General features: G+C 56.3%; 49 protein-coding genes and 1 pseudogene. 37 read left to right on the top strand and 13 right to left on the bottom strand.

What is annotated here, in order from left to right; translation table 11 throughout:
- Positions 1 to 202: type I-E CRISPR-associated protein Cas7/Cse4/CasC (locus A5774_RS02000; protein ID WP_231892312.1), on the bottom strand; the 202-nt coding region annotated here is incomplete at its 3' end.
- 23 nt (positions 203 to 225) lie between these two features.
- On the opposite strand from A5774_RS02000, the gene A5774_RS02005 reads away from it, so the two are divergent.
- From A5774_RS02005 to A5774_RS02015, 3 genes are all read left to right on the top strand, one after another.
- Positions 226 to 834, top strand: a complete 609-nt coding sequence (locus tag A5774_RS02005) for a type I-E CRISPR-associated protein Cas7/Cse4/CasC (RefSeq protein WP_369815503.1) — start codon at positions 226 to 228, stop codon at positions 832 to 834.
- Positions 827 to 1,540, top strand: coding sequence for a type I-E CRISPR-associated protein Cas5/CasD (cas5e, locus tag A5774_RS02010; RefSeq protein WP_064833162.1), 714 nt, complete (start codon positions 827 to 829; stop codon positions 1,538 to 1,540). Before A5774_RS02005 ends, cas5e begins: the two co-directional genes overlap by 8 nt.
- Positions 1,541 to 1,619: 79 nt before the next feature.
- Positions 1,620 to 3,059 carry a DNA polymerase IV gene (locus tag A5774_RS02015; protein ID WP_064833163.1) on the top strand — a complete coding sequence of 480 codons (1,440 nt, stop codon included), beginning with the start codon at positions 1,620 to 1,622 and terminating at the stop codon, positions 3,057 to 3,059.
- Here A5774_RS02015 and A5774_RS02020 read toward each other — a convergent pair.
- On the bottom strand, positions 3,056 to 4,012 hold the full coding sequence (locus A5774_RS02020; RefSeq protein WP_064833164.1) for an asparaginase: 957 nt from the start codon (positions 4,010 to 4,012) through the stop codon (positions 3,056 to 3,058). The genes A5774_RS02015 and A5774_RS02020 overlap by 4 nt on opposite strands.
- Positions 4,013 to 4,119: 107 nt before the next feature.
- Here A5774_RS02020 and A5774_RS02025 point away from each other — a divergent pair, with 107 nt between their 5' ends.
- The gene (locus tag A5774_RS02025; RefSeq protein ID WP_023019246.1) at positions 4,120 to 4,743 is read left to right on the top strand and encodes a hypothetical protein; all 624 of its coding nucleotides are present in this window, start codon (positions 4,120 to 4,122) and stop codon (positions 4,741 to 4,743) included.
- Positions 4,744 to 4,863: 120 nt separating this feature from the next.
- On the opposite strand, the gene A5774_RS02030 is transcribed toward A5774_RS02025, so the two are convergent.
- Both A5774_RS02030 and A5774_RS02035 read right to left on the bottom strand, forming a co-directional pair.
- Positions 4,864 to 6,525 carry an L-lactate permease gene (locus tag A5774_RS02030; protein WP_369815505.1) on the bottom strand — a complete coding sequence of 554 codons (1,662 nt, stop codon included), beginning with the start codon at positions 6,523 to 6,525 and terminating at the stop codon, positions 4,864 to 4,866.
- A gap of 384 nt (positions 6,526 to 6,909) precedes the next feature.
- The gene (locus A5774_RS02035; protein ID WP_231892313.1) at positions 6,910 to 7,971 is read right to left on the bottom strand and encodes a hypothetical protein; all 1,062 of its coding nucleotides are present in this window, start codon (positions 7,969 to 7,971) and stop codon (positions 6,910 to 6,912) included.
- A 247-nt stretch (positions 7,972 to 8,218) separates the two neighbouring features.
- Between A5774_RS02035 and lspA the strand changes: the two genes are divergently transcribed.
- From lspA to A5774_RS02080, 9 genes are all read left to right on the top strand, one after another.
- Positions 8,219 to 8,755, top strand: a complete 537-nt coding sequence (gene lspA / locus A5774_RS02040; protein ID WP_255342480.1) for a signal peptidase II — start codon at positions 8,219 to 8,221, stop codon at positions 8,753 to 8,755.
- A complete protein-coding gene (locus A5774_RS02045) occupies positions 8,745 to 9,680 on the top strand; it encodes an RluA family pseudouridine synthase (protein ID WP_064833166.1) in 936 nt (311 codons plus the stop codon). Before lspA ends, A5774_RS02045 begins: the two co-directional genes overlap by 11 nt.
- A gap of 91 nt (positions 9,681 to 9,771) precedes the next feature.
- A complete protein-coding gene (locus A5774_RS02050) occupies positions 9,772 to 10,404 on the top strand; it encodes a hypothetical protein (RefSeq protein ID WP_156519524.1) in 633 nt (210 codons plus the stop codon).
- 10 nt (positions 10,405 to 10,414) lie between these two features.
- A complete protein-coding gene (locus tag A5774_RS02055) occupies positions 10,415 to 10,606 on the top strand; it encodes a hypothetical protein (protein ID WP_021352291.1) in 192 nt (63 codons plus the stop codon).
- A gap of 23 nt (positions 10,607 to 10,629) precedes the next feature.
- Complete coding sequence (gene dnaE / locus A5774_RS02060) at positions 10,630 to 14,208, top strand: DNA polymerase III subunit alpha (RefSeq protein ID WP_064833168.1); 3,579 nt, start codon at positions 10,630 to 10,632, stop codon at positions 14,206 to 14,208.
- A gap of 85 nt (positions 14,209 to 14,293) precedes the next feature.
- Positions 14,294 to 15,595, top strand: coding sequence for a threonine ammonia-lyase IlvA (gene ilvA, locus A5774_RS02065; protein ID WP_064833169.1), 1,302 nt, complete (start codon positions 14,294 to 14,296; stop codon positions 15,593 to 15,595).
- A 13-nt stretch (positions 15,596 to 15,608) separates the two neighbouring features.
- Positions 15,609 to 16,256, top strand: a complete 648-nt coding sequence (locus A5774_RS02070) for a YigZ family protein (protein ID WP_064833170.1) — start codon at positions 15,609 to 15,611, stop codon at positions 16,254 to 16,256.
- 6 nt (positions 16,257 to 16,262) lie between these two features.
- Positions 16,263 to 16,499 (top strand): hypothetical protein, encoded by a 237-nt coding sequence (locus tag A5774_RS02075; RefSeq protein WP_023019255.1) that lies wholly within the window; start codon positions 16,263 to 16,265, stop codon positions 16,497 to 16,499.
- An 8-nt stretch (positions 16,500 to 16,507) separates the two neighbouring features.
- Positions 16,508 to 16,906, top strand: a complete 399-nt coding sequence (locus tag A5774_RS02080; protein ID WP_023019256.1) for an RNA-binding S4 domain-containing protein — start codon at positions 16,508 to 16,510, stop codon at positions 16,904 to 16,906.
- 56 nt (positions 16,907 to 16,962) lie between these two features.
- On the opposite strand, the gene A5774_RS02085 is transcribed toward A5774_RS02080, so the two are convergent.
- The 4 genes from A5774_RS02085 to A5774_RS02100 all read right to left on the bottom strand — a co-directional run bounded on the left by A5774_RS02085 (position 16,963) and on the right by A5774_RS02100 (position 22,775).
- Positions 16,963 to 17,418: a hypothetical protein gene (locus A5774_RS02085; protein ID WP_126856203.1), complete on the bottom strand. Its 456-nt coding sequence runs from the start codon at positions 17,416 to 17,418 to the stop codon at positions 16,963 to 16,965.
- Positions 17,419 to 17,798: 380 nt separating this feature from the next.
- The gene (locus A5774_RS02090) at positions 17,799 to 20,720 is read right to left on the bottom strand and encodes an FAD-binding and (Fe-S)-binding domain-containing protein (RefSeq protein WP_064833171.1); all 2,922 of its coding nucleotides are present in this window, start codon (positions 20,718 to 20,720) and stop codon (positions 17,799 to 17,801) included.
- Between the two features lie 54 nt (positions 20,721 to 20,774).
- Positions 20,775 to 21,548, bottom strand: coding sequence for a glucosamine-6-phosphate deaminase (locus A5774_RS02095; RefSeq protein ID WP_064833172.1), 774 nt, complete (start codon positions 21,546 to 21,548; stop codon positions 20,775 to 20,777).
- Positions 21,549 to 21,587: 39 nt separating this feature from the next.
- Entirely contained in the window at positions 21,588 to 22,775 is a 1,188-nt protein-coding gene (locus tag A5774_RS02100; RefSeq protein ID WP_231892314.1) for an N-acetylglucosamine-6-phosphate deacetylase, read from the bottom strand.
- Positions 22,776 to 22,925: 150 nt separating this feature from the next.
- Between A5774_RS02100 and A5774_RS02105 the strand changes: the two genes are divergently transcribed.
- From A5774_RS02105 to A5774_RS02115, 3 genes are all read left to right on the top strand, one after another.
- Positions 22,926 to 23,867 (top strand): dihydrodipicolinate synthase family protein, encoded by a 942-nt coding sequence (locus A5774_RS02105; protein ID WP_023019261.1) that lies wholly within the window; start codon positions 22,926 to 22,928, stop codon positions 23,865 to 23,867.
- Positions 23,868 to 23,869: 2 nt separating this feature from the next.
- Positions 23,870 to 24,874 carry an ROK family protein gene (locus A5774_RS02110; RefSeq protein ID WP_197490220.1) on the top strand — a complete coding sequence of 335 codons (1,005 nt, stop codon included), beginning with the start codon at positions 23,870 to 23,872 and terminating at the stop codon, positions 24,872 to 24,874.
- Between the two features lie 152 nt (positions 24,875 to 25,026).
- Positions 25,027 to 25,758: a putative N-acetylmannosamine-6-phosphate 2-epimerase gene (locus A5774_RS02115; protein ID WP_064833174.1), complete on the top strand. Its 732-nt coding sequence runs from the start codon at positions 25,027 to 25,029 to the stop codon at positions 25,756 to 25,758.
- A gap of 46 nt (positions 25,759 to 25,804) precedes the next feature.
- Here the strand turns inward: A5774_RS02115 and A5774_RS02120 are convergent, their stop codons facing one another.
- The gene (locus tag A5774_RS02120) at positions 25,805 to 26,506 is read right to left on the bottom strand and encodes a FadR/GntR family transcriptional regulator (RefSeq protein ID WP_021352305.1); all 702 of its coding nucleotides are present in this window, start codon (positions 26,504 to 26,506) and stop codon (positions 25,805 to 25,807) included.
- A gap of 369 nt (positions 26,507 to 26,875) precedes the next feature.
- On the opposite strand from A5774_RS02120, the gene A5774_RS02125 reads away from it, so the two are divergent.
- The 5 genes from A5774_RS02125 (at position 26,876) to A5774_RS02145 (ending at position 33,177) form a co-directional block, all read left to right on the top strand.
- Complete coding sequence (locus A5774_RS02125) at positions 26,876 to 28,519, top strand: ABC transporter substrate-binding protein (protein WP_021352306.1); 1,644 nt, start codon at positions 26,876 to 26,878, stop codon at positions 28,517 to 28,519.
- A gap of 11 nt (positions 28,520 to 28,530) precedes the next feature.
- Positions 28,531 to 29,496: an ABC transporter permease gene (locus A5774_RS02130; protein WP_023019265.1), complete on the top strand. Its 966-nt coding sequence runs from the start codon at positions 28,531 to 28,533 to the stop codon at positions 29,494 to 29,496.
- Positions 29,496 to 31,550, top strand: coding sequence for a dipeptide/oligopeptide/nickel ABC transporter permease/ATP-binding protein (locus tag A5774_RS02135; RefSeq protein WP_064833175.1), 2,055 nt, complete (start codon positions 29,496 to 29,498; stop codon positions 31,548 to 31,550). Before A5774_RS02130 ends, A5774_RS02135 begins: the two co-directional genes overlap by 1 nt.
- A 5-nt stretch (positions 31,551 to 31,555) precedes the next feature.
- Positions 31,556 to 32,389 (top strand): ABC transporter ATP-binding protein, encoded by an 834-nt coding sequence (locus A5774_RS02140; RefSeq protein WP_023019267.1) that lies wholly within the window; start codon positions 31,556 to 31,558, stop codon positions 32,387 to 32,389.
- A gap of 98 nt (positions 32,390 to 32,487) precedes the next feature.
- Positions 32,488 to 33,177: a S1 family peptidase gene (locus A5774_RS02145; RefSeq protein WP_027018271.1), complete on the top strand. Its 690-nt coding sequence runs from the start codon at positions 32,488 to 32,490 to the stop codon at positions 33,175 to 33,177.
- 36 nt (positions 33,178 to 33,213) lie between these two features.
- Here the strand turns inward: A5774_RS02145 and A5774_RS02150 are convergent, their stop codons facing one another.
- The 3 genes from A5774_RS02150 to A5774_RS02160 form a co-directional block, all read right to left on the bottom strand.
- On the bottom strand, positions 33,214 to 34,959 hold the full coding sequence (locus A5774_RS02150) for a BCCT family transporter (RefSeq protein WP_064833176.1): 1,746 nt from the start codon (positions 34,957 to 34,959) through the stop codon (positions 33,214 to 33,216).
- A gap of 99 nt (positions 34,960 to 35,058) precedes the next feature.
- Entirely contained in the window at positions 35,059 to 36,435 is a 1,377-nt protein-coding gene (locus tag A5774_RS02155; RefSeq protein ID WP_082936060.1) for a hypothetical protein, read from the bottom strand.
- 60 nt (positions 36,436 to 36,495) lie between these two features.
- Positions 36,496 to 37,197, bottom strand: coding sequence for a TetR family transcriptional regulator (locus tag A5774_RS02160; RefSeq protein ID WP_197490222.1), 702 nt, complete (start codon positions 37,195 to 37,197; stop codon positions 36,496 to 36,498).
- Positions 37,198 to 37,404: 207 nt separating this feature from the next.
- On the opposite strand from A5774_RS02160, the gene A5774_RS02165 reads away from it, so the two are divergent.
- From A5774_RS02165 to pyk, 16 genes are all read left to right on the top strand, one after another.
- Positions 37,405 to 38,112 (top strand): hypothetical protein, encoded by a 708-nt coding sequence (locus tag A5774_RS02165; RefSeq protein ID WP_027018268.1) that lies wholly within the window; start codon positions 37,405 to 37,407, stop codon positions 38,110 to 38,112.
- Between the two features lie 3 nt (positions 38,113 to 38,115).
- On the top strand, positions 38,116 to 38,652 hold the full coding sequence (locus A5774_RS02170; protein WP_021352416.1) for a hypothetical protein: 537 nt from the start codon (positions 38,116 to 38,118) through the stop codon (positions 38,650 to 38,652).
- Between the two features lie 22 nt (positions 38,653 to 38,674).
- Positions 38,675 to 40,000 carry a histidinol dehydrogenase gene (gene hisD, locus A5774_RS02175; RefSeq protein WP_064833178.1) on the top strand — a complete coding sequence of 442 codons (1,326 nt, stop codon included), beginning with the start codon at positions 38,675 to 38,677 and terminating at the stop codon, positions 39,998 to 40,000.
- Between the two features lie 3 nt (positions 40,001 to 40,003).
- Positions 40,004 to 41,098: a histidinol-phosphate transaminase gene (locus A5774_RS02180; RefSeq protein WP_064833179.1), complete on the top strand. Its 1,095-nt coding sequence runs from the start codon at positions 40,004 to 40,006 to the stop codon at positions 41,096 to 41,098.
- Positions 41,095 to 41,700, top strand: a complete 606-nt coding sequence (gene hisB / locus A5774_RS02185; RefSeq protein WP_064833180.1) for an imidazoleglycerol-phosphate dehydratase HisB — start codon at positions 41,095 to 41,097, stop codon at positions 41,698 to 41,700. Before A5774_RS02180 ends, hisB begins: the two co-directional genes overlap by 4 nt.
- Positions 41,700 to 41,867 carry a hypothetical protein gene (locus tag A5774_RS11435; protein ID WP_021352412.1) on the top strand — a complete coding sequence of 56 codons (168 nt, stop codon included), beginning with the start codon at positions 41,700 to 41,702 and terminating at the stop codon, positions 41,865 to 41,867. Before hisB ends, A5774_RS11435 begins: the two co-directional genes overlap by 1 nt.
- Before the next feature lie 56 nt (positions 41,868 to 41,923).
- Complete coding sequence (locus A5774_RS02190) at positions 41,924 to 43,306, top strand: MFS transporter (protein WP_064833181.1); 1,383 nt, start codon at positions 41,924 to 41,926, stop codon at positions 43,304 to 43,306.
- A 15-nt stretch (positions 43,307 to 43,321) separates the two neighbouring features.
- Positions 43,322 to 43,954 carry an imidazole glycerol phosphate synthase subunit HisH gene (gene hisH, locus A5774_RS02195; protein ID WP_021352409.1) on the top strand — a complete coding sequence of 211 codons (633 nt, stop codon included), beginning with the start codon at positions 43,322 to 43,324 and terminating at the stop codon, positions 43,952 to 43,954.
- 41 nt (positions 43,955 to 43,995) lie between these two features.
- On the top strand, positions 43,996 to 44,757 hold the full coding sequence (gene priA, locus A5774_RS02200) for a bifunctional 1-(5-phosphoribosyl)-5-((5-phosphoribosylamino)methylideneamino)imidazole-4-carboxamide isomerase/phosphoribosylanthranilate isomerase PriA (protein ID WP_021352408.1): 762 nt from the start codon (positions 43,996 to 43,998) through the stop codon (positions 44,755 to 44,757).
- Between the two features lie 12 nt (positions 44,758 to 44,769).
- Positions 44,770 to 45,591: an inositol monophosphatase family protein gene (locus A5774_RS02205; protein ID WP_082936061.1), complete on the top strand. Its 822-nt coding sequence runs from the start codon at positions 44,770 to 44,772 to the stop codon at positions 45,589 to 45,591.
- Between the two features lie 104 nt (positions 45,592 to 45,695).
- The gene (gene hisF, locus A5774_RS02210; RefSeq protein WP_064833182.1) at positions 45,696 to 46,472 is read left to right on the top strand and encodes an imidazole glycerol phosphate synthase subunit HisF; all 777 of its coding nucleotides are present in this window, start codon (positions 45,696 to 45,698) and stop codon (positions 46,470 to 46,472) included.
- Positions 46,472 to 46,837, top strand: a complete 366-nt coding sequence (gene hisI / locus A5774_RS02215) for a phosphoribosyl-AMP cyclohydrolase (RefSeq protein ID WP_027018261.1) — start codon at positions 46,472 to 46,474, stop codon at positions 46,835 to 46,837. The genes hisF and hisI overlap by 1 nt, the downstream gene beginning before the upstream one ends.
- 4 nt (positions 46,838 to 46,841) lie before the next feature.
- Positions 46,842 to 47,513 carry a TIGR02234 family membrane protein gene (locus tag A5774_RS02220; protein WP_064833183.1) on the top strand — a complete coding sequence of 224 codons (672 nt, stop codon included), beginning with the start codon at positions 46,842 to 46,844 and terminating at the stop codon, positions 47,511 to 47,513.
- Between the two features lie 159 nt (positions 47,514 to 47,672).
- A complete protein-coding gene (locus tag A5774_RS02225) occupies positions 47,673 to 48,551 on the top strand; it encodes an indole-3-glycerol-phosphate synthase (protein WP_064833184.1) in 879 nt (292 codons plus the stop codon).
- A gap of 114 nt (positions 48,552 to 48,665) precedes the next feature.
- On the top strand, positions 48,666 to 49,565 hold the full coding sequence (lgt, locus tag A5774_RS02230; RefSeq protein WP_064833185.1) for a prolipoprotein diacylglyceryl transferase: 900 nt from the start codon (positions 48,666 to 48,668) through the stop codon (positions 49,563 to 49,565).
- 30 nt (positions 49,566 to 49,595) lie between these two features.
- On the top strand, positions 49,596 to 51,026 hold the full coding sequence (gene pyk / locus A5774_RS02235; protein WP_064833186.1) for a pyruvate kinase: 1,431 nt from the start codon (positions 49,596 to 49,598) through the stop codon (positions 51,024 to 51,026).
- 40 nt (positions 51,027 to 51,066) lie between these two features.
- Here pyk and A5774_RS11440 read toward each other — a convergent pair.
- Positions 51,067 to 51,517 (bottom strand): annotated as a pseudogene (locus tag A5774_RS11440) (amidohydrolase); the annotation flags it as partial.

The following is a 51,517-nucleotide window of genomic DNA, read 5'->3' on the forward strand; positions in this document are numbered from 1 at the left end:
TCAGCGCAGCTTCTGTGTTGTTTTGCGGAGAGTTGGCAAACATACGGCCAAAAGCGGAAATCGCCAGTGAACCGGTCTTGGTGCCGTTGATGAAATCCTGTACCTCTGCCTTTTCAGCATCTTCCTGCGGGCTGAGAATATCGACCACGGTCTGTGCGGCGGTCTCAATTTCTTCTTGTGATAACCAGATGGACCGGTTCACTGGCGATTTCCGCTTTTGGCCGTATGTTTGCCAACTCTCCGCAAAACAACACAGAAGCTGCGCTGAGCGTGTCCCCGGCGGTAACGACACACGCTGCAAGCATCGACACAGACTATTTTTCCACCGTCGACGACCGCTACGAAGAACAAAACAAGACTGGTGCTACCTTCTTGGGAGTAAGCCAATACACCAGTGGGGTTTTCTACCGTACAGTGACCATCGATAAAGCCCAGCTACGCCGGAGCTGGGCAGCATTCGATAATCCAGACTCGCGCGACAACGTCAAAGAACTCGTGCGCAGCATTGTCTACGGCCAGCCCCGTGGTAAGGAAAATTCCACTGCACCTTATACGCTGCCAGCACTCGTTTTCGCCGAAGAACAGCGATACCGCACCGCTTATGATTTTGAATCGCCCGTGGTGGCCGCGAAAAACGGCGGCTTCCTGGAATCCACGGTAAACGCGTTAGGCGAACAATACCAGCGGGCACGTTCTTTCGATGCCAGCAACTTTGGTCCGGTCGAGGTGTTATCGGGTACTTATCCCGAGTTGGCAGGGGCACTTCCAGGTGTGGAACCGGTTGGGCTGGATCAGCTTATCGATACCGTTACTGAATGGGTTTACGATGACTAGTTCTGTCTACCTCAGGCTCGCCGGGCCCGTGCAGTCCTGGGCGAAACCAGCGGTGACCGGCAACTTAGTACGCACTAATCCAGTGCCGACGCAATCAGCTTTGCAAGGGCTGGTGGCCGCGGCTTTAGGCGCGCCGCGCGGGCAGTGGCCAGCGTGGCTCAGCGAGATTGATTTCCGAGTCCGTGAAGACCACCCACCGCAGTTCCTGGATGATTTTCACACTATCGGCTCGCGTGAAGACGAATGGGATTTTCGACGACGTCTGGCCGTCACCCAAGGTCTGTCGGCACGGTCGGCGAAAAAACTAGCCTACAAACCTGGGGTAGGTGCCACCGTCATTTCCCAGCGCACCTACCTCGCCGATGCCGAGTTTCTTGTGCAGGCGACAGCACCAGAACACACTGAGGAACTCGATTATGCCTTGTCACACCCCGAATTCTCCATTTATTTAGGGCGCAAAGCTTTCGCGGCATCGTTCCCGTTTTATCTGGGGGTCGGTGATGCTAGCGTGCTCACCCAGCTGCCCGTGTTGGCGCGGAATGAGCAAAAAATAACTAATGGAAAAGTTTCGGTGAAGCTCTACCAACACGCACTCGGACAGGCAGCCGCACCGGCACAGACCATGGTGCCTGCAGCACGAAGCCGTGCAGAATGGATGGACAAACTGCGCCCATTCGAGTTGGTTCGCCGGCAGACGCAACACTAGTGAGAAGCCACTAGTGAGAAGCTAGGAGAAACCCTCGCACGGTCAGCCGTACTCGAGCACAGTCACTAGACTGGAAGGCATGCAGCGCTGGGTCATTCACATCGACATGGACGCGTTTTTCGCTTCCGTCGAACAGCTGACGCGGCCCACTCTGCGCGGCCGCCCCGTCATCGTTGGTGGCATGAATGGCCGGGGAGTTGTTGCCGGGGCTTCCTATGAGGCCCGCAAATTCGGGGTGTCGTCTGCGATGCCGACGTACCGCGCGTTGCAACTCATCGGCTTTGGCGCGGTACAAATCCAGCCGCGTAAAGCTGTGTACTCGGCTGCCAGCAAACGCGTGTTTGAGCTGATTCACCAGCGCGTGGACCTGGTGGAACAACTCTCTATCGACGAAGCCTTCATGGAACCTGCCGAACTCATCGGAGCCACCGCGGCAGAGGTCAAGGACTGGGCGGATAACCTACGCGCAGAGATCAAAGACATCACCGGTTTGCCGTCTTCGATTGGCGCGGGCTCTGGAAAACAATTTGCAAAAATCGGCTCGGGCCAGGCGAAACCGGATGGCTCCAAGATCATTCCTGTTGACGAAGAACTGGAATTTCTGCACCCGTTGCCCGTCGGCAAGCTGTGGGGCGTGGGCCCAGTAACGGCGTCAAAGCTCCAGGCCATTGGCGTGACGACGATCGGTGATCTGGCGAATATGAGCGAGCGGGAGGTAAAAATCTCGTTGGGCGGCACCCTCGGCATGGACTTGTGGCACCTGGCGCGTGGCATTGACGAGCGGCCGGTGGCCCCGCGCGCAGAGGCGAAGTCACATTCGGCGGAACAAACCTTTGCTAAGGACCTGACCACCGCCGCAGAGGTGGATGAGGCGCTTGGCTGGGCCGCGGAATCTGCACATAAACGCTTGCTTGCCGACGGCCGGGGTGCGCGCACGGTCACGGTGAAGCTAAAAATGGCGGATTTTCGCACCGAAACCCGCTCGGCCACCCTCCCGTATGCCACCGATAACGCCGAAACCTTGCGTGCAGTCGCCGGCACTATTGTCCGTTACCCAGCAGAAACCGGTCCCGTGCGGTTAGTCGGCGTCGGCTATTCCGGTTTGGAAACCGCCCGGCAAGACGTGTTGTTTCCGGAGTTGGACCGCGCAGCGCAGCGGCAGGTTGCCGCGAGTGCTAGCGGTGGGGTGAGCATGGAAGAACCAACGATGGTCACCGGTATTCCGGGCGCGGATGGGGTAGTGGTTCCGGGGGCTGTAGAAGACGCGGCGGCCGAACAACCCAGTGCACCTGAGCTTCCCGGCAGCCACTGGCGCGCAACCCAGGATGTGTTCCACCCAGATTTCGGTCACGGCTGGATCCAAGGCAGTGGGCACGGGGTGGTGTCTGTGCGATTCGAAACCCGAGCCACCGGTCCTGGCAAGACCCGGACTTTCCCTGCCGATGACTCGCAATTGGTGCCGGCGGACCCACTGGATTCTTTGGCGTGGCAGGATTGGTTAGCCGAAAAGTTGCATTAATCGAAGCAGCGGAATAATTCTTCCGGGGCTGTGCCGGTGGCCAAGGCAATAATCAAGGCTAGCCGCGCTTGGCCTGGATGCACCGTGCGTGCGGAAATCGCACCGTGTTCAGCTAAGGTGGCCCCGCCGCCGCCACCACCGTAGGCCAGCTGCACTGCGCCGTGGGGCACACGTGTGGCCACGATAACTGGGATTCCGTGTCGTAGTGCACGCTGTGCGGCCTGCCCGAGTTCTGCGGACATATTCCCGGACCCCAGTGCTTCGATGACCACCCCGTCGACGCCTGTATCCACGGCGTAAGCTAGCAGTTCCGCGGTGGCGCCGGGATATCCTGCGAGCACGGGCACCCGGAAGCCGGATAAAGATGGCAGCGTGGCGAATTTTGGTACCGTTGCCGCACTACCGTGTGCGATGAAAGCAGTGAGCTCTGCAGTGTGGCGTTTGTGTACCGCGGTAGCAGGCAGATTCTGCCCGCCGAAGTGCACTTCCACTGCGTTGGTTGGGAGCAATTCCACAGCGCGTCTGATTGCGCCCGCCAGGTTGCCCGGCCCGTCGGTCTCCGGATGATCGAAGGAGCGTTGTGCCCCCGTGAACACCACTGGCGCGCCGTGCACCAGCAGGGCGGTGGCGAAGGCAGATTCCTCCATAGAATCTGTGCCATGCGTGACGACGACCGCGTCCACCGCAGGATCGGTAGCTTGTTCGGTGATGGCAGCCAGCAGCGTGTCCAGTTCTGGTAGGCCGATCGAGGAGGAATCTAACTGCAGTGCGTCGTGGACGCAGAAGGTGAGCTCGTCGACAAGCCTGTTGTGCCCGGTTGGTTGCTGGCGAAGTTGTTGTTGCGCGGCGTCGACAAGCTGTTGGCCGCTGACCGTGGGCACGAGCGCGCCGGATTCATTGGTGGTACATGCGATGGTGCCGCCGGTGCAGATGACGGAAATCTGGCGAGTCATGAATTCAAGTATAAAAGGCACACGGGTAAGATTTCTTCGAGCGCTACGAGTATCAAAGCTGTGGCTTCGAATTTGCTTACGCAGATGTCTATTTTGGAGGATTAACCGTGAAATTCACGAAAACGAGCATCGCCGCCGCGACTGTCGGTTTGGCGCTGACCCTGGCGGCTTGCTCTGACGACGCCGACAACGCGGGTACCGCCGCCGAAAGCACGAAGAAAGCAGAATCGAGCACTTCGGCCAAGGCCGCGCCAGTTGAGCTGCCTACCAAAGAAGTGCTGAACGACGTTTTGCAGCGCGCTGCAGACCCGAACCTGCCTGCAGAAGAGCGTGTACTCACCGTCGAAGGCGGCGAGGAATTCCCAGAGCTGTTCGACACCATGGCTGCCGCAAAGATGGAATCGGGAGCTGAATTCAACGTCGTCGATCCCGTTTTGCCGGGTTACACCGAGGGATCAGCGTTGGCGACCGTCGCCTACTCTTTGCCAGAGCGTGAGGTGCAGCCTGCCGATAACGTCGAGTTCATCCACCAAGATGGCCACTGGAAGCTTTCACGTGAATGGGCCTGCGTCTTGGTTACCAATACTGTGGAACCAGAGCAGGTTCCAGCGGTCTGTATGGATGGCGGCGTTGAGGTACCACCGAACGAGGCTGAAGTTATCGACGAAGGCCACCAGGAATTGCCGGAGGCACACAACGAGCACGGAGAGCACCCGGCTCCTGCGCAGTAAATAATTCCTGCGCAGTAAATAATTATGGGCCACGAGTTCTTAGACTCGCGATAGACAAAGACCGCCTGCACCAGATGAGATTGGTGCAGACGGTCTTTTGTTTGTATCGGGTGCTCGAACTTAGTTCACAACCGGAGCCATCCAGGACAGGATGTTTGTTTGCAAGAAGACTAAGGTGCAGAGCCCGATCAGCAGGATGATGGAGTAACCAACCACCGACTTGAAAATCGAGCTTTCCTTGCCTTCCATGCTGACGGCGGTGGCCGCAATAGCCAGCGATTGTGGTGAGATCATCTTGCCGACGACACCACCGGTGGTATTAGCTGCCAGCAACAGGTCTGGGTTGAGGCCGATGTTATTAGCGGCGGTGACTTGTAGGTTCGCGAACAGTGCGTTGGCGGATGTGTCGGAGCCAGTAATCGCGGTGCCGACCCAGCCCAGAACTGGTGCCAGGAAGCCGTAGACAGCACCGAGCGAGGCGACGTAGGTGCCCATGGCGACGGTTTGGCCGGAGTAGTTCATGACATAGGCCAGCGCCAGAACCATGACGATGGTCAATGCAGTCCAGCGCATCTTGTATGCAGTGCTGGTTAGCTCACTGACGACGTCGCTACCTTTGACGCGGAACTTACCGTTGTGGTTGTAGATTCCGTAAACAACCGCAACGATGATTCCGGAGATCAACAGCAGCGTACCTGGGTTATTGATGATCTTGAAGGTGTACGAAGTGTCGATGACATCGCCAGAGGCGTTAACCAGACGGTCGGTGAGCAACGGCCAGGCGAAAGAAATTTTTGCCTTATCTAGGATGCCCGGGATGGTTTCGCCGAGGTTTGCCAGACCAAAGATGACGGTAACGATGGCATACGGCATCATGGCCATCCAGACACGAGACTTGGTCAATACCTCGCCATCGTCTTCGCGTTCTGGGATGTCAAGACGCTTACGCATGGCGGCAACGCCCTTGGGCTGCCACACGCGCAAGAAAGCGAAAGCAGCGCCCAGGGAAGCCAGGCAGGCGACGATGTCGGTGAGCTGATAGGCGAAGAAGTTCGATGCCCACCATTGTGCGATTGCGAAGGAACCACCAATGATTGCTGCTGCCGGAGCGGCTTCGCGCACACCGCGGAATCCGTCGAGGATAAACAGCAAGATAAACGGCACTAAGAAGGCGAAAAATGGAGCCTGGTGTCCGACGATGGCTGCGATGTTTTCGGTCTGTTCGACGGTACGTCCGCCGACGTTACCTGCGGTGGTAATTGGGATTGCGACGGCGCCGAAGGCTACCGGGGCGGTATTAGCCAGCAAAACTGTGGTGGCGGCCTTCAGTGGCTTTACGCCCAGGGCCAGGATCATCGTTGCGGTAATTGCCACTGGAGCACCGAACCCGGCGAGTGCTTCCAGCAATCCACCGAAACAGAAGGCAATAAGGATGGCTTGAATACGAATATCGCCGTTACCGAGGGCATCGAATGTGCGGCGCAGGTCTTGGAATCGGCCGGAAACGACGGTGACCTGGTAGAACCAGATCGCCATCATGATGACCCAGACGATCGGAAATAGGCCGAATAGACCACCGCGGAAAGCAGACGAAAGCGCAGCGTCGACTGGCATGCTCATGCCGAAAATGGCAATCAGCAGTGCTGCTAGTAGGGCCGCGGCGCCTGAGGTGTGTGCGCGTGCTTTCACGAACAACAGCATGACGAAGAAGGTCACCAGTGGAACGGCGGAAATGAGGGCGGTGAGCCCGAGACTTCCTCCGATAGCTTCGGTATTAACCATAAATTGGTTCACGGGAGACTCCGAACTGTGAGGTGGATAAAAAGCTTCGTAATGAGGCGTTACGAGAAGATACTTAGCCGACTGCGTAGCATCCGCCGCGCTGGTGCTGGTGCATCCATCGCGCTGATGCATTGAGAATGCAGCACGTAGCTAAATCGATTCAGGCACCCGGAAAATTGGGGCACAAACCGGTAACATGAGTCACGAAAATGACGTTAACACAGCCCAATTCACGAAATTGAATTACCTGCAAAACACAGTTTCTGGGGGAGTCTTCGGTACGGGATTCTTAGAAGCAGCGGGCGTTTGCCGACGAAACCCGCGCCAATGCAGCGGTTGGTTAACCCGTCCACATTATGCAGAGAACCTTAGTGGCATGTGCTGCTATTGCGCGCTGCTAAAACGCATTCGAGTGGAAGAATCCTGCACGACGCTGGCTGCACCGTCGTCGTTGCCGTAGACCACGCGCGTGGTGAAATCGAGCTCGCCAGCAACCGGCAGCGGCTGTTTCATATCCACGGTCAAAGAACCACGTGAGCGAGTATCGGTGCTAGTCACATTCAAAGTGTCGTCGGCAAAACCTTCCGCGCCAGCATGCCCCTCTAAGGACAACGCTCCAAGTGCGGGACGTTGCTCGACGGAGATATCAAGTTTCACCTCATCGCCAGAAATATCTGTCACCGTAAACGTCGTGGTTTGCAGCATGGTTGCTTCGCCAGTGACACGAGAATCCACCGACCATTGCGCATCAATGCCCACTGGCTCGTCCGGGAAAATCACGGGTGTGGACACCAACTTCGTCAGCGACTGTTCCACAACAGCACGCGCCTGATCGCTAGCCTGTTGCGGTGCGGCCAACAGCAACGTATTTAACTGGCCATTATTTTCAGCCAACCAACCAAAACCAAAACCGTCGGCAGAAGCGATCTCCTCTGCTAAACCTGCCGCATTTAAACCGGCATCATCAGCAGAGCTGGTGCTAGTTTTGGTTCCGGAAATATGTGGGTCGCGCACCCGGAAATCGACATGTCGCGCAGAACCTGCACCGGGAGTCGAGTCAGTAAAACCTTCTGGAACCAGCACGGAACCAGCCACCGGCAGAGTAGTGGTCACCAAATCTCCCAGTTCCGGGGCCTCGGTCACCAGTTGATCATTTTTCATGACCAGCTGCTGGAACCCTTCTGATACTTGAATATCGACTGCTTGCTCGGAACTCACGTCGTTGTAGGACAGGAGCTTGCGCTCGCCCGTACCGGTAGACAGCACCTGGATGCGTGGTGGGTCCAGCGGAAGCCCGACGGCTTGCTCTGTAGCAGGGGCTTCGCCACGACGTTCACCCGCGCTACCGGCACTGGCGCCCGCGCTGTTGCTGGTCTCATCGCTTGCCGAGCCTTCTTCCCCACAGGCAGCTAGTAGCAGGGCCGACGTCGTTAAGAGCGAAGCCATAGCAAGGCGTCGGGATTTGGCGTCGCGCCGCGAACGGGCAGAGTGCCGCGAATTAGCTGAGCGGCGAGAATTGGCTGAGCGGCGAGAACCCGTCGAGCCACGAGAAGCAAAATGGGAAAAAGCAGCAGCAGAAATCACGCTTGCCAGTTTAGCCAGCGCGGCGATTTCACGTAAAACCCTACTTTCAGGAACAATAAAGGCCGTGACTAGGTTAAAAACGTTGCCAACTCGACGACGCGCACCCTACCTGCGGCTCATGTTGCTGGTAATCGCAGGTGTCGTAGGGTTCGACCAAGCCAGCAAAATCGCTATCGAGGCTGCACTGCAACCCGGTCAAGCCTTCCCAATTCTCGGTGACTGGTTCCGCTTTTTACTGGTCTACAACCCAGGAGCGGCGTTTTCCCTAGGTAGCGAATCTTCTACGTGGCTGTTTACTACCTTTCAGCTGGTTTTCCTCGTCGGGGTGCTGCTAGCGTCGCCACGCATCGACGACCGTTTCCAAGCAATCGCTCTGGCGATGGTTGCTGGTGGCGCAGGCGGAAATTTAGTGGATCGACTGTTCCGCGAGCCGGGTTTTTGGTTCGGCCACGTGGTGGATTTCATTTCGGTGGGCGATTTTGCCATTTTCAATGTCGCAGACTCGTTTATCACCGTCGGTGTCGTGTTGTTCCTGGCCGCGGTGTTCACGGAAGAGCATCGAGCACGCAAAGCAGTAACAGACACGCCACAAAACAGCATTGAGCAACCAGCACGCCCAGCCAAGGAGGTCGACGATGAGCACTAACCCACGTGAGACCCGTTCGTTGCCGGTGCCGGAAGGACTGGCAGGTATGCGTGTCGATGCTGCGTTGGCGAAATTGCTGGGGCTGTCGCGCACAGTTGCGGCGAACCTGAGTGCGGACGGGGACGTGCTGGTCGACGGCACCGCCGTCGGCAAGTCGGAACGCTTACATGAAGGTGCCTGGTTGGAGGTCACACTGCCAGAACCTGCAAAGCCACTGGTGCCAAAAGAAGAACTCGTTGAAGGTATGGACATTTTGTACTTCGACGACGATTTGATCGCGGTGCACAAGCCTGTGGGCGTGGTCGCGCATCCTACTGTTGGTTGGGAAGGCCCCACTGTGGTGGGTGGTCTGGCTGCGGCTGGATTCCGCATCTCGACGTCTGGCCCGCCGGAGCGCAAGGGCATTGTGCAGCGCCTAGACGTCGGTACTTCGGGGGTGATGGTGGTGGCGGCTTCGGAGCGTGGTTATAGCAGCTTGAAAAACGCGTTTCGCGAGCGCAATGTGTCCAAAACCTACCATGCATTGGTGCAGGGGTTGCCGGATCCTATCGAGGGCACCGTGGACGGTTCTATCGGGCGCCATCCCAGCGCCGGTTGGAAATTTGCAGTCACCGACGATGGTAAGCGCGCTACCACGCACTATCGTTTGCTGGAAGCTTTCCGCGAGGCTAGTTTGTTGGAGATTTCCCTGGAAACCGGGCGTACGCACCAGATTCGCGTGCACATGTCTGCGCTGGGGCACCCATGCTGCGGGGACCCAATGTATGGTTCAGATCCGAATTTGGCGCAGCGGTTGGGCTTGCAGCGCCAGTGGTTACATGCGGTCAAGGTGGGATTCCACCATCCCGGTGACGGTCACTGGATGGAAATTGAAGCTCCGTACCCGGATGATCTTGCCGACGCCCTCGGCAAACTTCGGCAATAACAGAGTTGCCGAGGCAGAAACAGAGTTACCGAGGTAAAAGTTGCAGGGCAATCCCTCACAGAGAATACCTGGTCGCGGCTTGGGCGAGCTGGTGCTTCTCGTTGTTCTGGTTACAGCACTTGTGTGGTGGGCTGGCGGCGACGACAACGCGCGCCCGCGTCCTTTTGCTGGAGATCATCTGGGCCCACATGTTCAGCAGAGTCGTGCAGACTACACAGCGCTTGCCGACGCCTCCTTGGCAGCAGCTCTACAGCGAGCACCGGAACAGCCAGCGTTCGCGATGCTCTCTTTCGCTGCTCCGCTGTCTAGTGCTGACGCAGGTAGCTTGGTTGCTGACCTCCGTCGAGTAGGGAGCTTGATTACGCAAGATGCGCAGATTCTGGCCTTGCCAGAACCAGCCGCGGACCCAGAACCAACCGCGGCCCCTGACCGAACTGGCATTCCCTCTGATAGTGAAATTGCGGCCGCGCGGACGCAGATTTTCACCAGCACCATAGCAGCTGCTTCTGGGATGAAGCATTCGCAGATAGCGGAATCTCCGAGGGAAATAGAATCGTCTGGCATCATTGCCGTCATCGCTTATGACACCCCACGGAAGCTGGAAGCTTTCACCCACGATCCACGCATTGACGCTGTCGAAGTGCTGCCCCCGGATGCGGTGTGGGGACAGTTTGGCATCAGTCCACCGCAGGTTGCCCGCGGCGAGAACCCGCGCTTCCGCTAGAATTCTGGCTATGAAGAAGCGAGAATCGATCACTTTTACCGCCGCGCTTTTGGCGATTTTTGTGGGCTGTTTCAGCTTGGTCATTGGCGTATTCAATGGTTCTTTCGCCTGGCCAGGATTATTTGCTGCGATCGTGGGTGCCTTCGTAGCGTTTTATGTTTTGCGTGCTCATGCGCGTGCACAAGAAGCACTGGAGTCTTAGCCGCCAGGCGCTAGAATAACTCCATGGCTAAAAAATCCTCTTTCGTTCATCTGCATAACCACACCGAATTTTCCATGTTGGATGGTATGGCCAAGGTGGATCTGCTTTCGGAAGAGGTGAACCGGCAAGAAATGCCCGCCGTCGGCATGACTGACCACGGCAATATGTTTGGTGCGGATGCGTTTTATCGTCGCATGACGTCGAAAGGTATCAAGCCGATCATTGGTATCGAGGCCTATATGGCCCCGGAATCTCGCTTCAATAAAAACCGCGTCCGCTGGGGTACGCCGGATCAAAAACGGGACGACGTCTCAGCCTCGGGTGCGTACTTGCACCAGACGATGCTCGCGGAAAATGCTACGGGTTTGAAAAATCTGTTTAAGCTTTCATCGCTGGCATCCTACGAAGGCCAGCTTGGTAAGTGGCCGCGCATGGACGCTGAGCTGATTGCCGAGCATGCCGACGGCATCATCGCAACTACTGGTTGTCCGTCGGGAGATGTACAGACGCGTCTGCGGTTGGGGCAATTTAACCAGGCTTTAGAAGCCGCAGCCATGTGGCAAGACATCTACGGCAAGGAAAATTATTTCCTGGAGTTGATGGACCATGGGCTGGACATCGAAAAGCGCACCAGGGATCAATTGCTAGAGATCGGCAAGCGCCTGGACTTGCCGCCGCTGGTGACCAACGACTGCCATTACGTGTTGCAATCGCAAGCTAAAGCCCACGAGGCAATGCTGTGCGTGCAGACGGGCAAAACTTTCCAAGACCCGGATCGCTTTAAGTTTGATGGCGACGGCTACTACATCAAATCTGCAGCGGAAATGCGTGAGAACTGGGATCACATGGTTCCCGATGGTTGCGATAACACGTTATGGATTGCCGAGCGCGTTGGTGATTATTCCTCCATGTGGGAAGAACACTCGCATGATCGCATGCCGGTTGCGGATGTGCCAGAGGGGTATACGCCGACGACGTGGCTGCACCACGAGGTGATGGAGGGCCTGGCAGAACGTTTCCCCGGCCAGGAAGTTCCCCGCGAATATATCGAGCGTGCGGAATACGAAATCGAGGTCATTGATGGCAAAGGGTATCCGTCGTACTTTCTGATCGTCGCGGAGATCATTAAATATGCTCGTTCGGTGGGCATTTGGGTCGGTCCGGGGCGCGGATCAGCCGCGGGCGCACTGGTGGCGTATGCGTTGACGATTACCAATATCGACCCGATTGAGCACGGCCTGTTGTTCGAGCGTTTCTTGAACCCAGAACGCCCGTCGGCGCCTGATATCGATATTGACTTCGATGACCGTCGGCGTGGTGAAATGATCACCTATGCCGCAGAACGCTGGGGCGAGGACAAGATCGCTCAGGTGATCACCTTCGGCACAGTGAAGACTAAACAGGCGATTAAAGATGCGGCGAAGGTGCATTTCGGGCAACCCGGTTTCCAGATGGCTGACCGCATCAATGGCGCGCTGCCAGCGCCGATTATGGCTAAAGACATTCCGCTTTCCGGCATCATGGATCCGGAACACGAGCGCTATTCCGAGGCCACCGAGGTGCGTAACCTCATCGAATCTGACCCGGACGTGAAAAAGATTTACGACACCGCCCGCGGTTTGGAAGGCGTGGTGCGCCAACCGGGCGTGCATGCGTGTGCGGTGATTATGGCTTCGGTGCCGCTGATGGAGCACATTCCGATGTGGAAGCGCAACGCCGACGGTGCGATCATTACCGGTTGGGATTACCCCGCTTGTGAGGCCATCGGCCTGCTGAAGATGGACTTTCTGGGCCTGCGTAACCTGACGGTGATCGGTGATGCGTTGCGCAATATCCGGCAAAACCGCGGCGAAGAAATTGATCTGGAAACGCTCATGCCTGACGACGAATCGGTTTCCGAGGTGTACCGGCTGTTGTCGCGTGGCGAAACCTTGGGTGTGTTCCAGCTGGACTCTACGGGTATGCAGGAGTTGCTGAAACGCATGAACCCGACTGGGTTCAAAGACATCGTCGCCGCGCTTGCGCTGTATCGGCCAGGCCCGATGGGCGTGAATGCCCACTTGGATTATGCCGATCGCAAAAACGGGCGGAAACCGATTACTCCGATCCACCCGGAGCTGGCAGAGCCGTTGGAAGAGATCCTGGCGGAAACCTATGGTCTGATCGTGTACCAGGAGCAGATCATGCGTATTTCGCAGAAGCTCGCGAACTATACCGCTGGTGAGGCGGATGGTTTCCGAAAAGCCATGGGTAAGAAGAAACCGGAAGTGTTGGCCCAGCAATACGAGAAGTTCTCTGCGGGCATGGCAGAAAATGGCTATTCCAAGGAAGCTTGCGATACCTTGTGGGGCGTTATCGAGCCGTTTGCGTCCTATGCGTTCAACAAATCACACGCGGCAGGGTACGGGCTCGTGTCTTTCTGGACTGGGTACCTGAAGGCCTATTACACCGCGGAATATATGGCCGCCTTGCTGACCTCGGTGGGAGATAAAAAAGATAAGTCTGCGATCTATCTGGCTGACTGCCGACACCTGGGCATCAAGGTGATGCCGCCAGATGTCAACGAGTCGGATGTCGAGTTCATGGCTGTCGGCAAAGACATTCGTTACGGCATGGGGGCTGTGCGCAACGTTGGTACTGAAGTTGTCAATTCGATTATTAAAACGCGCAAGCAAAAAGGTGCCTACCGCTCGTTTGGCGATTACCTGGACAAGATCGAGCTGTTGCCGTGCTCAAAGCGGATTACGGAAGCCTTGATTAAAGCCGGCGCTTTCGATTCGCTGGGGCATCCGCGCAAGGGTTTGATGTTGATCCAGGAAGATGCCGTCGACTCGGTACAATCAACGAAGAAGGCCGCGGATAAGGGCCAATTCGATTTGTTTGCCGGCATGGGCGGTGATGATTCCGAACAAAACGCATTCACCATCACTGTTCCGGATGAATCCTGGGAGCGGAAACATGAATTGGCTCTTGAACGCGAAATGCTTGGGCTGTATGTTTCTGGCCACCCACTGGACGGATACGAACAAGCGCTGGCGTCGTATATCGATACCGCACTGACGACGGTGGTTTCCGGTGAGTTAAAGCCGAAGCAAAATGTGGTCATCGGCGGCATTATTTCGAACGTAGACCGGCGCTTTTCCAAAAAGGATGGTTCGCCGTGGGCGATCGTCACCATTGAGGACCATCATGGTGCGCAGGTCGACGTATGGGTCTTCAGCAAGGCTTATTCGCTGGTGGCGGAAGATATTGTGGAAGATAATATCGTGCTGTTCAAAGCCCAGATCCAAGTCTGGGGTGACGGCGATCAGAAGGTTATTGGTAGTGACATGCGCGTTCCCGAGTTAGGGCGCGGCGGGGGAGCAGGGCTGCCGTTGCGTTTGCACTTGACGACGCAACAGTGCTCGATGGAAGCCATCGCCGCGCTGAAATCCGTGTTATTGGACCACCCAGGCGATACCGAAGTCTACCTAACCCTTAGCCACGGCGAGGCTGAAGAAGTACTCGTGCTCGGTGATCACCTGACGGTCGATCGTTCAAATAGCTTGATGGGGGACTTGAAAGCCACGATGGGTCCGGGCATCGTCATGGCGCAGACCTAAGCCAGCATGGCGACGGATAATTTTTGGGAATTATCCGTGATAGCTAGCTATGTGATCTGCACTGGGGTGGTTACAATGATTTGCTATGACTACCCCGCAGACTGCGCCAGCGTCCCCAGACAATTTCGAGCCCGTACGGGCCGCCGATATTCAGCTTGCGCAGTCGCGAATTTCCAGTGTAATTGCGCCTACCCCATTGCAGTATTGCCCTCGGCTTTCCCAGGAAACCGGTGCCGAAATCTTCTTGAAACGCGAGGACCTGCAAGACGTCCGCTCCTATAAAATTCGTGGGGCGTACTATTCCATCGCGAAGCTCAGCCAGGAAGAACGTGAAGCTGGAATCGTCGCTGCTTCGGCGGGCAACCACGCACAGGGTGTGGCTTATGCTTGCCGCACCATGGGCATCAAAGGTCGGATTTTTGTGCCGACGAAAACCCCGAAACAAAAACGTAACCGCATCAAAGTCCACGGCGGAGATGCCATCGAACTCGTGGTCACCGGTTCCAACTTCGACGAGGCAGCAGCTGCCGCCCGGGAAGAAGCCACGAAGCACGGATCGACCGTTATCGAACCTTTCGATGCTCGCGATACCATCGTCGGTCAAGGCACCGTAGCCGCCGAGATTCTGTCGCAGTTATCCGCGCGCGGACACAGCTTGGATACTGTTGTGGTTCCCGTCGGTGGCGGTGGCCTGTTGTCAGGCATCACAAGTTATTTTGCAGACATGGCACCAAACGCTGCTCTCGTGGCTGCAGAACCACTCGGTGCAGCCTCGCTCGATGCTGCGCTGACAGCCGGTGAACCGGTGACTCTGGAGACTGTGGATGCTTTCGTTGACGGGGCCGCGGTCAAACGTATCGGAGCTAAACCGTTTCACATCATCAATGCCAACCGGGAACGTATCCAGAACCTGCAGGTAGCCGAAGGCGCTGTATGCACTGCCCAGCTGAGCCTTTACCAAGACGAAGGCATCATTGCTGAACCCGCAGGTGCACTTTCAGTGGCTGCCCTGGAAAAAATAGATATCGCGCCGGGTTCAGTAGTGGTGTGCATTATTTCTGGTGGCAACAACGATGTGCTGCGTTATGCAGAAATCATGGAACGCAGCTTGGTTGATCGTGGGCTGAAACACTATTTCCTTGTGAATTTCTTGCAAGAACCAGGCCAGCTGCGTCATTTCCTGATGGAAATACTAGGCCCAGACGATGACATCACGCTGTTTGAATATCTCAAGCGAAACAACCGGGAAACCGGGGCCGCACTAGTGGGCTTGGAATTGGGGTCGGCTACAGACTTAGATCCTTTGCTTGAGCGTATGGCTGCGTCGTCGATTGAATGTCAGCGTTTGTTGCCGGGAACTTCGGAATATGACTATCTGGTGAAGTAGAACTGAGCGAGGAATGGAGCATTGTTATCAACTGCCTGCGGCGGGCGAATCGTTTCGTGCAGAGATTGAGATAAAACGCTCACGGTTCATTGGAATCATCGAGCGCGTGTCCGACGACGAACAAGCACGCGGGTTTATTGATCGGGTGCGTGCAGAATTTCCCGATGCACGGCATCACTGCTCGGCATATGTTTACCGGGTGGATCAGGCTAACCCCGTGGAACGTTCTTCAGATGATGGTGAGCCGGGTGGAACTGCAGGCAAACCGATATTGGATGTGCTGAATGGCTCCGGAATGCAGGACCTTGCGTGTGTGGTAGTGCGTTATTTTGGTGGTATCAAACTGGGCGCGGGTGGTTTGGTGCATGCGTATTCGCAGACGGCAGGGGATGCTTTAGCGCAGGTGCAGCGACGGTTGCGGTGCATGCGTAATTTGTATGAGGTGAGTTTCTCGCATGCTGCGGCACAGAAATACGAAGCCGAGCTGCGTGCGAAAAACATCACGATCACAGATACCCAGTACGGAGCGGATGTCACCTACACCTTGGCGGTGGATCCCGACGCGGTGGAGCAGCTTGAATCGCAATTGGCTGCACTTACTTCTGGAACGGCGCAGCTAGTTGAAGCTGGTACGGCGTGGGTGGAAAAGCCGGTAGACTAGACGTCCATGAGCATGCAACCAACTTCGCATAACCCTATTGACAGGCGCAAGGCGGCTGTACGCAAGTACTCCAAGAACGGACTGATTAGCGTCGGTGCCGGAATTGGTGGTGGCGTATTGTTCGCGTTCTTGTTTTCTAGCTCGTCATTTTGGTTGATTTTGGGCTTTATCGTTGCTGTGGTCGGTGGCGTGTACAACTACAACAAGGTGCGCAAGATCGTTAACCATAAGGACCATTACTAGAGTTTTTTATGACTGCGAAGGCGAATGAACCCTCGGCGGCACCCGTGCGTATTGACGCCTGGCTGTGGTCGACACGCTTTTTTAAGACGCGGGCAGAAGCCACCAAAGCTGTGAAAGCAGGCCATGTGCTGATCGGCGACAAGGTAGCTAAACCCTCCACACCGGTGGTTCCAGGTTTGCGGATCACGGTGTGGAAAGACGATCGTGAATTCCGTTTGGAGATTAACGCGACCGTATCCAAACGCGTGGGTGCGAAGATTGCGGAGCATTGTTATATCGATTATTCACCGCCGGCGCCACCGAAGCCGCTGCAGCCCAGCGTGCCTAAGCGGGACCCAGGTGCTGGGCGCCCGACGAAAAAAGACCGCCGTGAGATGGAGAAATTCACCGGGAAACGACGAGGCTAATCAGCACAACTTAATGAACACAAGTTAATCAGCACAACCAAATCGGCGAAACCTAGTCAGCACAACTCTGTGGGGAACCCGTGCGCTGCCACCAGTGGCGAAGCGCAGAGCAAATCTGTGGAGCCGAAAAATTGCGATGCGGGCTGGGTATGTTCGGCTGCAACCCGCAACCAGGAAGTTGCTGTAGAAATCGAGCAACCGGTGAGCGCAACCAGCGTATCGGTGTTGGGAGCCAGGAAAATCAAAGCGCTGCTTCCTAACAACCGTGCTACGTGGTCGTGCATCACGGACAGCAAAAGCGGGTGAGCCAACCAGCTGGTAGCTGGAACAGGGGAGGAGCGAAGCTGTAGCCCCGGTGGGGCGCTGCCACCTAAGAGTCGTGTGGCAGGACGGGTCCAGAACTGGGTACCTTCCGGTGTGTGGGCGGCTCGCAAGACGTTGTCCGCGGCTAAATCCCAGGCCTGACGCATGGGCAGGTTGAATTCAGATAACGCTCGGTGGCTCAAGGTCATATCATCGACGCTGAGTGTCACTGCAGTGGTGCGGGACAAAGGTAGGTGAGCTAGAGAATCACAGAATCCGTCGTCGCTTAAACCGCGCTGGTCCACCCAGGAACCCGGTCGCATAAGAGGAACGCATTTGGCTAGCGCTTGTGGGGGCCTGGCCGTAGTGGGGCCGGTCTCAATGGTGCCGGTTGTGGTGGTTAAAGGCGCTGCTGGGGCAATAGTTGGTGCCGTCACGGGAATCCTTTCGCTGGCTTGCTGCGTTAATTGGCAGCATCTGCGTTTCATGGTTACAGCAACATTGGACTGTCGCAGGCCAGCGGTGGTTCCCTGTTTTTTCCGGCGTCGTCAATCAGTCTGGTTGGTACCAGCGCCAGAACGACAGAAAGTTACGGCGTAACCACCGGACGGGAAGCTTTTTCGAGCAGTACGGCAACGGAATCGAACTGATAGCCGGCGACTACATCCAAGCCCATCTCGCACGTGCGGTTTGAGGATACAAACGCGTCATAATGCCGGGCATCCAGCCCAGTGCGTTCCTCGCGGGTGGCGGATTCCACCAATTCAGGGTGCAACAGGCCACGGTCACCGGCGGTGCCGCAACACATTGCACCAAACGGTACGCTGGCTTGGCCGGCGTGATTAGCCACAGCCACCAGTGCCTCCGTCTGGCCCATGTGTTGCGTGGAACAGGCGGGATGAACTGCGATGGTGCCCATGTCGTGATGGATAGGAAGGTAGTCGATGACGTCTTTATGCAACCATTCCACGATGTCGATGATGTGTAGTTCGTCGTAAAGCTGTCGCGTGTCTGCGTCTAGTACTTCGGGCACACCAGATAGCAAGCCGTGGGTGCAGCTCGAGGCATCGATGATGATCGGCAACCTGCCCCCATCGGACCATTCGTGGAACTTCCGCACGATTGCATGCGCCTGGTGGCTGAATCCATCCTGGTAGCCCTTCGACGACCACGGTGTGCCGCAGCAGAAACCGGTGACGTCGTCTGGAATCCACAACGACTGGCCGCTGCGGCGGGCAAGCTCCACCATGGCACGTGGCAAATCGACGGTATCTGGGTCTGAGCCAGCTGGGCGCCCAAAAATTCGGTTCACACATGCCGGGAAATACACCGCGTTGGCACCGGCTCGTTCGGTCGCGGGCAAACGGCTAGCTGCCTGGGGCAATGCGCCCGGTACCGCAGGCACTAAGTCTGGGTTGATCACCGTGCGGGCCATGTTTGCTGCCCAACCAGCGGCTTTTTCCCCAACCTTATTAGCACTGATAATGCCAGCGCGTGCGAGCTTTTCCACGACATCCCATTTTTCGGCGGTGGTCAAAGCGACCTTTTCCGCGCGCGGGGTGGTCTGCTTGGCGCGCAGGTTTTTCATCACTGCACCGGTATCAATGCTGATGGGGCAGGGGATAGCACAGGTGCCGTCGGCAGCGCACATATCGACGGCATCATACTGGTATTCTTTCTGCAACTGCTGCAGCACCGGGGACCCTGGAGCTTGCCGGGCCATCTCTCGGCGCAGTACGATGCGCTGGCGTGGAGTGACTGTTGCGTGCCGTGATGGGCACACTGGCTCGCAGAAACCGCATTCCACACATGGGTTGATCTCTGCTTCCACACGCGGGAAAGATTTGAAGTTATGCAGGTGGTTATCCGTGCGGTGGGTTAGCTTCACATCTGGGGCCAGCATCGCGGAGGGATCGATCAGTTGTTTGGCCTCCCACATCAAATTCCAGGCCGCATCGCCCCATTCTTGGCGCACGAACGGTGCCATGTTGATGCCCGTGCCGTGCTCGGCTTTCAGCGAACCGTTGTATTTATCGATGACTAGATCCGCGAGCTCGCGCAGGAATTCGGCGTATTTCTCTTTTTCTTTCGGATCATCAAATTCCGGGATGAGGAAGAAATGCAGGTTACCGAAGGCGGCATGGCCCATGACCATTTCCGGGTAACCGTAGTGGGAGAGTAAATGCAGCAAATCAGCTGCAGCCGCACCGATTTGTGCTGGTGGGAAACAAACATCCTCGGTGATCAGTGCGGATCCTTGCGGGCGGTCGGCACCTAGTAGCCCGAACAGCCCATTACGGATAGCCCAGGCACCGCGAATGTCTGTATCACTGGTGAGGAATTCCAGTTCGGCGGCCAGCTCGGCGTCGGCAAGCACATCTTTGACACGATCCATGGCATCGGCCAGCTCCTCGTCATCGGCGCCACCGACTTCGAGCAGCAGGGCGGCGGATTCGTCGGAGATATCGGCCCAGCCAGCTGGCGCTTGGTCGAAGTTTTCCACGGATTTTTTCATCACCGGCGCGACCATCAATTCGCAGGCCCAGGCGCCAGTTTCCATGAGCGGTGCCACGTAATTAGCGGCCTGGTAAAGGTCCGGAAGTTGGACCCAGGAGACAGCTTTCTTCTTCGGTAAGGCAACAGTGTCGAGCTCACATTCGGTAAAAGCACCGAAAATGCCTTCGGAACCAACTAATAAACGCATCAGGATGCGAACTGGTTCATCCTCATCCAAGAAAGCATCAAGGCGCAGACCGTTGGTATTGCGGATGGAGAATTTCTCGCGCAAGTGTGTAACCAACTGCTCGTCGCTGCGGATCTTGTCACGCAGTTGCAGCAGGCCAGCGTGTAATTCTGGTTCTTGGGAGCGGAATTTCGCGTCACCGGTGCGCGTGTTCACGATTGTGCCGGATGGTAACACGAATTCCGCCTGCCGGATGCTGTGGTAGCTGTCGTTTTCCAGCCGGCAGCGCATACCACCAGCATTGTTGGCAAGAACGCCGCCGATGGTACAGACCGAGGTAGAACCAGGATCCGGCCCGAGCATAAAACCCTTTCGGCCTAGTACTGCCTGAGCATCGCCCAAGACCACGCCTGGGCGCGACCACAACACCTTGCCGCCTTCGCGAACTTCCATGCCAGTGAAGTGGGTTTTTAGATCCACCAACAGATCATCGCCCTGAGCCTGGCCGTTGAGTGAAGTGCCAGCAGAGCGGAAAGTGATATTTCGGCCATGATCGGTGGCATAGCGCATCACGCGCGAGAGATCCTTCGTATTGCGCGGTGCGACGATGACCTGTGGGAGCAAGCGGTACGGGCCGCCGTCGGAAGCAAAGCGGACTATGTCGCTAATACGTGCGTGCACGTTTTCCGGACCGACGATCGCACGCAAGTCGTCGACAAGCTGCTGTTTATCGGTGTTCAGATGGCTGGCGGGCACGGCATCACTCTGCGGCGCCGAATTCTCCGGCTGACCGTAACTTTGTGGATTGGGCGTGAGGAGCTTTTTCATAGCTCATACCTTATATGGTTGCGTTCGGTGATGTGTGCGCAATCACGGTGGGGTTTAATATCCCTGGAACGCCGGCTTATTTTTGTCTGCGTACTGGTAATACTCGCGGAAGGTCAACTGTGCGGCAGCTTCTTCGTCGATCAGCACTGTCGCGTGCGGGTGTAGCTGCAACGTGGAGGCCGGGCACATCGACGACAGCGGTCCTTCCACTGTTGCCGCAACCGCGGCTGCCTTGCTAGCACCGGTAGCAACCAACAATAGGTGCCCGGCGCGGCGGATGGTGGCCAAACCTTGGGTAAGCACGTGGGTGGGTACTTCTTCGGCGTCATCGAAAAAACGTGCGTTGTCTTGAATGGTTTGTGGGTGCAGGGTTTTCATTCGGGTCACGGAATTCAGTGACGACGTGGGCTCGTTAAAACCAATGTGTCCGTTGGTGCCGATGCCGAGGAGTTGGATGGCCACGTGCTCACTGGTGATGTGCTGCTCGTATGCGGCAGCGGCGGCTAGTGGGTCTTCGCTGTTGCCGGATGGGGAGAAGACGTCGGCATCGTTGATGTCGATGTGCTCGGTGAACTCGCGGCGGATAGTACGGGCATAGGATTGCTCGTGTTGTGGATCGAGGCCCAAGTATTCATCGAGCATGAAAACTTTGCAGCCAGCGAAGCTTAGCCCTTCGCGTTGGTGTCGGCGGATGAGCTCTTGGTAGGTCGCGATTGGTGTTGACCCGGTTGCTAGGCCTAGCACCGAACCATTCCGGGCATAGCCTGCGATGATGTCAGCTGCTTGTTTGGCAACAGCGTCTGGGGTGGCGCGAATGAGTATTTCCATGATGGGGTTCCTGGCAGTCTTTCGTTATAAGCAGTAAATTCAGCGGGCTGAATGCACCGCATGGATGGTGTGGTTTGGGGCGATTCCGACGAGGTCGATTGGCTTGCCGACGATCGCTGTGGGGTCTTCGGGCTTGGTGGAGTCTTGCAGAGTTGTGGGTTGACCCAGGACCGCGTGGGCATTGCTCGAAGTAAAAGCCACAGCTTCTGGCAGGCTGTGACGCGCGGCAAAGCGGGTGAACTGTTCCAGCAAAGTGGTGGTGCCGCCAGCAATGCTGCCGGTGCTGCCATCTGTGGTGGTCAGACGGGCTACTGCAGTGTTGACTGTCACGTCAAGTCCGCCGAGCTTATAGCTGCCGTCGGCAAGTCCGGCTGCTTCCATGGCATCGGTGATGGCAAAGGCAGAGGGATTACCACCGGCCATGATCATGTCGACGGTTCCATCGGCTAAGTGCACTCCGTCACCGATGATTTCCAGGTGCGCCTGCCCGTGTCGTGCAGCGGTGATGCAGGCGGCTGCCGCACCAGGCTCGCGGTGGTGAATCGGAGGCATCGCATTAAACAGGTGGGTGGCGGTAACGGTTACGCCAAGTTCTCTAGCCCGTGTTATTACGGCAGAGGTGGTGGCGTAATCCGCGTTGGTGTGCCCCAAGGAGGCGATGATGTTGTGGTTTGCGCATAGCTGGAGCAGTTCGTCGACGTGATCGGTTTCTGGCGCAAAGGTGATTGACCGGACTGTGTTGTTTGAGGCATCGATGACGCGGGCGAAGACATCAGGATTACCAGGCATGATTTTGGCTGGGTTTTGGGCGCCGCATTTACCCGGATTGACGAACGGGCCTTCCATGTGGATGCCGTGAATCAGGCCTTCTCCCACTAGTGGGTGGAGGCGGTGTGCTTGCCGGGCCAATTCATCGCCGGTGGCAGAAACCAAGCTGGCCAGCAATGTCGTGGTGCCGTGTGTGCGGTGGTACCGTGCTGCGCGACGGCAATCTTCGGTGGTTCCAGAAGGGAAAGCGCCGGAATTTCCGCCGTGATTGTGCAAATCGACAAAGCCCGGCACCCAGGTGATGTCGCCAATGCCCGGTGTTTGTTCGACAGTGCTGACAACGCCGGCTTCATCGATAGTAATGCGGGTGTTATCCCAGACAGCGTGTGCGGTGACAAGGCGACCTTCTAGGTGGCGCGGAAAGCCGTGGTCGGCGGCGGTGGGAGAGGGGGGCATCATTCTCCTGAGTATTCTCTTTAGCTAGTGACCGGTTGAGATATTGACCGGAGAAACGTTTAATTGTGAATTCTACCCCATGCAGACATAAGACGTATGATGTTTACTGAAAAGATTGTGCACCAATTGTCTGGATTGTCAGGAGCAGAAGAAATGTCAGAATCCATCGCGCCATTTCACGGCGTAGTGCCCCCAATCGTCACCCCGTTTAATGAGGATTTCTCCATTGATACGGATTCGCTGCGCGCACAGGTAGAGCGGATGATCAAAGCCGGCATTCATGGCTTGTTTGCACTCGGCTCTTCGGCCGAGGTCGCTTTTTTGACCCGAGAAAACCGGCAGATCGTCCTGGACACCATCATTGACCAAAACGCTGGTCGACTGCCCGTCGCTGCTGGCGTCATCGACATGACCACCCCACGCTGCCTGGAACACGTCGCTGATGCGCGCGAACGAGGCGTCGACGCCCTGGTAGCTACCGCACCGTTTTACGTACGCACCCACGCAAACGAAATCGAAGAACACTTCCGCCAGCTACACGCTGCAGCACCTGACTTGAAGCTATTCGCCTACAACCTGCCGGTCTCCGTCAATGTGGTGCTGGAGATTCCTATGCTGATTCGTCTGGCCCAAGAAGGAGTGCTGGCAGGCATCAAAGACTCGGGCGGTAAGGATGACTACACCCGCGCCGTTGTTGCCGCGCGCAAGACAGCCCAGCTAGAAAACTTCGTCGTACTCACCGGCTCAGAAATGACCGTGGACTACGCCTACTTGGGTGGCTGCGATGGCGTCGTGCCAGGCCTGGGCAATGTTGACCCCTACGCCTACGTACAACTGCACGAGACGTGCCGGGCGAAAAACTGGGAACAAGCCGTCGAAATCCAAGAACGCATCAACAAGCTCATGGCCGTAGCATTTGTTGGCGACGGCTCGCGGATGGGCGGCTCGGCGGCAGGGCTGGGTGGATTCAAATCTGCACTGCACCATCTGGGTATCTTTGCTTCCCCCCGCATGGCACCTACGCACATGCCGCTTAACGACGACGAACATGCGCGGGTCGCAGCCATCGTTGATGAATTCAGCCACGGTGTGTAACGGTGCAGGTGCAAAACAGCATCCCGACACAGAGCGCACTGAGTGCGCCGAGCGCACCGAGCACTCTGTGCTTCGATATCGGTGGTACGAAAATCGCCTACGGCATCGTCCACGACAACAGCCCAACTGAAACCATTGCTGCCGGATCCGCACCTGCACAACCACAAGGTTCTTCGCTAGCAGCGGAGTTCGACAAAGCTGTCGGCATCGCATTGGCAGCAGCTCGTGAAGCGGGGATCGAGCCAGACCGCATCGGCGTCGGCGCGCCGGGCATTGTTCGCGGGCCGAGTGGAACCATACTCCGTTCCGGCCCCACGGTTCCTGGTTGGCAAGGAACCATCATCGAAGACATTATCGCTCGTCACACGAATGTGCCCGTAGCATGTCACAACGACGTGCGCATTTGGGCGTTCGGTGAGCACAACTTCGGTGCCGGACGCGGTATTACTGGCCGCGTGATCTATCTTTCGCTGGGCACAGGCGTCGGCGGAGCCATCGTCGACAACGGAGAATTACAAACCGGAACCTCCGGTTCCATCGGTGAATTTTCGGAGTTACTCGTGGCAGATCTGCGGGGCATGGCCGAAAGGGTAGAAAACACTTGCTCCGGAAACTCCCTAGCGCGCTATTACAACGTGCTCGCGGCTGATGCAGACTATGCCGGGCGTATCGCTTGGGACCACCCTGCCGGACCCGATGAACTGAGCCTTCCAGAGATCATGAAGCGCTATCATGCCGGAGATCGCCTGGCATTTGACGTGATTGATGGCAATATGCGCGGTTTTGGGCGTGCGCTGGCCGGGCTCGCTTTTGCGCTCGATATCGATGGCATCATCATCGGCGGCGGGGTTGGTGGGCTCGGTGAACCGATTTTAGGTGCGCTGCGCGCTGGGTTCGCACAATGGACGGTGGATTCTGCGCAACGACTACCAATCGTGGATTCTGAGCTAGGCAGACTCGCGCCATTGATAGGTGCAGCTGCTTATGCCCGCGAGTATGCGGAATAGTTGTGATGAGAAGACCGTTTGGTTTTCTCACAGGAGCAGTTTTCACCGGCTCAGTTATCCCAACGCTTGAGTCACCTTAAGGCTTGAGTTACCTCAAGAACTTAGTTACCCCACATACCTAAACACCTCACACCAGAAAGGGCGCAAAAGCTATGCCTTTTAATTTTCAGGCCAGTGATATCGCCGGTCGTCGGCAAGAAATCATTACCGCCGTGCGTGGCAAACTCGTGGTTTCGGTACAAGCTCCTGATGGGCATGCGATGCGCGATACCCATACGCTGACTCACGTGGCGCGTGCCTGCGTCGATGGCGGAGCACCAGCGATTCGCTGTGGTGGATATGGTGGGGTAGAAGATATTGCGTCTATCGCCAGTGCAGTCGACGTGCCGGTGTTTGGCTTGACCAAAGAAGGCGATACTGGCGTTTACATCACGCCAACGCGTGAGTCTGTGCGCAATGTGGTTGCTGCGGGGGCAGCGGTGGTTTGCGCCGATGCCACCTTGCGTGAGCGTCCTGACGGTTCTAGTTTTGCTGAGCTGGTGAAATTAGCGCACGAACTGGGTGTGGTGATTATGGCTGATTGCGCGACCCCAGAAGAAATGGCGGCGGCGCATAGCGATGGTGCGGATATCATCTCGACGACGCTGGCTGGTTACACCGAACACCGGGAGAAAACTGTGGGGCCGGATTTCGCCTGCCTTGCACAAGGGCGTGCACTGGTGGGGGCAGATGCATTCGTGATTGGGGAAGGGCGGTTCCATAGCCCACCGGCAGTCGCGCAAGGTATTGAGCAGGGCGCTGATGCGATCATTGCCGGAACCGCGATTACCGATCCGGGCTGGATTACCGCGGCTTTTTCTGCCCCCTTGCGAGAGCTAGATTAGTTTTCGCCTGCACGGTGGCCTCCGTGCAGGTGGCCACCGTGCCCCATTAGCGTGCTTGTACTGCGGCGATCGCGCGCTGCAATGGGGCATAATGCGCAAGTACTTTTTCACGGTAGAGTTGCGCGTCACCGGCTGCTAAAGCGTGCACTATCGCAGCGTGGGCCTCGATGGTTTTTTCAATGTCACCGGGCATCTGCACTTCCATTAATGGCAATACGTCCATGTGAATCTGCCAAAAAGCATCGGAGAGCTCTCGGATCAGGTTATTGGCAATCAACGAATGCAGACGACGGTGGTAGGCGTGGTCCTCTTCCGCAAAAGATTGTCCGGCCGAGTGTTTTTCGTGCATGGCTTGTACCAATTCCAATAGGTGGGTGGCGTCGTCGGCAGTAAAGGCTGTGCACAATTCATCGGCCATGGATAAATCAAGCCCGATACGCACTTCCACGACATCGCGTAGATGTTGGAAAGAATTTTCGGAATCAATGGTAGTGCGCAGAACCATGCCTTGGATTAAGGGGGAAAGAGAAAGCGAGCCCACAAAAGTGCCGTGTCCGTGGCGTACTTCTACGATGTCCAAGCTGGACAGTGTGCGTACTGCCTCGCGGACAGAGGAGCGAGAAAGGTTAAGAGCTTCACACAAATTGGCTTCTGTGGGCAAAGGGTCGCCTGGGCGCAGCTGGTTGCGTTTGATGTACTCGGTGATCCCGTTGGCGGCGAGTGTCGCGGCATTAATGCGTTGGCTCACAATTGGTCCTTTCGGGCCGGACTGAAAATTCGGGGACAGGGCCTTTGCTGGCGGCGATGTGTCGTTGTCAGTTTCATTGTCGGTCTCATCGTCAGCCTCGTTTGTGGTCTCATTGTCAGGCTCGTTGGCCGAGGTGTTGGGAGGGGTTACCCCCGGTCGACGGGCGACGATAGTTGGTGACCTTGGAAAATGACAATTGTGACTGCTTCGTATGGCATGTTTAGTGCCAGCTTGCTTGTCGGCAGTCAGATGTCTGACATATTATATGATCACATTCACACCATTGGGTCGCAACGTGACGTGTCACGTACTCGCCGGGGTGCACCGTGCACTGGGTGGGCAGGCCTGACAAGGAAGGATCAAGACCACATGTCTATGAATATCTCCATTATCCGCCGGATTGGCATGGTTGCTGCCGCGGCCAGTATGAGCATTGCGCTTGCGGCGTGTGCTCCTGACAACAGCTCGTCCAATGGTGCACAAGACACCAACGCGAATGGCTCTAGTGCTTCTGATTCTTCTGATTCTGCATCCTCTGGTGAGGTGAACGAAGAAGGTACCATCCGGGCTGCTATTTCCTATGAGCTTGGCACCAATGGCTATGACCCAATGACCACCACCGCTGCACTGACTGTGGCTGCTAACTGGCACACCCTGGAAGGTCTGACCGAACTAGACCAGACCGACGGCACCACCTATGCAGCCCTGGCGTCGGAGTTGCCGGATTCTGGCGATAGCACCGAAGCTACAGTGCAGCTGCGTGAAGGCGCGAAATTCTCTAATGGCTCGGACATTACAGCCGACGACGTTGTTTTCTCCTTTGAGCGCGTCATGGATGAATCCAATGAGTCGCTCTACGCTTCCTTCATCGACTTCATCGACTCAGTAGAAAAAGTCGACGATACTAGCGTGAAATTCACGCTGAAGCACCCAACTGGCGTCTTGGCCGAGCGCTTGTCGACGGTAAAGATCGTGCCGAAGGATGTTGTGGAGGAAGATCCAAAGGCTTTCGATAACAACCCGGTTGGTTCTGGTCCATACGTTATGACCGACAACGGTGGCGCCACGAACACCATCAAGTTCGAACGCAACGAGCACTATAATGGTGATCGTCCGGCGCGGTCCGCAAAGATGGAATGGGACATCATTCCGGATGCCTCGACGCGCATTAACGCCTTGCAATCTCAGCAAGTACAGGCGATTGACGCCGTGCCATATCTGAACGTAGATACGGTTGCTGCCACTAACGAGCTTGAATCTGAGCAGGGATTCGGCCTGTTGTTCTCCATGTTCAACAACGATCCGTCAAACCAATTCTCGAACAAGGACGCTCGCCAGGCATTCTTGTACGCGATTGATATGGACAAGGTCATCGAAAACGCGATGCAGGGGCAGGCCACCGCCGCGAAGTCCTTCCTGGATACTGAGCACCCGAACTTCCATGAAGCCGCAAACGTCTATGAACACGACACGGCCAAGGCGAAAGAACTGTTCGAAAAAGCAGGCGTGTCTAAGCTGCGTCTGTTGGCTACCGACCACGACTGGGTAAAGCTGGTCTCGCCGATCGTGCAGGAAAGCCTGAAAGAAGCTGGCGTGGAAGTTGAATTCACGGAGAAGAAATCTTCCGATGTTTACAACACCATCGACGGTAAGCCCGAAGCTTACGACGTCGTTCTGGCCCCAGGCGACCCATCGGTCTTCGGTAACGATCCAAACTTGCTGATGCGTTGGTGGTACGGCAACGACACCTGGACCCAGACTCGTATGCACTGGAATGACGAAGGCTACGAAAAGATCCAGGACTTGTTGGATAAGGGTCTGCAAGAAACCGATGAAGCCAAGCAGCAAGAAATCTGGAACGAAACCTTCGACGTGCTTTCCGATGAGGTTCCGCTGTACCCACTGTTCCACCGGAAGTCGCCAAGCGCTTGGGATAACAACACCCTCGTCGACTTTGAGCCAATTCCGGTCACCGGACTGTACTTCTTGGGTGCAGGAACCACCGAAAAATAAGGCAAGACTGAATGTCTAATCTGATCCGCCTCGTCGGACGCAGGCTGCTGGCGCTGCCGATTATGGTCCTGGGCGTAACGTTCTTGGTGTTTTTCATCATGTCGTTCTCGCCAGCGGACCCGGCACGCCTCGCCCTCGGCGAGACTGCTTCGCCCGCTGCCCTGGAGGCTTACCGCGAAGAACACGGTCTGAATGATCCATTACTCGTGCGCTATGGCCAGTTTCTGGTCAACATGGTGCAAGGCGACCTGGGCTTGTCATCCGGCGGCGTGCCGGTTACCGAGCGCATCGCGCACGCGTTTCCCATCACGCTGCAGTTGACTTTTACAGGGTTGCTGTTAGCGGTCATCGTTTCCGTGATCTTGGGTGTATTAGCTGCTATCTACCGAGAAAAATGGGTAGACCAGGTTATTCGTGTGCTTTCGATTGCCGCGCTAGCGACCCCGTCGTTCTGGTTGGCTATTTTGTTGATCCAGTGGCTGGGAACCATTCCTGGTGGTTGGGGAGCCTTCCCAGCCGTCGTGGCCCGGTGGGTGCCGTTTAGCCAAGATCCTGCGACCTGGGCGAATAATATTTTCCTCCCTGCTGTGGCACTTGCTGTGCCGGTGGCAGGTTCGTTAACCCGTGTCGTGCGTACCTCGATGGTGGAAGAACTCGACAAAGATTACGTCCGCATGGCCATCGGTGCAGGTGTGCCGCGTGGCACCGTCATCGGACGAAATGTCTTGCGTAATGCTTTGATTACCCCCATTACAGTGCTTGGTCTTCGGGTGGGCTACCTCATGGGTGGTGCGGCCGTCATTGAGATCATCTTTAATATCCAGGCGATGGGCCAGCTAATTCTCGATGGCGTTGTGCGTAACGACGTTTACTTGGTCCAAGGCGTGACATTGGTGGTCGCGATCGCGTTCATCGTTATCAACATCATCGTCGATATTCTCTACGTGCTGGTGAATCCACGGATTAGGAGCATCTAATGCTACGAGCAAAAACCACGCAAAAGCTGGAGAATAAAGCTGGCGCACGATTTACTGGCCTGAAAAACCTGCCGTTGAAATCAAAGATTTCCATGGTGGTCCTCGGCCTCGTGGTGCTGGCCGCTGTCTTTGCGCCGCTTATCGCACCGCATGACCCATTGTCTACGGGAACTCCGATTCAGGCACCGTCTGGTGAGCACTTATTCGGTACGGATTCCGTTGGTCGTGACATTTTATCGCGGGTTATTTACGGTGCACGTTCCTCGCTGCTCATTGGTTTGTTGGCAACAGGGCTGGCTTTGCTGGCCGCGGCTGTGTTGGGCTCAATTGCCGCGACATCGAACAAAGTCGTTTCAGAAATTTTGATGCGTATTTTGGACATCGTCATGTCCTTCCCCGCCATCGCGCTGGCCGCGGTCTTCGTTGCGGTGTGGGGTAATAACGTAGCTATTTTGATCATCGCGATCGGTTTCGTTTATACCCCGCAGCTGTCCCGTATTATTCGTGCGAATGTTTTGGGGCAGTTCGGTGAGGACTACGTATCAGCCTCCCGGGTCATGGGTGCATCAACAGCGCATATCTTGCTCAAACAAGTTGCGCGCAACTGCATTGCGCCGGTATTAGTTTTTGCCACGGTTTTGGTTGCTGACGCGATTGTGCTGGAAGCCTCGTTGTCCTTCATCAACGCCGGTGTTGCGCCGCCGAACCCATCGTGGGGCAATATTCTGTCCGATGGACAGGGCATTTTGCTCACCGGTGCCTGGTGGCCTACTTTCTTCGCTGGTTTGATGCTGTTGATTACCGTGTTGTGTTTGAACATCATGTCCGAGGGCATGACCGACGCACTGGCTTCGCCGCCTGCACGCAAACCAATTGCCGATGATGCGAAAGCTGCCGAGCAAGCTGAGAAAGCTGCTGCTGTGAAGACCCTCGGTGCGACTTCCCGAGAGGAATCCCGGGCTGCGCTGGAACAATCGCTGAGTGCTCTGCGTGGTTCGTCCATGGTGACTCAACGACGCGAAGCTGGGAAGGCAGAGGCCGGGGCTTCTGCAAAGAAAACCCCGCTGCTGGAAGTCAAAAATCTCCGCATTAGCTTTCCGGATGCACATGGGTCGGTCGATATTATCGACGGCGTAAACTTTTCTGTCGCCCCCGGAGAAACCTTGGGATTGGTGGGTGAGTCTGGCTGTGGCAAGTCCATTTCGGCCATGTCCATCATGGGCTTGTTGCCGAATTCGGCGGTGAAAACGGGCGAAGTTCTTTACGACGGAAAGAACGTGCTGGATCTGAGCGAAAAACAGCACAACGCATTGCGCGGGCATGAAATCGCCATGATTTATCAGGATGCTTTATCCTCACTGAATCCCTCGATGCTCATCAAGGCGCAGATGACGCAATTGATTAAGCGAGGCGGAAAGCGCGGAGCTCGGGAACTCCTAGAGCTGGTTGGTTTGGATCCAGATCGCACGCTGAAGTCCTACCCGCATGAGCTTTCGGGAGGTCAGCGTCAACGCGTGCTGATTGCAATGGCGCTGACACGGAACCCGCGCTTGTTGATTGCCGATGAACCGACTACTGCACTGGATGTGACGGTGCAAAAGCAAGTCGTCGAACTGCTTAATGATCTGCAAAAGAAACTTGGCTTCGCGATGATCTTTGTCTCGCATGACCTAGCCTTGGTGGCTCGCATGGCGGATAAAATTACCGTGATGTACGCGGGGCAGGTGGTCGAGCAAGGCAGCACTGCCGAGATCCTGCATGCTCCGACTCACGAATACACCCGTGGGTTGCTCGGTGCGGTTTTGTCTGTCGAAGCTAACGCACAACGTTTGTACCAGATTCCAGGAACAGTGCCGTCACCGACGGAATTCGTCAACGGGGACCGTTTCGCGCCGCGCTCGTCATACCCAGAGCTGGGGTTGGAGGAAAAACCAACGCTGCGTTTGCTCGGCGATGAAGCAACCTCTACCCACTATTACGCGAGCACCGATGAGCTAGAGGCAGTTCGCCGTGGCGCTAACGTGGCAGCTGATAGTTCGAAGCAGGAAGGCTAGTCGCCATGACCGAATTGGATAAAAGCCTGTCGGCTAAGAAATCAGACCTAGGCCAGCCTGTGCTGGAGCTGCGGGATACCAGCGTGGTGTTCAAAACCCGTACCGGTAGTCTGTTTAGCCCGAATAAGGTGCAAGCGAATAAAGGCATTAACTTCCAGATCTACCGCAACGACATTGTCGGCATTGTCGGCGAATCCGGCTGCGGTAAATCTACCCTGGCCAAAGTCATGGTGGGGCTGCAGAAACCTACCTCTGGCGAGGTGCTGTTTAAAGGCGAGCAGTTGGGTTGGGGGAGATCTGCACGCAAACAAATGGGGAAGTCAGTTTCTGTGGTTTTCCAGGATCCAGCGACCTCATTGAACCCACGCATGAGCGTGCAGCAGCAATTGCTGGATCCGTTGAATGTGCATGGGGTGGGCTCGCATAACGATCGTCTCAGTCGTGTCCGTGAGCTGTTGTCACTAGTTGGCCTGCCACAATCAGCACTCAACGTGTTACCGCGGCAGATTTCTGGTGGTCAACGTCAGCGTGTCGCTATTGCTCGTGCGCTCGTGCTCGAGCCGGACGTGATCATTGCCGACGAACCTACCTCTGCACTTGATGTATCAGTGCGTGCGCAGGTGCTTAACTTGTTGTTGGACCTCAAACGTGAAATGGGCTTGGGCTTGGTGTTCATTTCTCACGACATCAACACTGTGCGTTACGTATCCGACCGGATTTGCGTGATGCTCGGTGGGGAAATCGTGGAAGAAAACACGACCGAGGAAATTTTCGGCAACCCGCAGCATGAATACACGCGCGAATTACTAAGCGCAGTGCCGTCGCTACTAGGGGATTAGCCCGGAGAATCTCAGCAGGCTCTGCGGGTTTTGTGCGAAAAATGAGTGATAGTTAACACTATTTGGGATCATAAAAGAATCTTATTAGTCTCTTGGGTATGAGATTGAAGAAGATTGCGTTCCTTCTGAGCGCCATTGCTGTTGCTGTCACCGGCGCGGTAGCGCCGCAAGCCAATGCCGTTCGGGGAGGCCATGACGTCTCTCCCGATGACAAAAAGGCACAGAATATCGTCATTGTCGGCGGCTGCACGGGTACGGTCATCAGCCCACACTGGGTCCTCGCCGCAAAACACTGCTTCCGAGAAGGTAACCACCCGATGCCGATCACTACTGGCATCGACAAAAAGGGCGGCCGCAAAGGCTCGCAGGAAACTTTCTATGCCCCAAGCGGTGACATTTCGCTTGTGCGGATGTCCATGTATTCTGCCTTCGATTTCGACAGCTACCCACAATTGGCTTCCGAATCGCCTCAGGCTGGACAGACCGGAACCTTCTACGGTTGGGATAATCGCGAACATAATTACTTGCAGCAATCGACCGCTGAGGTACAAGGTAGTTACCAAGACGGCAGTTATAGCAACGGCAAGATGTTTGTTGTGCACCATCAAGATGGTGCCTATTCCAAACCAGGTGATTCCGGCGGGCCGCTCTTTATTGATGGAAAGCTAGCGGGTGTGGCCTCGGCAATCTCTGGCAACGGCGTGCCACTGAACCTCGCTGATATTGCGGCGCAAAAAGAATGGATCGCGGAGAAACTGGCGACTACAGGAGACACTGCGAATTTCTAACACAGTTCTCTTGCCTGCTGCCTGACGGTTTTTCGTCTATTTTTTGTCGTCCGTTTCGACCGTGACATTACCGGTGAGCTTCCACCCGTCGCCTTCTTCGTATTCGAATTCCGGGGCTTCGACTTCGTTGCCATCTTTGTCATAACCTGGCGCTGGCTTGTTTTCGGCTTTCTCGAGTTTTTCCGGAGTATCAGTCTTTTCCCAGCGCCGGGTGCGCACGCGTGTCGAAGCCGCGTAGTCGTCGCCCATACCCTTCAGCAATGAGATCATGATGAACCCTTGCATGATGAAGAATGGCAGCGCGACGATGGTCACCACTTCCTGGATCGCTTGGATTCCGGATTCGTTGATGAACAATAAGGCAGCGGTTACTACACCGACAGCAATCGCCCACGCGACGCGGTAGTAGGTAGGGGATTTGGCCTCTTCACCGGTGGCGAATGTATCCATCACCAGGGCAGCGGAGTCAATTGAGGTGATGAAAAAAATCGTGATGACAGCCAAGGCCAGCGTGCCGGATACGGCATACAGCGGGTATTGCTCCAGGAGCGCGAACAAGGCAACCGGGGTGTTGCCTTCTTCAACGACTGGCCCGGTCAGCACACCGGGATCTTCCAGCTCCATTTCGATGGCGGAGCGGCCAAAGATGGAGAACCATACGATGACGAAAATCGTCGGCAAGGCGAGCACACCACCGATGAATTCACGTACGGTGCGCCCACGTGAGATACGTGCGATGAACATGCCGACGAACGGCGACCAGCATATTGTCCACGCCCAGTAGAAGGCCGTCCAGGAATTTAGCCACCCTGGGTTTTCGTTGTAGGAGTCTACCCAAAACATCAGTTCTGGCAGGCTGCTGGCATAAATTCCGAACGCTTCCGTCGTGTGGTTAATAACTTTCAACGTTGGACCCATGACGGCCACGAAGATCATCAGTAGTACGGCACCGAGAATGTTCAGGTTGGATAGGATTTTCACGCCCTTATCCAGGCCGGTGGCCACAGAAATAGAAGCGGTCACGGTAATCCCGACGATGATCAGCACTTCCACCCAGCCGACTAGCGGCACACCCCACATGATGTTTAGTCCGGCGTTGATTTGTAGTACGCCCAAGCCGACAGAAACCGCAAGACCAAAGATGGTGCCGATGATGGCCATTGCATCAATTAGTTTGCCCGGCCAGCGGTAGACCATTCCGCCCAGAAATGGTGAAAATACCGAAGAGATGCGTGCAGGCATTTTGCGCTTGTAAATGAAATAGCCCATTGCCAAGCCCGGCAGCACGAAAATTACCCACATGTGGGCAGCGAAGTGGTAGTAGGTGTATTCGAATGCCTGGGTGATGGCCTCTTGGCTCATCGGTTCCAGCTCGCCACGTGGCGGATTGTACGCGTGGTGGATTGGTTCAGCGGCACCCCAAAACAGCAGGGTAGCGCCTAGCCCGGCCGCGAAAAGCATAGCGAACCAAACGGGCAAGGAAAATTCAGGTTCGTCTTCGTCGTCGCCTAAGCGCAGTTTTCCGAATTTGGAGACGAAGATTCCGATCAGGAACACGAAGATGACGGAAAAACCACCGATATAAAGCCATGCGAAATTCCGCAGCAGTGTGTCGGAAGCATCGCTGTAGAGATCGCGAGCCCGGGAACCGAAGGCGATCGTTCCGGCCACGAAAACCGCCACGAAAATGGTGGCGGTGAAAAAGACGAAGGGGTCAGTTTGGAGCCGGAATCTGCGCTTAGTGGGTGCGGACCCGGTTGATGATGTAGAAGGTGGCGTCATATTCTTCCTGCCAGCTAGGTTACAAAGTTCTAGCAGGGATTATACTGAGCCTGACCTTGGCTGGGGAGATTTTTGTCCCGGAGCTGGGACGGAGGATTCCTAGAACGGAGGCTCTTCGTCTAGCCCCAAGACGTGCAGGAGCTTGGATGCCGGCCAAATGGCGATCCCTTGACCTTTTTCGTTGAGTTCCTCCGCTCGCTTTTCTTTCGAGGTCTTTTTCGCCCATTCGCCAACCACCAAAATGGTGGTTTTCTTCGTGACATTTTTGCCGATTTGTGCGCCGCGTTCCGCAATGTCTGACCACAACCGACCTTTGTCGTAAGGCTCGAATTCCCCGGTTAGCGTGACGTGTTCGCCGAATAACGGATGGTCTGAGTCTGCATTGTGGTTCGCTTCCGGCACGGTATCTGGGGTGGCGACGGCTTGCCATGGGGCGGGCTGGCCACTACCGGATTTCGCCGAGGATTTCCCGGCTTTTTCGCTTGTCGACGCCTGCTGGCTGCTTTGGCCGGTTTGCGCGTTGCTGCCGGTGCTTTGTGCTCCGCCACCGGCTAATTCGCTGAGATCAGTGCGCAGTACGGGAATGTGGGTGTCGCCGTGAACTTTGCCCAGTGCAAAATTACTGGCGGCATATAACTCGGCAACGCTGCCGCGGTGATGTTCGCGCAAGGCTAGCTCTACGAGTATCTCACCGGTGACGTAGGCGGCAGCGGCCGCGCTTTCTGTGGAAGCGGGTTTGTCTGTTGCGACTTCCAGTGCTTGGGCGATCGTGTCTAATTCATGGTCGCGAACGTCGATGGTGGCGTGCGTGCTGGCGTTGCGGGCTAGGGCTAGTGTGCACGCGTAGGTGAATGTAGCGTGAGTAGCAGCCAGCGCCCGATGCAGCTGTGCTGCCTGATAAAAACCGTTGTGGGCGACGATCGGGGTCGAGCCGTCGACAAGCGCTGGCGAATTCTGCAAATGGTGCGCGAATTCTTCTATGCTCCACGTTTTTTCTGTGTTGGCCTGGCCGTCGGTGTACTCCACGGTGTGGACGCGCAGTACGTTGTTGTATGAGGCTGTGCCGTTGGTATTGACCTCTGCTTTGCCTTCGCCGTCTGTGTTGTCTCCTGTATTCTTCTCGACGTTTCCCGTTGACTCGATAGCAATGGCTAGGAAATTTAGTCCAGCTACCGCACCTTCGGCTGGAGCTTTTCCTTGTTGGGCGTCACGAATATCGGTGATGAATGCTTGTAGTGCTTTGGTGCTCGCTTGACCAGGTGGGAAGGTGACTGACATATCAGTGCCGTGGAGCACAACGGAGCCGCACTCTAGCGCGGTGGGTTCAGTGGCGGAAATGCCGGTGATGTCAGCAATATTGATGGTTGAGACCGTGCGTGATTCGTCGCCGCGGTATAGCGCTGCGGATAATTCGCTACGCATCATGGTGATCGTGTCATTGGAGACGGTCAGCGTGGCGTTATGGGCTTGCGTCACGGCAGTGATCCTTCCTGGTTGGGCGGCTGTGGGGCTGGCAGTTCTGTTAATGGCACCGGGTTAACTCTGCTCATGGCACCGGGATTGCAGCCCTGCTAATAACACGGTAATGCCTCGTTCGACATCGGTGGTGCCAGCCCCGTTGCAATCGTTTGCGTTAGAACCATCGGTATTAGAGGTAGTGGTATTAGAGCTAGTGGATTTACTGGCAGCCGATTTACTGGCAGCCGATTTACTGGCAGCGAGCAATTGCTGAGCTGATTGTTCCATTATGCTTGCGCCGAACACTAGGTGTAGAGCCGAGGTGGCGGTAGCGATGACGTCGGCCTCGGCGTGGTCTGCGGCGTGGATGGCCGCAACGTGACCTTTTTTCGGCGCATTGTGTCCAAGCTCGTGGTGAATGCTAGCCACAAGGCTGTCACATAGGTGAGACCACAAGGGAGAATGTGGTTGTGAGACCGCTGCGTGCACTAGCTCGGCTCCATCACGGTGGGCAAGCAGTGTGGAGTGTAGCGTGGTGCAAAAATCCTGGGGGCTAGCGTACGTACTGCCCGGTGGTGCGTCGACAAGCGCAAAAACCGGCTGCAGAATCTTTTTTGCTACCGCTGTAATCAATTCTTGTTTGTTGGCGATATGCCAATAGAGGGCTCCTGCGGCAACGCCGAGGGAGTTCGCTACCCGTCGCATTGTCATATCCGCCAGCCCATAGGTGTCAAGAAGCTCCAGGGCCTGGGAGATGATGGTTTCGCGGTGTAGCTGCACAATTGCATAGTTTACGGCAGTCTGTTTTGTGTGTAGTACGTGACGGCGAGCGCCGCGATTCGCAGCGCCTAGCCTGAAGCTCACAGCAAGTTCCGAGGAAGTTTTCATGTTCGCACGCGGGGCAGGCTGTTAGGATTACGTGACGTTACGCCAAAGAGTTCAAGTATTCGCCTCCGTGGCGCTACCCCAAATATTCAAGGAGCATCCATGTCTTTGTCCCTGACACCCAAAAAAGCCATTGTGGCTCTCGCTGCACTGGCCCCACTGATTGTGGCTGGGTGCTCGTCGGCTGACGAGGAAACCGCTGCGAAAAACACTTCCACTGTCACCAGCACGTCGGAAACCCCTTCGGCAACCCCAACCGAAGACCCGGAGCATAAGGACGAACACGACAAGAAAGAAGAAGATCAGCACCCTGAGGGGCAGCAGCCGAAGCCTGGTAACCAAGCGGCAGCGGGCGGTGCCCCAGCACAGGGTGGCCATAATGGTCAGCCTGTCAACCCATTCGATCAGCAGCTCGACCAACAGCGTTTGAATGTGGCTCCTGTCGAGGGTGGTCAGCCTGCCGACGAGCAAACCATCGGTGAGATTCGTCAGTTGTTGGATGGCGCGTACCAGCAGGAGACCCTGACGAAATTCATGCAGTACATCCCGAATAACACTTGCCGCGCGGCTTTGGATGAAATTGGTGGCGCTAATGCCTTCAATATGGATGAATTAGATCCGGCAACTCGTGCGCAATTCGACCGGGCATATGAACTTATGCCAAACCGCTCGTACATTGAGTCTGTCACCAACGTGCAGCGCAACGGCGACCGTGCTTCGGCAACCGTTACGGTAAACACCCCGCAGGGCAAGGATGAATCCATCCAGCGCTACCAGATCGAAGACGGCCAGTGGAAGTTCTGTAAGTAATTCATGGCTCGCAGTATTCCGCGCTGGCTGGGGGACCGGGCTGGGCTGATTGGTCTCTGGCTGATCGTGTATTCCGTTGGCGGCGCAATTTGGGGGTTGTTGCGCCCGACGTTTTCAGCGCAGGTTGTCAGTACCGAGAGTCTGATCCCAGATTATTCTGATTCCAGCCATTTCATAGCGTTTGCGACGTATGTGATCGCCACTGCCGCGATGTCCGTGGCATTGGCGATTTTCGCCTATCTTCTGCAAGGTTCCCGCAAATTCGTGGATTTGTTGTGGATTGGCGTGGTTGCTTTAGCAGGGGCAGTGTCATTTCTGGCCATTGGCGACGTCGTTGGCATGAGTGTGCATGGCATAGGGGCTGCTGATCAGCTTGCGCCGGGGACTACGATCACGACGATAGCTGCCGCCAAACCCGGTATTTCGGGTTACCTGGTCTCGCCATTCGTGGCTATGCTGGTGTATTGGTCGTTACAGGTTCTTAGTCCTGCGACGGAAACCACGAAAAACCCTGTCGTGAAACAAACAGAAGACGCCTAGCCAGCATTAAGGAGCCACTACGGTGTTAAGCACGATCGACCTGCGAGGCCAAGTGCCCACCACTGCCCAATTGCGCCGTAGCCTGCCACGGGGCGGTACAGATATTACGTCGGTTTTGCCGACGGTCACGCCCATTATTGAAGCGGTGAAAACGGGTGGGGCGCAAGCGGCATTGGAATTTGGTGCACGTTTCGATCGCGTGCGGCCGGACTCTGTGCGCGTGCCAGCAGAAATTATGGACCGTGCCGTCGGTGAGTTGCAGCCGGATGTGCGCGCGGCGATTGAGGAAGCCATTGCTCGGACCCGCAAGGTACATAGTGAGCAAAAACCACAATCGCATACGACCGAGCTTGCCGACGGCGCCCGCGTGACTGAGGTTTTCCGTCCGGTGGAACGCGTCGGCTTGTATGTGCCTGGTGGACAGGCGGTGTATCCGTCGTCGGTAATCATGAATGCTGTGCCGGCACAGGAGGCCGGCGCAGAATCACTCGTAGTCGCGAGCCCGCCACAGGAAGATTGTGGTGGTTGGCCGCATCCGACTATTTTGGCTGTTTGCCGGTTGCTCGGGGTTGATGAAGTCTGGGCGGTTGGCGGCGCGCAAGCGGTGGCGCTGCTGGCTTATGGCGATGACGAGTTGTGTGAGCCGGTGGATATGGTCACCGGCCCGGGCAATATTTATGTCGCTGCCGCCAAGCGTTTGGTACAAGGCGTGGTTGGTATTGATTCGGAGGCCGGCCCCACGGAGATTGCAATTATCGCCGATCACACTGCGAACCCGATTTGGGTCGCGTATGACCTGATCTCCCAGGCAGAACACGATGAGATGGCAGCGAGTGTCCTGATCACTGCTGATGAAGAGTTTGCCACTCGTGTGAACCATGAGGTTGCAAAGCGCTATGGCGTGACTGCCAACCACGCTCGTGTCGAACAAGCCTTGCGTGGTCAACAGTCCGGCATTGTGCTTGTCGACGACCTTGAGCAAGCCGTACGTGTGGCAGATGCCTATGCGGCTGAACATTTGGAAGTGCATACGGAAAATGCCCGCGAAATTGCCGAACGCGTTCGCCATGCGGGAGCGATTTTTGTGGGGGAATATTCTCCCGTGCCGTTGGGTGATTACGTGGCCGGTTCTAACCACGTGTTGCCTACGGGAGGCACAGCTCGCTTCTCGGCAGGGTTGTCGACGCATACCTTCCTACGTCCGGTGAACTTGATTGACTATGATCGTGTAGGTTTGCGTTCGGTCGCAGAGCACGTGATTGCATTTTCGCAGGCCGAACAGCTGCCTGCCCACGGTGAGGCGATCCGGGCGCGTTTTGCTGAGCGTGCGGAAAACGCGGAGGGCTAGCGCATGGTCGATATTTCCCATTTGCCTTTGCGCGAGGAGCTGCGTGGCCAACGGGCTTATGGAGCCCCACAGCTTGCGGTACCAGTTGCGCTGAATACTAACGAAAATCCATACCCGCCGTCACCGGCACTAGTGGAAACGTTGTTGGAGGAGATCAGGCAATTGTCTTCCCAACTTAACCGGTATCCGGACCGCGATGCGGTGCAGTTACGTGCGGACTTGGCGGACTATGTGACACGTCGGACCGGGGTAGAGGTTACTGGGGAAAACGTGTGGGCAGCCAACGGATCGAATGAGGTTTTGCAGCAATTGTTGCAGGCATTTGGTGGTCCTGGCCGTAGCGTGTTGGGTTTCCAGCCGTCGTATTCTATGCATCCAATTTTGGCTGCTGGTACACACACAGAATTTCTTAACGTCCCGCGGCGGGCAGATTTCACCGTCGATATTGATTCCGCACTGGCTACAATCGCCGAACACCGACCGTCGGTCGTGTTTATTACGACGCCCAATAACCCGACTGGTACGCCCACTAGTTTGGACGAAATTGAGCAGCTGTGTCAGGCTGCCCATGCTGCCAACGGCATTGTGATTGTCGACGAAGCTTACGCAGAATTTTCTGCCAGCCCGTCGGCGGCAACGCTGATCGCGAAGTATCCTGCCACACTGGTGGTCTCGCGCACCATGTCCAAAGCCTTCGATTTTGCGGGGGTGCGGCTGGGCTATTTTGTTGCCGATCCCGCCTTCGTGGAGGCCGTGCAGTTAGTACGTTTGCCGTATCACCTTTCGGTGTTGACACAAGCTGCCGCCCGCGCTGCTTTGCGCCATGCTGATGAGACGCTGGCCGACGTCGGCAAGCTAATCGAAGGGCGCAATCATGTGGTTGCCGGGTTGGAAAAATTCGGTTATACCGTGATGCCCAGCGAATCCAATTTTGTGTTTTTCGGAAAATTCGCTGAACAACACGAAGTCTGGCAGCAGTTTTTGGATCGTGGGGTGTTGATCCGTGACGTCGGCGTTGCCGGATATTTGCGGGCGACGATCGGTACACCAGAAGAAAACGAAGCCTTTTTGCAAGCAGCACGGGAGGTGCAGCGATGAGCGCACGCATTGGCACGCATCAACGGGCCACGAGTGAATCTGATATCTCGGTAGAAATCAACGTGGACGGCCCAGCAACAACCGATATTTCCACTGGTCTGCCGTTTTTTGACCATATGCTTACTGCTTTCGCCGTGCACGGTGGCTTTGGGTTGCAGGTTGCGGCGCGTGGCGATATTGAAGTCGACGCTCATCACACTGTGGAAGATACCGCGATTGTTTTAGGCGAAGCTTTTGCGAAGGCGCTCGGAGATAAAGCCGGAATTACCCGTTTTGGCCAGCAGCAGTTGCCAATGGATGAAGCGCTGGTAGAAGCCGTGGTGGATATTTCCGGTAGGCCGTATTGCGTGTTTCGGGGAGAACCGGAGCACTTGGTGCACCAGATCATTGGCGGCCACTACGCAACGGTTATGAACGAGCATTTTTTTGATACTTTCGCCAAGCACGCGGGGCTGACTTTGCATGTTCGCTGCCATTATGGTCGCGACCCGCATCACATCACCGAAGCAGAATTCAAGGCGGTGGCCCGAGCCTTGCGTGCCGCGGTGCAGATTGATCCGAAGCAAGCTGGCCATATCCCGTCTACTAAAGGTGCGCTGTAATGGCGAATCTATCGGTATTAATCACATTTTTGTTCGCCGGTTTGCTCGCTGGTGGCGCCGTCAGTGCCTATCGTGCCGGTGCCAAAGCCTGGACGATTATTGCTGCCGTTGCTGCGGTGTCAGTGATAGTGCTGGCCATATGGATGATGACTATGCAGATGCCGTAAGCTGCGAAAAGTAGGTGAGCGACAGCACTGCGTAAAGCGAGGAGGCGATGCCGACGATGAGTCAGCAGCATGGTGGTGACAACAACGACCAGCGTGAGCAGACTACTGGTGATGAGCAACCGCGGGTAGTCCAGTCGCCGGCGGGCTCGATCTGGAAAGTTCCTGGTTTTAGCTCCACAATGGTGGCGATCGGCGCTGCTTTCGGCGCGTTTTCTTTGCTGCTACCCGTGTTGCCCCTGGCAGTGCTTGATTCGGGAGGTTCTGCCACTCTTGCCGGTGGTGCTACCGGTTCGTTCATGGCTGCGACCGTCGCTATCCAGATCTTTACCCCGCAGTTGGTGCGCAAGTTTGGCTATAACCCGGTGATGATGGTTGCTGCCTTCATGCTGGGAGTACCCGCACTGGGGCATTTGTTAGGGATGGAACCGTGGGTGGTGCTGCTGTTTTCTGCTTTGCGCGGTACCGGATTCGGTGCCTTGACCGTTGCGCAGTCCGCCTTGATCGCAGAATTAGTGCCTATTCGCCTGTTGGGTAAAGCCACTGGAATTTTGGGCGTATTCGTTGGTGGTGCGCAAATGGTGTTCATGCCTGTGGGCTTGATGATGGGCGACGCCTGGGGTTATCACACGGTGTATTACCTGGCAGCGATCACCGCTTTGATTGCGGTTGCCATGATTGTTCGGTTGCCGAAGCTATTCCCAGCCACCGCGGATGAAGACAACACCGGTGTTGTGCACGTATCTATGTGGAAATTAGTGCTTGTGCCTGCGCTGGCGATGACTAGTATTTCGATGAGCTATGGTGTGGTGTCGTCGTTCTTGCCAGCTTCGGTTCGTGAAGCGGACCCGGCTACTGGTGCTGTACTGGCCGGTTTCATGCTCTCGTTAATCGGGGCGATGACCTTCATCTTCCGTTTGGTTTCCGGTACGGTTGCCGACCGCACCGGAAAGCCGGGCATGTTGATGATCCCCATGCAGATTCTTGGATTGTTCAGCATGTTGTTGATGGCCATTGCGACTTATGCCGGCTGGTCGATCTGGTGGCTGGTTTTGGCCGCACTGCTTTTCGGTGCCGCCTTCGGTGCTATGCAAAACGACGCGTTGCTGTCTATGTTTGATCGCCTACCGCGACACAAATTCTCCGAGGCTTCGGCCGTCTGGAATATTTTTTATGACGCTGGCACTGGGCTAGGCTCTTTGGCTCTCGGTGCTCTGGTTGCAGGTTATGGTTATGCCGGAACTTACCTTGCCGCTGCGGGAATCGTTTTCTTATTAATTATTCTGACCAGCCTGGATGCTTTCATCGGTAAGCATCGGACCACCGAATATCACCATATCCGTGGGCGTTTGCGGCAGGTGCCGGGAGCTCGCACGGCGGGTCGTGCGTGGCGCGTCTCCCGCAGGGGTGCTTCCCGTTTGCGGTTTGGTAAGAAGTCATAGCCTAAACTGTCAGGCATGAGTCCGACTGTTGCCCTGCTTGATTATGGTTCCGGAAATATCCGTAGTGCTTACCGCGCCCTTGAGCACGTTGGTGCGGACGTAGAAATTACCAAAGATCCGCAAATTTGTCTGAACGCAGATGGCCTACTCGTGCCGGGGGTGGGCGCGTTTGCTGCGTGCATGCGTGGGCTGCGTGAGGTGCACGGCCCCCGGATCATCGGCCAGCGCCTAGCCGGTGAGCGTCCGGTGTTGGGGATTTGCGTGGGCATGCAGGTGTTGTTTGAACACGGTGTGGAACATGACGAAGCCGCCGATGGTTGCGGTGAATGGCCGGGCACTGTTGAACGATTGCAGGCGCGGGTATTGCCGCACATGGGGTGGAATACCGTGCAGCAGCCTGATTCGCCCATGTTTGCTGAGCTTTCCGACGACGAACGCTTCTATTTCGTGCACTCTTATGGGGTGCGCACCTGGCAACTAGATGGCACTGATTTTGCAGCCCCGCCGCGCGTTGCTTGGTCCGAGCATGATGGCGATCGTTTTGTGGCTGCAGTCGACAACGGTGCGTTGTGGGCGACACAATTCCATCCAGAAAAATCTGGTGCGGCTGGTTCGCAGTTGCTGCGGAACTGGATTAACACGCTATAACAGGCTGCACACCGTGCTAAAGGAACAAGAAAGAAGCTGTCATGAATTTTAGTCTTCTCCCCGCTGTTGATGTTGTCGATGGCCAAGCTGTTCGCTTGGATCAAGGCGCTGCTGGCACAGAAAAATCATATGGTGATCCGATTGCTGCCGCTCGCCGATGGCAACAGCAGGGTGCACAGTGGATCCACTGTGTTGATTTGGATGCGGCCTTCGGGCGCGGTTCCAACCACGAGCTGTTGGCACAGATTGTGGCCGAGGTGGGGGTCAACATTGAGCTAACTGGTGGTATTCGTGATGATGCATCTTTGCAGCGAGCTCTAGCTACCGGTGCGCGTCGCGTGAATATTGGTACTGCCGCGCTGGAGAAACCGGCATGGATCGAGCGAGTTTTGGCCGAACATGCCGATGTCGTCGCGGTGGACCTTGCGGTGTTGCGCGATGAATCGGGCGAATGGCGTACTCGCGGTCGCGGTTGGGAAACCGACGGCGGGGACCTGTGGGAGGTGCTGGAACGTCTAGACGCGGCTGGCTGCCGGCGCTTCGTTGTCACCGATGTGTCGAAAGACGGCACGCTGACCGGCCCCAATATCGATCTGTTGCGGGAAGTTAGTGCAGCTACTGAAGCAAATATTACGGCTTCGGGTGGGATTTCTAGCTTGGACGATGTGGCCGCCGTCGCCAAGCATGCCAATGAAGGAATCGATTCCGTGATTATTGGCAAAGCGTTGTATGAGGACCGTTTTAGTTTGTCAGCGGCACTCGAATTGGTGGATGGACTAGTAAGCAAGACCACACGTGGCTAAGATCGGGTTTTAATGGATGCATCCGAGAGCACTGCACGTGAGTCGAGAGCATATGAGACGAGTACGCAAGAATCGCTGCAGTACCTAGCACAGTTGGAAGAACTCCTAGGCAAGGCCGAGGAGATGTTTCGTGCTGGCTTCGGCACTGCGCCCGCTCGCAGGAAGTCCGGGGGATCGCCGGTGACCACTGTCGATTTCAGTATTGAAGAATATCTGCGCGACACATTGCAGGGCATCGCTGGCGCTACGGTCTGTGGTGAGGAGCGCGGCGGGGAGATTGGCGCAGAACCTGCGTGGGTAATTGATCCGATCGATGGCACCGCGAACTTCGCGGCGGGCAATCCGATGTGTGCGATTAATGTTGCCTTGGTGGCGAATTACCGGCCGGTGGTCGGCATGATTGCATTGCCGTTGCTGCACAAGCGCATTAGCGCAGTAGCCGGTGGGGGAGTGTTGCGAAACGGAGAGCATTTTGTGCGTCATCGACCGCACGGGCACATTGGGGCGTCCAACGTGGGTTCGGCTGCGGTGGATCAGGTTTCCGCACACCGTCGTGCACAAATGCTGGAAGATATTGTTTCGCAGGGCCTATCCACCCGTATTACTGGTTCGGTGGGCCTCGATTTGGCTTTTGCTGCTGAAGGAATTTTTGATGGCATTATGAATTTTTCACCGTTCCCCTGGGATAATGCTGCGGGGGCGTTGTTGAACGCTGAGGCCGGGTTGGTGGTCACTGACTTGGAAGGCCGGCCGTGGACGACGCGTTCGCATGGCATCATTGCCGGCAGTGCTGATATTCATCATCGCTTGCACCGTTTGGTGCGAGAGAACTAGCGGCTCAGCTCAGGTCTTGAAATACGGTAAATACGGTCATAAACACCGGTCGGAAATAACGGTCAGAAAACTCGGTTGGAAATACTAGAAAAGGGGCAGTGCTCATGAGCCTGGCAACGCGGGTGATTCCGTGCTTGGATGTAAAAGATGGCCGTGTGGTCAAAGGCGTAAATTTTACCGGCCTGCGTGATGCCGGTGACCCCGTGGAACTCTCTCGTCGCTATGAGGCTGAGGGGGCAGACGAGCTGACCTTCTTGGATGTTTCTGCTTCTCAGCAGGGGCGCGGCACCATGTTGGAAGTTGTGCGTGCAACTGCTGAGCAAGTGTTTATTCCTTTGACCGTGGGCGGTGGGGTGCGTAGCGCTGCGGACGTGGATGAATTATTGCGTGCCGGTGCAGATAAAGTCTCGATCAACACCGCGGCTATTCATCGTCCAGAGTTGCTCCGCGAGTTGTCGCGTCGTTTTGGTTCGCAGTGCATTGTGCTTTCGGTGGATGCGCGTAGGGTAGCTGGAAATCCAGTAGCTGATATGCCTTCGGGTTTTGAAGTCACCACCCATGGTGGTTCGAAATCCGCAGGCCTCGATGCCGTTGAATGGGTGCGCACGGGCCAAGAACTTGGGGTCGGCGAGATTTTGCTGAATTCCATGGACGGCGATGGTACGAAAGCTGGTTTTGATCTCGAGTTGATCACCGCGGTGCGGAAGCACACGAATTTACCGGTAATCGCTTCGGGCGGGGCCGGGGCCGCCGAACATTTCCCACCAGCGATCGCGGCTGGTGCCGATGCGGTGCTCGCGGCGTCGATTTTCCACTTCGGGGAGGTCACTATCGATCAGGTTAAAGCCACCATGGTGACTGCGGGATTGACGGTGCGATGATGAGTACACAAGATAACCCTGCTGATTATGAGTTGGATCCGGACGTCGGTAAGCGGCTTAAGCTCAATGCTGCCGGTTTGCTTCCGGTGGTGGTGCAGGCAGCCGATACCGGGGAAGTGCTCATGCTGGCGTGGATGGATACTCATGCGTTGGCATACACGCTGGCGACACGCCGTGGCACCTATTACTCGCGCTCTCGCCAGGAATACTGGATTAAAGGTTTGACTTCCGGCAATACCCAGCAGGTGGAGTCGGTGGCGCTGGATTGTGATGGCGACACGGTGCTGTTGCGCGTTCGGCAAAGTGGTGGGGCTTGCCACACGGGTGATCGCACATGTTTCGATGCTGACGTTTTGCTAGCCTAAAATAATGTTTTCGCATCGGGTTTCTGCGCTGTTATTGGGTTTGGGCGCTGCTGGTCTGTGGGGAGCGTCCCGGATGGATTGGGTGGTTGCTGACACCGCCGATGATTTGGCGGGGGATCGCGCAATTGCGATTAGTGGCGGGCAGTGGTCCATGGAAACCACCGCGCTTGCTTTGGTTATGTTGGCTGGGTGTGTTGCTGGCTTGGCGTTGCGGCGCTTGGGGCGTCGTGTGGTCGGTGTTATTTCTGCTCTGGCTGCCATTGGTGCTAGTTGGTCTGGCTTGACGATGCTGGCGGGAACCCCGGATCCGGAGCATGCTCGCAATGTGCTGCGCGCGGCCGCCACGAATGAAACCGCGGTGAATGCGGAAGGCATTAGCGAATGGGCCCACGTGGTGGCAGCGGAGCCAAATGTTGTTGGCCCGGTGTTGAGCTTGCTGGCCTGCGCTGTGGCGTTGTTTGCCTCGGTGCTTTTGGCTATGCGGCCGGGAGTAGATCCGGCTGCGGTGAACAAATATGAGCGGAAAGCTGCGCGTGAGGAAAAGCTTGAGCGCGAGTTGGCAGAAAGTCCAGATTCTGGACGCGTGTTGTGGGATGCGCTGGATGCCGATATCGATCCGAGCGAGCGCCCAAGCGGCGAGACGTCTTCTGATAATCGTAGGCCAGACGACCGCTGATTGCTGTTTTGGAAAGCTACCAGCCGCCGTACAGCTCCCACCTGGGTGACGCTAGGCTGGCCTTAATGTGCTTTGCAGTGGTGTTCTTTGTGGTGATGTGGAATACTCAAAGCATGATGCTGCGCATGATGGTGCGCGTACACGAAGGGGTGGTAGCTGGTGACAACCGTGCTGGCAGCTGATGCCATCGTGGCTGAAATACTTGCCGACGTCGCCGCCCGTGAAGCCCGCGTATCGTTTGCGGATATCAAAGCGCTTTCGCGGTCTGTGCCCAGCCCGCGCCCGGTAGTATCAGAGTTGCTTCGCCCTGGTTGTAGCATCATTGCGGAAATTAAACGTGCCAATCCTGTGCCGCATATGCACGGTGGCAATGATTGTGTAGTTCGCGCAGATGCGCCGCGTTTGCTTGATTTCGATGCTGTGTCTTCGCTTGCCGACGTCGCCGGCTTGGCGCAAGGGTTCGCGCAAGCCGGGGTGGCGGCGGTCGCCTGCCAGACAGAGCAACTGCGATTTCGGGGATCCCTGGAAGATATGGCTACTGCCCGGGCAGCTAGTTCCGTCCCTATGCTGTGTCGGGACATCATAGTGGACCCCTACCAAGTGCATGAAGCCCGCTTTTTTGGTGCCGATATGGTTCCGTTGCAGGTAGAGCTATTAGCGCAAGCACGTCTGGTGGCATTAGTTGATCGCATTGAAAGCCTGGGGATGACGGCATTGGCAGAAGTGCGTAGCCCGGAACAAGCCCAACGCGCGGTTGCGGCTGGGGTAAAAGTCGTCGGTATTAATGCCCGTGGCTTGCATTCGCGGAACTTAAATCCGCATCGATTTTCCGCTATCGTGCCTCACTTGCCCAGCGATGTGGTGCGTATTGGCTTGGGCGGGGTAATGAGTGCCCGCGAAGTTTGGCGCTACGCCGGGTGGGGAGCGGACGCGGTGTTGGTGGGGGAAGCTCTCATGGCTGCGCCGCGCCCGGCGGTGCTAGCCCGTGATCTGGTGGCAGCCGGCCTGCACCCAGCATGCCCTGTATGGCGTAGTTGAGCGCCTCATTTTGCCATTGCTATCTGCGGTAGCACCCCGCCTACCTATCCCTAGTATCGGCCTGACTTAGCACGCTGGATTATGCTTTGGGGGCTTATGGCAGAATCCTAAGTCATGGTTACAGATTTTTTGGCGAATATTCCGTCTCCGCCGCAGGGGGTGTGGCAGCTGGGGCCACTGCCTTTGCGTGCTTATGCCTTGTGCATCATTGCAGGCATTATCGTCGCGCTGTATATCACGCAGGCTCGCTATGTGCGGGTTGGTGGCGACTCCAACGTGGTGTGGGACGCGGCGATTCTGGCGATTCCTGCTGGGGTGATTGGCGGCCGTGCTTATCACGTGATTACGGATCACCACAAGTATTTTTGTGCGGATTGTGACCCGGTGGATGCTTTGCGGATCACTAATGGTGGTTTGGGTATTTGGGGTGCGATTGCATTGGGCACTATTGCGGTGGCGGTGATGTTTAAAATTCGTGGAATTCGCCTGGCCCCATTCGCCGATGCTGCGGCTCCGGCCATCGTGCTGGCGCAGGGCATTGGGCGTTTGGGTAACTGGTTTAACCAGGAGTTGTACGGTCGAGCTACTGATGTTCCGTGGGCGTTGGAGATTTACCAGCGCGTGGATGAAAACGGCAATTATGCTCCGGTTGCGGGAACATCCACGGGTGAGGTCATCGCGACGGTGCACCCGACCTTCCTCTATGAGTTGTTGTGGAACGTTGCGATCTTTGTCTTTTTGTTGTGGGCGCACAAGCGCTTCCGTTTGGGCGGCGGGCAAGTCTTCGCGTTGTATGTGGCGGGTTATACCGCAGGTCGGTTCTGGATTGAGCTGATGCGTTCCGACGAAGCCACGTTGCTATTCGATGCAGTGCGTGTGAACGCGGTGGTTTCTGTGGTCGCTTGTGTTCTTGCGATCGTTGCCTTGGATGTCCTGGGCAAGCGCTTTCGGCGCCAAGTTCAGGAGGGCTTGGTGGATCCGGCGGCTCCTGCGAAACCGAAAAACTCTGACTAGCGGTGCGCTAAGCGGGTAAACTTAGGCGACGTGGACAGACGAACAAAGATTGTATGCACACTTGGACCAGCCGTCGCCAGCCAGGAAGCCATTTCGGGCTTGGTTGCTGACGGGATGAACGTTGCTCGCCTGAACTTTTCGCATGGTGAACACGAAGATCACCAGCGCAATTATGAATGGGTGCGCCAGGCCGCCGCGAAAAGTGGCAAGGCTGTTGGTGTGTTGGCTGATCTGCAAGGCCCGAAGATTCGCTTGGGCCGGTTTACTGAGAATGAAACCTATTGGGCAACCGGCGAAACGGTGCGTATCACCGTCGATGATGTGGAAGGCACCCATGATCGGGTGTCGACCACTTATAAAAATCTTGCCGACGACGCCCGCCCGGGCGATCGACTATTGATTGATGACGGCAAAGTCGCCGTAGAATGCGTTGAAGTCGACGGCACCGATGTGGTCTGTCGTGTGACTGAGGGCGGCCCGGTATCCAATAACAAGGGTGTTTCCTTGCCCGGAATGAATATTTCCGTGCCGGCGCTGTCGGAAAAGGATATCGAAGACTTACGCTTCGCGCTACGCCTAGGCGTGGACTTTATTGCGTTATCGTTTGTGCGCTCACCATCGGATGTGGACTTGGTTCACGCGATCATGGATGAAGAAGGCCGCCGCGTACCAGTGATTGCGAAGTTGGAGAAGCCTGAGGCTGTCGACGCTTTGGAGTCCATCATCTTGGCTTTCGATGCGGTTATGGTTGCCCGTGGCGATTTGGGTGTAGAAGTTCCTTTGGAACAGGTTCCACTGGTGCAGAAGCGCGCGATTCAGATCGCTCGCGAGAATGCGAAACCGGTGATCGTGGCTACCCAGATGTTGGATTCGATGATCGAGAATTCACGCCCAACCCGAGCAGAAGCCTCCGACGTGGCCAATGCGGTGCTCGACGGTGCTGATGCGGTGATGCTGTCGGGAGAAACCTCTGTGGGCGTAGATCCGCACAACGTGGTCCGTACTATGGCGCGTATTGTGCTGGAAGCCGAAACCATTGGTGAGCTGCCTGATTTGGGGCATATCCCACGCACCAAACGCGGTGTGATTGCGTACTCTGCCCGCGACATCGCCGAGCGTTTGAACTCCAAGGCTCTCGTGGCGTTTACTACCTCGGGCGATACGGCCAAGCGTTTGTCGCGTCTGCGATCCCAGCTGCCACTGTTGGTATTCACCCCGCACGAGTCAGTGCGCTCACAATTAGCACTGACATGGGGCGTGGAGACATTCTCGTGTCCGGAGGTCGCTTCGACCGACGAAATGCTGCACGTGCTGGACCGCCAGTTGGTTAAGGTCGATGGTTATCACCGCGACGACGTAATCGTGCTGGTTGCTGGCACTCCACCTGGGGTTGAAGGCAATACCAACATGGTGCACGTCCACGCGATCGGCGAAGACGTGCGCATTACGCCACAGAACTAAACGGCAAAAACATGAGCGCGCAATAATCAGGGCAATTGCTCTAAGCCGCTACGAAACTCAGCAGTGCACCGGCACCCGCAAGGGTGGTTGCGTGCACTGTTGGTTTATATTCGGGCACAAAGTTGGCCTGGTGATTGACTGGTACATCTGTGTCTATGGTGCCGCGGGCGGAGGCCTCATCCCACAGCTGGCGTGGCGTCGAACCCACGAACCAGAACAAGTAAGGCACGTTCCATGCCTTGGGCAAATAGGTGAAATCTTCCGAGACCGTGGAACGCTGCGCTGTTACGCTCTGTTCACCAAAAGTCGCATCAAAAGTTGCACGCACACGGTTAAAAACTGCGTCGTTGTTATCTACCACCTCGCCGTGGGCATAGAAATGAAACTCCGGTTCGTTTGTGGAACCAGAAGCATCGACTTCTGCTTGCACCACGCGCTTAAGCGCAGCGTATACGCGTTCTGCTAATTCCTCGTCGTAATAGCGGGTGTTG

It is taken from the genome of Corynebacterium sp. EPI-003-04-2554_SCH2473622 (genome assembly GCF_001665955.1).
Classification (GTDB): Bacteria; Actinomycetota; Actinomycetes; order Mycobacteriales; family Mycobacteriaceae; genus Corynebacterium; species Corynebacterium pseudodiphtheriticum.

Bases quoted from the DNA above. Each gene is read 5' to 3' on its own strand.
- hisF (WP_064833182.1), top strand. From the start codon at position 45,696: ATGAGCCTGGCAACGCGGGTGATTCCGTGCTTGGATGTAAAAGATGGC.
- hisH (WP_021352409.1), top strand. From the start codon at position 43,322: ATGAGTCCGACTGTTGCCCTGCTTGATTATGGTTCCGGAAATATCCGT.
- ilvA (WP_064833169.1), top strand. From the start codon at position 14,294: ATGACTACCCCGCAGACTGCGCCAGCGTCCCCAGACAATTTCGAGCCC.
- A5774_RS11435 (WP_021352412.1), top strand. From the start codon at position 41,700: ATGGCGAATCTATCGGTATTAATCACATTTTTGTTCGCCGGTTTGCTC.
- A5774_RS02125 (WP_021352306.1), top strand. From the start codon at position 26,876: ATGTCTATGAATATCTCCATTATCCGCCGGATTGGCATGGTTGCTGCC.
- A5774_RS02170 (WP_021352416.1), top strand. From the start codon at position 38,116: ATGGCTCGCAGTATTCCGCGCTGGCTGGGGGACCGGGCTGGGCTGATT.
- cas5e (WP_064833162.1), top strand. From the start codon at position 827: ATGACTAGTTCTGTCTACCTCAGGCTCGCCGGGCCCGTGCAGTCCTGG.
- A5774_RS02190 (WP_064833181.1), top strand. From the start codon at position 41,924: ATGAGTCAGCAGCATGGTGGTGACAACAACGACCAGCGTGAGCAGACT.
- A5774_RS02145 (WP_027018271.1), top strand. From the start codon at position 32,488: ATGAGATTGAAGAAGATTGCGTTCCTTCTGAGCGCCATTGCTGTTGCT.
- hisB (WP_064833180.1), top strand. From the start codon at position 41,095: ATGAGCGCACGCATTGGCACGCATCAACGGGCCACGAGTGAATCTGAT.
- hisI (WP_027018261.1), top strand. From the start codon at position 46,472: ATGAGTACACAAGATAACCCTGCTGATTATGAGTTGGATCCGGACGTC.
- A5774_RS02180 (WP_064833179.1), top strand. From the start codon at position 40,004: ATGGTCGATATTTCCCATTTGCCTTTGCGCGAGGAGCTGCGTGGCCAA.
- A5774_RS02075 (WP_023019255.1), top strand. From the start codon at position 16,263: ATGAGCATGCAACCAACTTCGCATAACCCTATTGACAGGCGCAAGGCG.
- A5774_RS02030 (WP_369815505.1), bottom strand. From the start codon at position 6,525: ATGGTTAATACCGAAGCTATCGGAGGAAGTCTCGGGCTCACCGCCCTC.
- A5774_RS02135 (WP_064833175.1), top strand. From the start codon at position 29,496: ATGCTACGAGCAAAAACCACGCAAAAGCTGGAGAATAAAGCTGGCGCA.
- A5774_RS02080 (WP_023019256.1), top strand. From the start codon at position 16,508: ATGACTGCGAAGGCGAATGAACCCTCGGCGGCACCCGTGCGTATTGAC.
- A5774_RS02005 (WP_369815503.1), top strand. From the start codon at position 226: ATGTTTGCCAACTCTCCGCAAAACAACACAGAAGCTGCGCTGAGCGTG.
- A5774_RS02045 (WP_064833166.1), top strand. From the start codon at position 8,745: ATGAGCACTAACCCACGTGAGACCCGTTCGTTGCCGGTGCCGGAAGGA.
- A5774_RS02205 (WP_082936061.1), top strand. From the start codon at position 44,770: ATGGATGCATCCGAGAGCACTGCACGTGAGTCGAGAGCATATGAGACG.
- A5774_RS02055 (WP_021352291.1), top strand. From the start codon at position 10,415: ATGAAGAAGCGAGAATCGATCACTTTTACCGCCGCGCTTTTGGCGATT.
- A5774_RS02165 (WP_027018268.1), top strand. From the start codon at position 37,405: ATGTCTTTGTCCCTGACACCCAAAAAAGCCATTGTGGCTCTCGCTGCA.
- A5774_RS02085 (WP_126856203.1), bottom strand. From the start codon at position 17,418: ATGACCTTGAGCCACCGAGCGTTATCTGAATTCAACCTGCCCATGCGT.
- A5774_RS02015 (WP_064833163.1), top strand. From the start codon at position 1,620: ATGCAGCGCTGGGTCATTCACATCGACATGGACGCGTTTTTCGCTTCC.
- lgt (WP_064833185.1), top strand. From the start codon at position 48,666: ATGGTTACAGATTTTTTGGCGAATATTCCGTCTCCGCCGCAGGGGGTG.
- A5774_RS02150 (WP_064833176.1), bottom strand. From the start codon at position 34,959: ATGACGCCACCTTCTACATCATCAACCGGGTCCGCACCCACTAAGCGC.
- A5774_RS02115 (WP_064833174.1), top strand. From the start codon at position 25,027: ATGCCTTTTAATTTTCAGGCCAGTGATATCGCCGGTCGTCGGCAAGAA.
- A5774_RS02100 (WP_231892314.1), bottom strand. From the start codon at position 22,775: ATGATGCCCCCCTCTCCCACCGCCGCCGACCACGGCTTTCCGCGCCAC.
- dnaE (WP_064833168.1), top strand. From the start codon at position 10,630: ATGGCTAAAAAATCCTCTTTCGTTCATCTGCATAACCACACCGAATTT.
- A5774_RS02020 (WP_064833164.1), bottom strand. From the start codon at position 4,012: ATGACTCGCCAGATTTCCGTCATCTGCACCGGCGGCACCATCGCATGT.
- priA (WP_021352408.1), top strand. From the start codon at position 43,996: ATGAATTTTAGTCTTCTCCCCGCTGTTGATGTTGTCGATGGCCAAGCT.
- A5774_RS02105 (WP_023019261.1), top strand. From the start codon at position 22,926: ATGTCAGAATCCATCGCGCCATTTCACGGCGTAGTGCCCCCAATCGTC.
- A5774_RS02035 (WP_231892313.1), bottom strand. From the start codon at position 7,971: ATGGCTTCGCTCTTAACGACGTCGGCCCTGCTACTAGCTGCCTGTGGG.
- A5774_RS02090 (WP_064833171.1), bottom strand. From the start codon at position 20,720: ATGAAAAAGCTCCTCACGCCCAATCCACAAAGTTACGGTCAGCCGGAG.
- A5774_RS02070 (WP_064833170.1), top strand. From the start codon at position 15,609: ATGGAGCATTGTTATCAACTGCCTGCGGCGGGCGAATCGTTTCGTGCA.
- A5774_RS02130 (WP_023019265.1), top strand. From the start codon at position 28,531: ATGTCTAATCTGATCCGCCTCGTCGGACGCAGGCTGCTGGCGCTGCCG.
- A5774_RS02095 (WP_064833172.1), bottom strand. From the start codon at position 21,548: ATGGAAATACTCATTCGCGCCACCCCAGACGCTGTTGCCAAACAAGCA.
- A5774_RS02220 (WP_064833183.1), top strand. From the start codon at position 46,842: ATGTTTTCGCATCGGGTTTCTGCGCTGTTATTGGGTTTGGGCGCTGCT.
- A5774_RS02140 (WP_023019267.1), top strand. From the start codon at position 31,556: ATGACCGAATTGGATAAAAGCCTGTCGGCTAAGAAATCAGACCTAGGC.